Source organism: Sunxiuqinia sp. A32 (genome assembly GCF_052690465.1).
Genome location: NZ_JBQYLI010000012.1, coordinates 115,343 through 173,013, shown reverse-complemented (window position 1 = coordinate 173,013; position 57,671 = coordinate 115,343). Strand labels below are relative to the sequence as shown.

The 57,671-nt window shown below is 38.1% G+C and carries 47 protein-coding genes; 37 read left to right on the top strand and 10 right to left on the bottom strand.

Annotated elements, in window-relative coordinates; all coding sequences use genetic code 11:
* Positions 1–711: 711 nt before the first annotated feature.
* Positions 712–1,281 carry a Pycsar system effector family protein gene (locus ACUNWD_RS13610; protein WP_445588371.1) on the top strand — a complete coding sequence of 190 codons (570 nt, stop codon included), beginning with the start codon at positions 712–714 and terminating at the stop codon, positions 1,279–1,281.
* 156 nt (positions 1,282–1,437) lie between these two features.
* Here ACUNWD_RS13610 and ACUNWD_RS13605 read toward each other — a convergent pair whose 3' ends face one another.
* Genes ACUNWD_RS13605 through lysS form a run of 3 tightly spaced genes read right to left on the bottom strand, consistent with a single transcriptional unit; the run spans position 1,438 to position 5,518 of the window.
* Positions 1,438–2,781 (bottom strand): glucose-6-phosphate isomerase, encoded by a 1,344-nt coding sequence (locus tag ACUNWD_RS13605; RefSeq protein ID WP_445588370.1) that lies wholly within the window; start codon positions 2,779–2,781, stop codon positions 1,438–1,440.
* A gap of 7 nt (positions 2,782–2,788) precedes the next feature.
* Entirely contained in the window at positions 2,789–3,784 is a 996-nt protein-coding gene (locus tag ACUNWD_RS13600; protein ID WP_445588369.1) for an NAD(P)H-dependent glycerol-3-phosphate dehydrogenase, read from the bottom strand.
* Positions 3,785–3,796: 12 nt separating this feature from the next.
* On the bottom strand, positions 3,797–5,518 hold the full coding sequence (gene lysS / locus ACUNWD_RS13595) for a lysine--tRNA ligase (RefSeq protein WP_445588368.1): 1,722 nt from the start codon (positions 5,516–5,518) through the stop codon (positions 3,797–3,799).
* 304 nt (positions 5,519–5,822) lie between these two features.
* Here lysS and recJ point away from each other — a divergent pair, with 304 nt between their 5' ends.
* Together recJ and ACUNWD_RS13585 are read left to right on the top strand one after the other, a co-directional pair.
* On the top strand, positions 5,823–7,544 hold the full coding sequence (gene recJ / locus ACUNWD_RS13590) for a single-stranded-DNA-specific exonuclease RecJ (protein WP_445588367.1): 1,722 nt from the start codon (positions 5,823–5,825) through the stop codon (positions 7,542–7,544).
* A 31-nt stretch (positions 7,545–7,575) separates the two neighbouring features.
* A complete protein-coding gene (locus ACUNWD_RS13585; protein ID WP_445588366.1) occupies positions 7,576–8,796 on the top strand; it encodes a uracil-xanthine permease family protein in 1,221 nt (406 codons plus the stop codon).
* Between the two features lie 108 nt (positions 8,797–8,904).
* Here ACUNWD_RS13585 and ACUNWD_RS13580 read toward each other — a convergent pair whose 3' ends face one another.
* The 3 genes from ACUNWD_RS13580 to ACUNWD_RS13570 are packed head-to-tail and all read right to left on the bottom strand — an operon-like array spanning position 8,905 to position 9,857.
* Complete coding sequence (locus ACUNWD_RS13580) at positions 8,905–9,219, bottom strand: hypothetical protein (protein ID WP_445588365.1); 315 nt, start codon at positions 9,217–9,219, stop codon at positions 8,905–8,907.
* Between the two features lie 29 nt (positions 9,220–9,248).
* The gene (locus ACUNWD_RS13575) at positions 9,249–9,653 is read right to left on the bottom strand and encodes a hypothetical protein (RefSeq protein ID WP_445588364.1); all 405 of its coding nucleotides are present in this window, start codon (positions 9,651–9,653) and stop codon (positions 9,249–9,251) included.
* 39 nt (positions 9,654–9,692) lie between these two features.
* Positions 9,693–9,857: a hypothetical protein gene (locus ACUNWD_RS13570; RefSeq protein ID WP_445588363.1), complete on the bottom strand. Its 165-nt coding sequence runs from the start codon at positions 9,855–9,857 to the stop codon at positions 9,693–9,695.
* Positions 9,858–10,119: 262 nt separating this feature from the next.
* On the opposite strand from ACUNWD_RS13570, the gene ACUNWD_RS13565 reads away from it, so the two are divergent.
* The 16 genes from ACUNWD_RS13565 to ACUNWD_RS13490 all read left to right on the top strand — a co-directional run bounded on the left by ACUNWD_RS13565 (position 10,120) and on the right by ACUNWD_RS13490 (position 30,392).
* Positions 10,120–11,622, top strand: a complete 1,503-nt coding sequence (locus tag ACUNWD_RS13565) for a glutamine synthetase beta-grasp domain-containing protein (RefSeq protein ID WP_445588362.1) — start codon at positions 10,120–10,122, stop codon at positions 11,620–11,622.
* A 47-nt stretch (positions 11,623–11,669) separates the two neighbouring features.
* The gene (gene glmM / locus ACUNWD_RS13560) at positions 11,670–13,052 is read left to right on the top strand and encodes a phosphoglucosamine mutase (protein ID WP_445588361.1); all 1,383 of its coding nucleotides are present in this window, start codon (positions 11,670–11,672) and stop codon (positions 13,050–13,052) included.
* 251 nt (positions 13,053–13,303) lie between these two features.
* Entirely contained in the window at positions 13,304–14,692 is a 1,389-nt protein-coding gene (locus ACUNWD_RS13555; RefSeq protein ID WP_445588360.1) for an efflux RND transporter periplasmic adaptor subunit, read from the top strand.
* Between the two features lie 18 nt (positions 14,693–14,710).
* Positions 14,711–16,036 carry an ABC transporter permease gene (locus ACUNWD_RS13550; protein ID WP_445588359.1) on the top strand — a complete coding sequence of 442 codons (1,326 nt, stop codon included), beginning with the start codon at positions 14,711–14,713 and terminating at the stop codon, positions 16,034–16,036.
* A 17-nt stretch (positions 16,037–16,053) separates the two neighbouring features.
* On the top strand, positions 16,054–17,544 hold the full coding sequence (locus ACUNWD_RS13545) for a TolC family protein (protein ID WP_445588358.1): 1,491 nt from the start codon (positions 16,054–16,056) through the stop codon (positions 17,542–17,544).
* A 1-nt stretch (position 17,545) separates the two neighbouring features.
* The gene (locus ACUNWD_RS13540) at positions 17,546–18,778 is read left to right on the top strand and encodes an efflux RND transporter periplasmic adaptor subunit (RefSeq protein WP_445588357.1); all 1,233 of its coding nucleotides are present in this window, start codon (positions 17,546–17,548) and stop codon (positions 18,776–18,778) included.
* 92 nt (positions 18,779–18,870) lie between these two features.
* Complete coding sequence (locus tag ACUNWD_RS13535; RefSeq protein ID WP_445588356.1) at positions 18,871–21,045, top strand: DUF5916 domain-containing protein; 2,175 nt, start codon at positions 18,871–18,873, stop codon at positions 21,043–21,045.
* Between the two features lie 462 nt (positions 21,046–21,507).
* The gene (mdh, locus tag ACUNWD_RS13530) at positions 21,508–22,434 is read left to right on the top strand and encodes a malate dehydrogenase (protein WP_445588355.1); all 927 of its coding nucleotides are present in this window, start codon (positions 21,508–21,510) and stop codon (positions 22,432–22,434) included.
* 126 nt (positions 22,435–22,560) lie between these two features.
* Positions 22,561–23,016: an aspartyl protease family protein gene (locus ACUNWD_RS13525; protein ID WP_445588354.1), complete on the top strand. Its 456-nt coding sequence runs from the start codon at positions 22,561–22,563 to the stop codon at positions 23,014–23,016.
* A gap of 60 nt (positions 23,017–23,076) precedes the next feature.
* Positions 23,077–23,484, top strand: coding sequence for a hypothetical protein (locus tag ACUNWD_RS13520; RefSeq protein WP_445588353.1), 408 nt, complete (start codon positions 23,077–23,079; stop codon positions 23,482–23,484).
* 102 nt (positions 23,485–23,586) lie between these two features.
* Entirely contained in the window at positions 23,587–26,571 is a 2,985-nt protein-coding gene (secDF, locus tag ACUNWD_RS13515) for a protein translocase subunit SecDF (protein ID WP_445588352.1), read from the top strand.
* 128 nt (positions 26,572–26,699) lie between these two features.
* Positions 26,700–27,041: a Sec-independent protein translocase subunit TatA/TatB gene (locus ACUNWD_RS13510; protein ID WP_445588351.1), complete on the top strand. Its 342-nt coding sequence runs from the start codon at positions 26,700–26,702 to the stop codon at positions 27,039–27,041.
* A gap of 6 nt (positions 27,042–27,047) precedes the next feature.
* Entirely contained in the window at positions 27,048–28,085 is a 1,038-nt protein-coding gene (locus ACUNWD_RS13505; RefSeq protein ID WP_445588350.1) for a calcium/sodium antiporter, read from the top strand.
* A 37-nt stretch (positions 28,086–28,122) separates the two neighbouring features.
* A complete protein-coding gene (locus ACUNWD_RS13500) occupies positions 28,123–28,776 on the top strand; it encodes an ABC transporter ATP-binding protein (RefSeq protein ID WP_445588349.1) in 654 nt (217 codons plus the stop codon).
* Positions 28,777–28,781: 5 nt separating this feature from the next.
* Positions 28,782–29,540: a TIGR02757 family protein gene (locus ACUNWD_RS13495; RefSeq protein ID WP_445588348.1), complete on the top strand. Its 759-nt coding sequence runs from the start codon at positions 28,782–28,784 to the stop codon at positions 29,538–29,540.
* Between the two features lie 75 nt (positions 29,541–29,615).
* Complete coding sequence (locus ACUNWD_RS13490) at positions 29,616–30,392, top strand: NIPSNAP family protein (RefSeq protein WP_445588347.1); 777 nt, start codon at positions 29,616–29,618, stop codon at positions 30,390–30,392.
* Positions 30,393–30,402: 10 nt separating this feature from the next.
* Here ACUNWD_RS13490 and ACUNWD_RS13485 read toward each other — a convergent pair whose 3' ends face one another.
* The gene (locus ACUNWD_RS13485; protein ID WP_445588346.1) at positions 30,403–30,627 is read right to left on the bottom strand and encodes a hypothetical protein; all 225 of its coding nucleotides are present in this window, start codon (positions 30,625–30,627) and stop codon (positions 30,403–30,405) included.
* A 176-nt stretch (positions 30,628–30,803) separates the two neighbouring features.
* Here ACUNWD_RS13485 and ACUNWD_RS13480 point away from each other — a divergent pair, with 176 nt between their 5' ends.
* A complete protein-coding gene (locus tag ACUNWD_RS13480) occupies positions 30,804–31,517 on the top strand; it encodes a tRNA1(Val) (adenine(37)-N6)-methyltransferase (RefSeq protein WP_445588345.1) in 714 nt (237 codons plus the stop codon).
* A gap of 1 nt (position 31,518) precedes the next feature.
* Here the strand turns inward: ACUNWD_RS13480 and ACUNWD_RS13475 are convergent, their stop codons facing one another.
* Complete coding sequence (locus ACUNWD_RS13475; RefSeq protein WP_445588344.1) at positions 31,519–32,022, bottom strand: flavodoxin domain-containing protein; 504 nt, start codon at positions 32,020–32,022, stop codon at positions 31,519–31,521.
* A gap of 158 nt (positions 32,023–32,180) precedes the next feature.
* Between ACUNWD_RS13475 and ACUNWD_RS13470 the strand changes: the two genes are divergently transcribed.
* The 4 genes from ACUNWD_RS13470 to ACUNWD_RS13455 all read left to right on the top strand — a co-directional run bounded on the left by ACUNWD_RS13470 (position 32,181) and on the right by ACUNWD_RS13455 (position 37,956).
* Complete coding sequence (locus tag ACUNWD_RS13470) at positions 32,181–32,864, top strand: ferredoxin--NADP reductase (protein ID WP_445588343.1); 684 nt, start codon at positions 32,181–32,183, stop codon at positions 32,862–32,864.
* 102 nt (positions 32,865–32,966) lie between these two features.
* The gene (gene miaB, locus ACUNWD_RS13465; RefSeq protein ID WP_445588342.1) at positions 32,967–34,319 is read left to right on the top strand and encodes a tRNA (N6-isopentenyl adenosine(37)-C2)-methylthiotransferase MiaB; all 1,353 of its coding nucleotides are present in this window, start codon (positions 32,967–32,969) and stop codon (positions 34,317–34,319) included.
* The gene (mtaB, locus tag ACUNWD_RS13460; RefSeq protein ID WP_445588341.1) at positions 34,319–35,611 is read left to right on the top strand and encodes a tRNA (N(6)-L-threonylcarbamoyladenosine(37)-C(2))-methylthiotransferase MtaB; all 1,293 of its coding nucleotides are present in this window, start codon (positions 34,319–34,321) and stop codon (positions 35,609–35,611) included. Before miaB ends, mtaB begins: the two co-directional genes overlap by 1 nt.
* 77 nt (positions 35,612–35,688) lie before the next feature.
* The gene (locus ACUNWD_RS13455; protein ID WP_445588340.1) at positions 35,689–37,956 is read left to right on the top strand and encodes an alpha-L-rhamnosidase-related protein; all 2,268 of its coding nucleotides are present in this window, start codon (positions 35,689–35,691) and stop codon (positions 37,954–37,956) included.
* Here ACUNWD_RS13455 and ACUNWD_RS13450 read toward each other — a convergent pair whose 3' ends face one another.
* Entirely contained in the window at positions 37,957–38,838 is an 882-nt protein-coding gene (locus ACUNWD_RS13450; protein ID WP_445588339.1) for an AraC family transcriptional regulator, read from the bottom strand.
* 117 nt (positions 38,839–38,955) lie between these two features.
* On the opposite strand from ACUNWD_RS13450, the gene ACUNWD_RS13445 reads away from it, so the two are divergent.
* The 11 genes from ACUNWD_RS13445 (at position 38,956) to ACUNWD_RS13395 (ending at position 54,618) form a co-directional block, all read left to right on the top strand.
* A complete protein-coding gene (locus ACUNWD_RS13445; protein WP_445588338.1) occupies positions 38,956–40,386 on the top strand; it encodes a hypothetical protein in 1,431 nt (476 codons plus the stop codon).
* A 48-nt stretch (positions 40,387–40,434) separates the two neighbouring features.
* Positions 40,435–43,593 (top strand): glycosyl hydrolase, encoded by a 3,159-nt coding sequence (locus tag ACUNWD_RS13440; RefSeq protein ID WP_445588337.1) that lies wholly within the window; start codon positions 40,435–40,437, stop codon positions 43,591–43,593.
* Between the two features lie 183 nt (positions 43,594–43,776).
* A complete protein-coding gene (locus tag ACUNWD_RS13435) occupies positions 43,777–45,336 on the top strand; it encodes a carboxyl transferase domain-containing protein (protein ID WP_445588336.1) in 1,560 nt (519 codons plus the stop codon).
* 2 nt (positions 45,337–45,338) lie between these two features.
* Positions 45,339–46,145: an enoyl-CoA hydratase-related protein gene (locus ACUNWD_RS13430; RefSeq protein WP_445588335.1), complete on the top strand. Its 807-nt coding sequence runs from the start codon at positions 45,339–45,341 to the stop codon at positions 46,143–46,145.
* Positions 46,146–48,152: an acetyl/propionyl/methylcrotonyl-CoA carboxylase subunit alpha gene (locus ACUNWD_RS13425; RefSeq protein WP_445588334.1), complete on the top strand. Its 2,007-nt coding sequence runs from the start codon at positions 46,146–46,148 to the stop codon at positions 48,150–48,152. It begins immediately after the preceding gene.
* Positions 48,149–49,309, top strand: coding sequence for an acyl-CoA dehydrogenase family protein (locus tag ACUNWD_RS13420; protein ID WP_445588333.1), 1,161 nt, complete (start codon positions 48,149–48,151; stop codon positions 49,307–49,309). The genes ACUNWD_RS13425 and ACUNWD_RS13420 overlap by 4 nt, the downstream gene beginning before the upstream one ends.
* Positions 49,310–49,423: 114 nt before the next feature.
* Positions 49,424–50,434, top strand: a complete 1,011-nt coding sequence (locus ACUNWD_RS13415) for an isopentenyl-diphosphate delta-isomerase (RefSeq protein ID WP_445588332.1) — start codon at positions 49,424–49,426, stop codon at positions 50,432–50,434.
* On the top strand, positions 50,424–51,740 hold the full coding sequence (locus ACUNWD_RS13410; protein WP_445588331.1) for a hydroxymethylglutaryl-CoA reductase: 1,317 nt from the start codon (positions 50,424–50,426) through the stop codon (positions 51,738–51,740). Before ACUNWD_RS13415 ends, ACUNWD_RS13410 begins: the two co-directional genes overlap by 11 nt.
* Positions 51,730–52,653: a GYDIA family GHMP kinase gene (locus ACUNWD_RS13405; RefSeq protein WP_445588330.1), complete on the top strand. Its 924-nt coding sequence runs from the start codon at positions 51,730–51,732 to the stop codon at positions 52,651–52,653. Before ACUNWD_RS13410 ends, ACUNWD_RS13405 begins: the two co-directional genes overlap by 11 nt.
* Positions 52,654–52,660: 7 nt before the next feature.
* Positions 52,661–53,698, top strand: a complete 1,038-nt coding sequence (gene mvaD / locus ACUNWD_RS13400) for a diphosphomevalonate decarboxylase (protein WP_445588329.1) — start codon at positions 52,661–52,663, stop codon at positions 53,696–53,698.
* On the top strand, positions 53,698–54,618 hold the full coding sequence (locus ACUNWD_RS13395) for a mevalonate kinase family protein (protein ID WP_445588328.1): 921 nt from the start codon (positions 53,698–53,700) through the stop codon (positions 54,616–54,618). The genes mvaD and ACUNWD_RS13395 overlap by 1 nt, the downstream gene beginning before the upstream one ends.
* Here the strand turns inward: ACUNWD_RS13395 and ACUNWD_RS13390 are convergent.
* Positions 54,607–55,722, bottom strand: coding sequence for a PSP1 domain-containing protein (locus ACUNWD_RS13390; RefSeq protein WP_445588327.1), 1,116 nt, complete (start codon positions 55,720–55,722; stop codon positions 54,607–54,609). The genes ACUNWD_RS13395 and ACUNWD_RS13390 overlap by 12 nt on opposite strands.
* A gap of 137 nt (positions 55,723–55,859) precedes the next feature.
* Between ACUNWD_RS13390 and ACUNWD_RS13385 the strand changes: the two genes are divergently transcribed.
* Positions 55,860–56,279: a DUF1761 domain-containing protein gene (locus ACUNWD_RS13385; RefSeq protein ID WP_445588326.1), complete on the top strand. Its 420-nt coding sequence runs from the start codon at positions 55,860–55,862 to the stop codon at positions 56,277–56,279.
* Between the two features lie 115 nt (positions 56,280–56,394).
* Positions 56,395–57,582: a lipoprotein N-acyltransferase Lnb domain-containing protein gene (locus tag ACUNWD_RS13380; RefSeq protein WP_445588325.1), complete on the top strand. Its 1,188-nt coding sequence runs from the start codon at positions 56,395–56,397 to the stop codon at positions 57,580–57,582.
* Positions 57,583–57,671 lie beyond the last annotated feature (89 nt).

The following is a 57,671-nucleotide window of genomic DNA, read 5'->3' as shown; positions in this document are numbered from 1 at the left end:
GATCCAAAAGACCGATCCAAATCTGAGCTTTCCAACTCATTAAGGTTCCAGCGTTGGCTGGTCAAACGTAGTAATACGATATCCTGCTATCCTTCTGGGCGTTCTGTTTTAAATATGGACACCCTGCTTGTTTTTTTACGTTTCAGTCCCAAATTTTCGGATTTCTGTCAGACAGAGAGTGAAAAAAATTCGGCAGGACATGAAAAATTTCAGCAGAAATGTCCAAAAATAAGACTGAAACGTGAAAATTGTAGCAGAAAGTAAAAAAAGTACAACAGAGCCAAGTCTCATGAGGGTTACAGCAGGTTCTCGCCACAAAATTCCCCGAAGCCCGGACACGCCGCTTGCTGGCAGACATAAACACGGATTTCAGAACCGCCATTAATACCGAAGGGGGAAATAAATCCGAAATGGTTTTGCCCACGGGGAGCAATTAGCTACGGTGCAGGTTGGATATACGTGTCACTAGCTTGTTTTATGATCAATTGCATGCCGATGAGCAACCGGGTGTCTTTGCTTGTGAAATCTTAATCGTGATTTTAGGAGTTGATTACTAAAAATATACTAAAATTATTTAGACCCGAACTAAATAAAACCCAAATAAAACCTAGTCTGGCTTAAGTTTAACAGGCTTTTGTTAACTTGTGTGCTATAAAATAATCCAGTGCCCCTAGTCAAATTAATATCATTGAAAAGTGAAATCAAATAGATATGAAGATTGTACCTGAAGCTATTCTGTTTGGAGTGGACGAATACAATCGACATATGACTAAAAATATACAAATGAAAAGTGAATGTTGGAATATTATCAACGAGACCACGGGTATGATCAAGTACTCTGATACCAAGGCAACTGTGATGTTGTCTGTTTATGGAATTGTCATAACCATTGTTTATTCAAATGCCTCCCAAATGTATTTGTTTTTAGAGGAGAGTTGGATCAATGTGTCAATTGCATCGTTGGCGGCTTTGTTTGCAATGACTTCAGCATATTTTAGTTTCTCGGTAATCAATCCACGTTTTAAGAAAGGTAATCCGGAGTCGGTCATTTATTTTGGAAATATACAAAAACAGTTTTCCACCTGTGATGAATATTACAGCAAGTTAACTGCAGTCTTATCGGATGAGGATGAATATAAAAAACAATTGAACGATCATATATACGTTAATGCACAGATTGCATGGGCGAAATTTTCTCATTTTTCCATTTCGATGAAACTGTTTGGACTTGCATTTATTTGCGTTGTAATTGACTTGTTTATCTATTTCTCTACCAGGTAATTTAAATCAAAGATATCGATATTGCCAGACAGGTTTTGTGAGTAGAATTATATTACGTGACTTTATCAAAGGGATTAATTATTCAATCACTATTTGTAATAAAAAATGCACCTGCCAAAAGGCAAGTGCATTTTCATTATAATAGGATCGTACGTTTTATAAACGAGCTTTAATTTCTTTGGTTGCTTCTTCGAAACCTGGTTTTTCCAACAGGGCAAACATATTCTTTTTATATGCTTCAACTCCTGGCTGGTCAAATGGATTTACTCCTAAAGTATAACCACTCAACCCACAAGCTTTTTCAAAGAAATAAATCAATTGGCCCAAATAGTATTCATTCATTTTAGGCAATTCAATCAAAATATTTGGAACGCCACCGTCCACGTGTGCAATCATAGTTCCTAATTCTGCCATTTTATTTACTTCGTCGACACGTTTTCCTGCAAGATAATTCAGGCTGTCCAGGTTTGCTTCGTCAGAAGGAACACGAACATCGCGGTCAGGGCTGGCAATGGTCAGAACGGTTTCAAACAGTTTGCGTTCACCTTCCTGAATGTACTGTCCCATTGAGTGCAGGTCTGAAGTGAAATCAACACTTGCAGGGAAAATACCTTTACCTTCTTTACCTTCACTTTCGCCATATAATTGTTTCCACCATTCAGCGAAAAAATGAAGTTTTGGGTTATAGTTAACCATGATCTCGATCATCTTACCGCTTTTGTACAATTCGTTACGAACTGCAGCATATTGTGAAGCCATGTTCTCTTCAAAAGGAACATCAACCCCAGTTGATTTTTCCATATCAACAGCACCTTGCACCAGCGCACGAATGTCGAATCCGGCTACTGCAATTGCAAGTAAACCAACCGGAGTCAATACAGAATAACGTCCACCAACATCATCAGGAATAACATAGGTTTTGTATCCTTCTGAAGTTGCCAATTGTTTCAGTGCACCGCGCTCTGCATCAGTAACAGCAACAATTCTTGAGACAGCTTCTTCTTTGCCGTATTTATCTTCAATATCTTGTTTTAATAAACGGAAGGCAAGAGCAGGCTCGGTAGTTGTTCCCGACTTAGAAATAACTGCCATGGCATATTCCTTCGTTTTCAACAATTCGCGTAATTCGTATAAGTAGTCTTCACCAATGTTTTGTCCGGCAAACAAGATAAGCGGCTTGTCGCTTCCTTTTAATTGAGCAAAGCTGTCAGATAGTGCATCAACAACGGCTTTGGCTCCCAGGTACGAACCACCAATACCAACTACTACAAATACTTCAATCTTTTTATCTTGAAGTGCTTTTGCGGTAGCTTCGTAATCAGCTAGTTCAGCTTCAGAAATAGAAGTAGGTAGGTTTACCCAACCTAAAAAGTCATTTCCTTTACCGGTTTTATTATGAAGGGCTTCATTATTTTTTTGCAGTTCTTCGGCATATCCAAAAACTGCCTCTTTTGAAACGAAATCTAAAGTCTTTTCAAAATTCAACGAGATCTTTTCCATGGGTATTTTATCTTAATTTTTCTGTTAATTGTCTTATCTCAACTGCAGGGGGGATGTTCTTATATAGAATATTATAAACGGCTTCACAAATTGGCATATTCACCCGGTAATCCTTATTAATTTCGTGAATGGATTTAGAGGCATAATATCCTTCTGCAACCATGTGCATTTCCAAATGAGCAGAACGGATGGTGTATCCTTTCCCAATCATGGTTCCAAAAGTACGGTTCCGAGAGAATTGAGAATAGCTGGTAACCAGCAGATCGCCTAAATAAGCAGAGTCTTTTATATCACGGGTAATCGGGTGAACCTTATCTACGAATCGCTTGATTTCCTGAATTGAGTTGGAAATTAATACTGCCTGGAAGTTATCTCCATATCGCAAACCATGCACAATTCCGGAAGCGATGGAAACTACGTTTTTCAGCACGGAGGCATATTCGGTTCCGTAAATGTCATCGGATACATTGGCACGGATATATGGACATTGAAGTTTGTCGGCAAACTCTCGCGCCCGACGGATATCCGGGCAGGCGATGGTTAAATATGACAAGCGCTCCAAGGCAACTTCTTCTGCGTGGCAAGGCCCTGCAATAACTCCAATTCGTTCGAAAGGAACCTTGAATTTGCTGTTCAAATATTGACCAACAATTTGGTTGTCAGTAGGAATAATTCCTTTAATTGCAGAAACAATAAACTTTCGATTAATCTCAACGGTCAATTTTGATAAACAGTCGTCAAGAAAGGCGGAGGGTATACAAAGAATAGCAATATCCGATTGTTCCATTACCTCATTGATGTCATCGAAAAAGTTAATCCGGTCAATTTCGAATTCAACCCCTCTTAAGTAATTTGGATTATGAGTGTAGCGCTTGAAAAGTTCAATACTTTCAGGATTTCTGAAATACCAATTAATACTATCTGTATTGTTCAGTATTATCTTAGCAAGAGCAGTTGCCCAGCTTCCACTTCCTATGATTGCTATTTTGGGATTATTGCTCATAATTAATTGCCATTAGGCAAGCCATTTCTTTACATCATCCATGCTTGGATTTGTGAGTCCAAGCTTATTTTTTTTGTTATAACCGCAGATGTCGTTAAAGAACTTTCCGGGTTTTATTTCTTTAAGAGCGTCAATCTTTTTGAATCCTAATTTTTTGATGACTTCCACCCAATCAGCAGGAATTCCCAGCTCTTCAAATTTCTCATCCGAGTCGATTTCTGCTTTTTTCTCTGGTTTCATTTGAGGGAAGAACAACACATCCTGTATGGAAGAATTGTTGGTCATGAACATAGTCAGACGGTCAATTCCAATACCCATTCCGGATGTAGGAGGCATTCCATACTCCAATGCACGAAGGAAATCCTGGTCAATAAACATGGCCTCATCATCTCCTTTTTCTGAAAGTTTTAATTGATCTTCAAACCGTTCTCGTTGATCAATCGGATCGTTTAATTCAGAATAGGCATTGGCTAATTCCTTTCCATTTACCATGAGCTCGAAGCGCTCGGTAACTTCCGGATTGTCTCGGTGCTTTTTCGTTAATGGAGACATTTCAATTGGATAATCGATGATGAATGTTGGCTGGATGTAATTTCCTTCACATTTCTCTCCAAAAATTTCATCGATCAATTTTCCTTTACCCATACTTGGGTCTGTCTCTATATCTAATTTTTTACAAATTTCTCGTAATTCTTCTTCCGACTTACCAGCAATATCGTATCCAGTATGCTCTTTTATGGCATCGTACATGGTAACTCTTGGGAATGGTCTTTTAAAGTCGATCACCTTATCACCCAACTGAACATCTGTTTTTCCATGTAAAGCAAGCGCAACGCGTTCAACCATTTCTTCCGTGAAATTCATCATCCATTTGTAGTCTTTATAAGCTACGTAGATTTCCATCACGGTAAATTCAGGATTGTGGGTGCGGTCCATTCCTTCGTTGCGGAAGTCCTTGGCAAACTCGTAAACTCCTTCAAAACCACCAACGATCAATCTTTTTAAATAAAGTTCGTTGGCAATTCGTAAATACAAAGGAATATTCAAGCTGTTGTGGTGAGTGGCAAATGGGCGGGCAGCTGCTCCACCGGGAATGGCTTGCAAGATCGGAGTTTCTACTTCCAAATAGCCGTTCTCATTAAACATCTCACGCATGGTGTTGATGATTTTGGTTCTTTTTTCAAAAACATCTTTCACCTTTGGATTAACAATCAAGTCAACGTAGCGCTGACGGTAACGCATTTCCATATCGGAGAATGCATCGTATACTTTGCCGTCTTTTTCCTTTACAATAGGAAGTGGACGCAAGGATTTACTTAATACGGTTAATTCAGTAACATGAATGGATTTTTCACCAACCTGAGTTATGAAAGCATGCCCTTTAATTCCGATGATGTCCCCAATATCCAAAAGCTTTTTGAAAACATCATTATAAAGGCTTTTATCATCTCCGGGACAAATTTCGTCGCGGTTTAAATAAAGTTGAATCCGGCCCGAATCATCTTGCAGTTCAGCAAATGATGCTTTCCCCATAATCCTGCGGCTCATAATTCTACCTGCCATTACCACATCCTGATAGTTTTCTTTTTCAGGATCAAATTCTGCTTTTATCTCAGCAGCTTTGGTGTTTACAGGAAACTCTTCAGCTGGATAAGGATTGATCCCTGCTTCCCTTAATTTTTCAAGAGAGTTTCTTCTGATAATTTCCTGTTCACTAAGCTCAATCGTACTCATCGGTGTTTTTCAGTTTGAATTAACTACGAAAAAAATTTTTGCAAAGATAACAAAGAATTGCGTATTCACTCAATCAGAATTGATAAGAACTAAATGTAACATAATCAGTCGGTTGAGAAAAATGAAGGAAGATCGAAATTTTATCAGCTAGCTAAGGGTTTGAAATGGTGTGTCATAGCCTTGATTATTATCATTCTGTTAACAAGATATAAGTTTATCAGATCCTTTTTTCTTTCCAGATCGGACTCCATTTTTTATCTTTGAAAAATTTTAGCAACTATATTTAAGAGGTTGAACAATCGTAATGGACAAAATTTGGAACATTAAAGAACCGGGCGACATCAATGTTATTAAGCATTTGTCTGCAGCGCTTAATGTTAATATGGTCATTGCGAACCTTTTAGCACAGCGTGGGGTCACCAACTACAATGAAGCGAAAGCTTTTTTCAGGCCAAGACTTTCCGATTTACATGATCCATTTCTTATGAAAGATATGGACAAGGCTGTTGCACGTCTTGAGCAGGCAATTGAGAATAGCGAGAAAGTTTTGATTTACGGTGATTACGATGTGGATGGCACAACATCGGTTGCTATGATGTACCAGTTTTTGCGAAAACGCATAAAAAATCTCGATTATTATATTCCTGATCGCTACTCCGAAGGGTATGGAATTTCTCCCCGAAGCATTGATTTTGCAGCTGAACAGCAAATTACTTTGGTGATCGTTCTTGACTGTGGAATTAAAGCGGTTGAGAAAATTAAGCAAGCAAAAGATCGTGGAATTGATTTCATTATTTGTGATCATCACAATCCGGATGAAATCATTCCTGATGCAGTAGCGGTGCTTGATCCTAAAAGGCCAGACTGTAAATATCCATACAAAGAATTGGCCGGATGTGGTGTTGGTTTCAAATTTCTACAGGCTTATACACAGAAAAATGATGTTCCCGTTGTTGAGCTATATGATCTGTTGGATATGGTCGTGGTGAGTATTGCCTCTGATATTGTTCCGGTGACGGGTGAAAATCGGGTGTTGGCTTATTTCGGTTTGAAGAAGTTGAACAGCAATCCAAGTCTTGGGCTGAAAACCATTATTCAAATCTCGGGATTGTTAGGGACTGAAATGACCATCAGTGATATCGTTTTCAAGATTGGTCCCCGAATAAATGCATCTGGAAGGATTGAGCATGGGAAAAAGTCGGTGGAGATTATGGTGGTTAATGATGAGGAGGAAGCAGATCGTTTGGGAGATGAAATAAATTCCTACAATGAAATTCGCAAAACCCTGGACCGTGACATTACTCAGGAAGCCTTGGATATGATTGCTCACGATCCAATTCAGTCTGAGCGAAATACAACGGTTCTTTATAACCGGGATTGGCATAAAGGTGTGGTTGGAATTGTTGCTTCGCGATTAACGGAGCATTATTATCGCCCAACAGTAATCCTTACAGAGTCCAACGGGCTGGCTACCGGATCTGCCCGATCAGTAAAAGATTTTGATTTATATGAAGCGATTGGGTCATGCAGTGACTTATTGGAATCGTATGGTGGGCACATGTACGCTGCCGGCCTGACTATGAGAATAGAAAATATTCCGGCGTTCAATCGCCGTTTTGAAGAGATAGTAACCAAACTGATAACTGATCAGCAACAAATTGAAATGATTGAAGCTGATGCAAAAATTCAGTTGTCAGAAATCACCCCTAAATTTTACCGCCTTTTAAAACAATTTGCCCCATTTGGCCCACACAATATGACTCCTGTGTTTGTTACTGAAAATGTATTGGATGCAGGTACCAGTAGAACCGTTGGGCGCAACCTGGAACACTTGAAACTTGATTTGGTAGAACCAACAGGTAATTCATCCATATTTTCAGCGATCGCATTTAATCAGGCAAGCCATTACGAAGCAATAAGTCAGGGCCTTCCTTTTGATATTTGTTATTCAATTGCCGAAAATCAATTCCGGGGGAAAACCAATATTCAACTATATATTAGGGATATCTCAGCGAAAGTTTACTAATCACTTATACTAATCTTTTTAAAAACTTACTATGAACTTAAGCTTAAAGAATGGGCAAAACCAGTTTACGCCGAGTAACATGGTTTTGGGTGTGCAATTTTTGTTTGTTGCTTTTGGGGCGACTGTGTTGGTTCCTCTTTTAGTGGGAATCGATCCTGCAGTTGCATTATTTACAGCGGGCGTTGGAACACTGTTTTTCCATCTAATTACAAAGGGAATTGTTCCTGTTTTTTTGGGGAGTAGTTTCGCTTTTATTGCTCCAATTATTGAGGCTACAAGACTTTATGGTTGGCCCGGCACCTTATCTGGAATTATTGCAGTTGGTTTCGTTTATGCTGTCGTATCCGGTTTGGTTAAATGGCGTGGATTGAAATTTATTGAACGTTTATTCCCTTCGACGGTAGTGGGACCTGTGATCATGATCATCGGTCTGTCTCTTGCAAGTGCTGCTATTGATATGGCAAAAACAAACTGGACTATTGCTGTGGTTAGTTTGTTGACAGCTATTGTAGTGGTGATTTTCACAAAAGGGATTATTAAATTGATTCCAATTTTTATAGGAATTCTTGTCGGATATATTGTCGGGTTTGCTTTAGGTGCAATCGACTTCACTCCAATTAAGGAAGCTGCATGGTTTAGTTTGCCAGAATTTACAACTCCAAAATTTAGCTGGGGAGCTATTCTGTATATGGTTCCTGTTGCAGTTGCACCAGTTATTGAACATGTGGGAGATATGTATGCAATTGGTGGTGTTGCAGGGAAGAATTTCATTGAAAAGCCAGGTCTGCATCGTACTTTATTAGGAGATGGTATTGCCACAGCTTTTGCAGGTATTATGGGAGGTGTTCCAAATACAACGTATTCTGAAGTTACTGGTGCAATTTCATTAACCAAAGTAACCAATCCATTCATTCTGCGTGTTTCTGCTGTTACTGCCATTGTGTTTTCATTGGTCGGAAAAATCAGTGGTTTCCTGAAAACTATTCCACAAGCAGTATTGGGCGGTATCATGTTGTTGTTGTTTGGTATGATTGCTTCCGTTGGTATTAAGACATTGGTTGATTCAAAAACTGACATGAGCAGTACTCGAAATCAAGTGATTGTTTCAGTCGTACTTACTGTTGGTATTGGTGGCGCTGTTATTTCCTGGGGTAATTTTTCATTGGCAGGAATTGGTTTAGCTGCCGTTGTTGGTATTGTGTTGAATTTACTCTTGCCAGGAGATTCAAAAAAGGTAGTTTTAGAAAATTAGAAAAGCTTCTAAATAAAGCAAAAGGACGGTTGTGGCCGTCCTTTTTTTACGAAAAAATCAATCTATACATATCGTAATTGGGAAAATTATGTCAAATTTATAGATATCCTAGATTGGAAAAAATTTTAATTCTATTTCTTCAGTATCTTCTTTTTGCTCCATTGAAAATTTGCCAGAACTTTCAATAGTAAGTTTTCTTTTTTTAGATGCGGTGGTTAAGTTTTTTTCGATGGAAGTAATTTCCGTAGGCTCTATCTCCCGATTAAAAAAGACTTTTAGATTATTAGCTTTCTCATCATCAAATTGGATGAGAAATGCTGTATGTTCAGGAAAAATTAGATCGTCGTATGCATATGAGACATCATTCCCTGTTTCTTCCAACATCATTTTAACTTCTGCGAGGGGACGAAATGGTATAGTCATAAATTATTTTTTTAGAATTGAAATGTACGTTAATTTGCTGAACAACTAGTTGATGAACAGCTGCTGCAAGAAGAACCGCAAGAAGAACTTTCAATATCCCTGGGTTCGAAAAGAGACAGTTTTCCTTCTTTTAGTAACTCAATATTTTCCTGAACCAAATTGCTGGTTGGTTTAAATATTGCCACTTGATTGTCGTGCAATATTTTGTAGGCCATCGGGCGCACGTTCGGACTAATAATTGCGCTAATTATTTCATCAGAACCGGGCATTCTCAGATCCAACCCAAAGCGAGTCATTAATTCCGATTTTGAGAAATACTCCACTTCATCAGTCTCAAGGTTGTACAAACAATACAAATTTGCTTTGTAGAAATCGTTTGCCATAAAATACCTGCCATTATTTTGGTGTCCTAACACCGGTACACAAATCTTCATAATTCCTCCTTTTATTTTATAAACAATGATTTATCCATATTATGACTTTGCCAGTTTGTAGTCAATCGCAATGCCAAAAATGTTAAATTGAAGATTGTCAGCGCAATGAGTGTTGGAGTCTATTGGCGCACCTACATTTTTGTAGGAGTTTTCTACTAAAATGTAGATTAAGCTTCGATCCTTTTTAAAAAATATTATTCTCATTTGGGAGGAAGCTTTTAGGGGTGTTTTTTCAGTGAATTGTCTTATTAATAAGTTGCAGTTTTTTTTCATAATTTTGGATTACATATTTACAAAAGAGAAGGTATGACCGGTAATGTATTTTACCGGTCACTTTTTTTGATGATTACAACCGCTGCTTTTAATGAAAATTTGCAGGACTTCTTAAATTCTTTTCTCCGGAAATCTCTGCAATGCTTTTTATTTCCATTGCACATGTTTATTTTTGACTGATAAATACAGACGTATGTCAGCAATTCAGATTAATCCAAACCTGTTGGTTCAGTATCTTCAAAAATCAGCTAATGAGTTTACTCGCGAAGATATTATCCGATATATCGAGGAGCGAGATATTGAGATGCTAAACTTTCGATATGTAGCGGAGGATGGAAAACTCAAAACCATCAATTTTATGGTTCGTGGGAGAGACGAACTTGAGATGGTACTGTCGGCAGGCGAGCGAGTTGATGGGAGCTGTATTTTTTCTTTTTTGGAACCAAATGCGAGTGATTTATTTTTGGTGCCTCGCTATAAAACAGCTTTTCAAAATCCTTTTTCAAGCATTCCTTCAGTTGATATTCTCTGTTCCTTTTACGACGCTAATGGACTACCATTGGAAAGTTCTCCGGAGTATGTTCTGCAAAAAGCACAAAATCAGTTTTTTAAGACAACGGGAATGCAGCTAAAGATGATGGCTGAATTGGAATATTATGTGATTAGCGATGTGCCGGAAGATTTAAAAGTTTCGAAAAATGGTTATCAGTGTGCGGAGCCTTTCACGATTCACGAAGGACTGCGCGTTGAAGCGATACGGTTAATTGCACAGTGCGGAGGTTTAATTCGGTTCGGACATGCAGAAAGTGGAAGGTTTGTACTGAAAGGTAAAATTTATGAGCAGCATGAGCTCGAATTCTCACCTAGCGATCCTGAGAATTCTGCTGACCAGTTAGTTATTGCCAAGTGGATATTGCGGATGTTGGGGCAGAAATACAACGTGAATGTTACCTTCATTCCGAAGATTACTCTTGGTCAACCCGGAAGTGGCTTGCATTTTCATTTTTTGGCTGAGCAAAATGGAAGCAATATGTTGGTGGAGAATGGAGAATTAACTTCGACCAGCCTGAAAATGATTGCTGGGATATTAGATCTGTCTCCGGCTCTAACAGCTTTTGCAAATACAACCCCTATTTCTTATTTGAGATTAATGACTGGCGAACAGACACCAAACCATATTTGCTGGGGTAAGTGCAATCGATCAACGCTTGTTCGAGTCCCATTGGGATGGAATCAGCATTTGGATTTGGGAGCTACGGCAAATAATCAGGAGCCGCAGAAAGTCGATCATTCATTCCGGCAAACAATTGAATATCGCGGATCCGATGGTGGGGCAAATCCATATTTATTTTCTGCCGCTTTAATTGTTGCCTTTCTGAAAGGTTTTTCTAATACCGAGTCGTTAAAAAACTCGGATCGCTACTTTACCGAAAATAATGAGTTTCAACAGGAAGGAGTGGAGGACGGAGAGCAATTTGATATTTTACCAATGTCTTGCTATGAATCTGCTGAAAAATTGGAGGAGTTTCGACATTTCTTTGAACAAGATCAAATATTCCCAAAATCAATAGTCAATCATACCATTTTGAGGTTGCGTTCGTTCAATGACAAGGAATTGATATCGAATTTCAAAACCTATGGAGATGAAAGTAAAGAAATGGATGAACTGATTGAAGAATATCTCCACTACATGTAATATCGTTTAAAGTTCAAATTTTATTGAAGTAAATTCTTTTTAAAATTATGACCCTAATAAAATCAATATCGGGCATTCGAGGAACAATCGGTGGCCGACCTGGTGATGGATTAAGTCCTGTAGATGTAGTTAAATATGCGGCTTCCTATGCAAAGTGGTTGGAAAGCCAGTCGAATGAAAGTAAAAAAACAGTTGTTGTAGGGAGGGATGCCCGAATTTCTGGTGAGATGGTTGAGGCATTGGTTTGCGCAACGCTCAATGGAATGGGATGTGATGTCGTTAATATTGGGCTGGCAACAACCCCGACAACGGAAATTGCTGTTACCAAAGAAAAAGCGCAGGGCGGAATAATCCTGACGGCAAGTCACAATCCAAAACAATGGAATGCACTGAAACTTTTAAATAAAGATGGTGAGTTTTTATCAGCAACTGATGGGCAAGCAATCCTTGAATTTGCGGACAACGAAGATTTTGATTTTGCTGATGTTGACGATTTAGGGACGACAGTTACGAAAGATTATACAGATATTCATGTTCAGGATGTTTTAAATCTGGAACTGGTAGATGTGGACGCTATCAGAAAAGCAGATTTTTCAGTAGCATTTGATGCTGTAAATTCAGTAGGTGGAATAGCTATTCCTGCATTATTGAAAGCCTTGGGCGTGAAAACGATTGTTTCAATTAACGAAGAACCTTCAGGTCATTTTGCACACGTGCCAGAACCTTTACCCGAGAACCTTGTAGAGACTTGTAATATTGTTAAAACCAGTAATGTTGATGTTTGCTTTGTGGTTGATCCGGATGTTGATCGATTGTCAATAATTAGTGAGGACGGTTCGATGTTTAATGAGGAATATTCTCTTGTTGCAATAGCAGACTATATTTTGGCTCATAATCCCGGCAATACGGTGTCAAATCTTTCATCTTCCAGAGCTTTACGTGTTGTTACTGAAAAGCACGGTTGGAAATATACAGCAGCGGCTGTAGGCGAAGTAAATGTGGTCGCCAAAATGAAGGAAACCAATGCTGTTATTGGTGGTGAGGGGAATGGAGGAATCATTTATCCCAAATCCCATTATGGAAGAGATGCATTGGTGGGCATTGCATTATTTTTATCGCAATTGGCAAAGTCAAATCTGAAATGCTCAGAATTGAGGAAAACATACCCGGACTATTTTATATCGAAAAATAAGATTGAGCTAACTCCTGAGATTGATGTGAATGTTATTCTTGATCAGATGAAAGAGAAGCATAGCGAGGACGAGGTAAATGATATCGATGGAGTGAAAATTGATTTTGAAAACGAATGGGTCCATTTAAGAAAATCCAACACAGAGCCAATCATTCGAATTTATGCAGAATCAGTTTCTCCGGAAGCTTCTGACGCATTGGCAAAAAAAATAATCACAGAAATAAAATCGCTTATCTAGTCGGCTAGGTATGAGTGTAGTGACTCATATGTCGTGATTTTTTTGAACTAAGGTTATAGTTTTTTTACGTTTATTAACAATATTGGCATAAATATTGTGTTAAATTGCAGGCCAAAGGAACGATTTTAAGCCCCAGTGTGAGTTAGTTGTTGATGTTTGATATTTCCTTAAAAATCTGCCTTTTGTTTAACCAACTAATTTCAAAAAATAATAAATAACCATAAAACAGAAAACGCCTAATATTTATTTCCATGAACAAAAAAACAATCGTTATTGCGCTTGTTCCGCTTTTGCTAATAACATTGGCTTTAATTTTTTGGACTTCTGAAGAAAAAGTTGATGTTATTACTGCCGAGGTTCAGCGTGGGGAATTTCAAGTAAAAATCTACACTTCCGGGCAATTGGAATCAGAGACTTCTGAAAATATTTCTGCCCCTGAAAAAATGAAAGACCGAAGTCTCAGAATCTATGAATTGTCTATCACCGATATGATTGAAGAGGGCACTTTGGTGGATTCCGGTGATTATGTTGCTACGCTCGATCATAAAACAGTTGAAGAGGAATTAAAGAAGGTTCAGGATGATATTGAAAAAACATATTCAGAGTATGAAGATGCAAAGATCGATTCCATGCTGACTTTGAGTAACCAACGAGATAATATTGTAAATGCCTCTCTTGATTTAATTGAGAAAAAAATCGAGATGGAGCAGTCAATTTATGAATCTCCAGCAGTTCAGAAAAAGACAGAGATGGATTATCAGAAAGCAGAAAGGAAATATGAACAGGAGAAACAAGCTCTTGACCTGAAGCAGCAGCAGGAAGCTAATAAAGTTGACCGTAGGTATATCAACTATCGACAATTGAAAGAGCGCGAGGAAGGATTGCGAGAGTTGTTTAATTCACTAGTGATATATGCTCCCAAATCTGGAATATTGACTTATTTTAAATATCCTTGGGGAGAAGTTGTTGCAGTTGGCTCCAGAATTAGTTCTTACAGGGGAGATATTGCTAAGATACCCGACATGAACCATCTGATTTCAAGAACATTTGTGAATGAGATTGATATTTCAAAAGTAAAAGTTGGGCAAAAAGTATCTATTGGTATTGATGCTTTTCCTGATAAAGAGCTTGAGGGGGAAGTAGTTACCATGGCAAATGTCGGTCAGCCAATGCCAGGAAGCGATGCAAAAGTCTTTGAAGTGAAAATTAAAGTCTTTGATAAAGATGGTGAGCTAAAACCCGCAATGACTACCAGTAATATTATCTATGGTTCGAATTTTTCGGATACTCTTTATATTCCTTCTGATGCAGTTTTTGAGAATGACAGTTTAAGGTATGTCTATCTGAAGAAAAGAAATTTCAAAAAGCAAATTGTTAAGCTCGGGGAGCAAAATGAAAATTTTGTGGTCGTTAATGCCGGCTTGTCTGAGGGAGACGAAGTATCATTGGTTGAGCTCGATAATAGTGATAAACTTGATTGGGAAGGCTTGGATATTTACGAGCAAATTGTAAAGGATGAAGAGGAGCGGAAAGAACTTGCAGCTAAAGAGCGTGAGCGGTTGAAGAACGAAAAGAAGGAGAATAAAATGGCTCCCGGTATGCCTTCTGGTATGCCAGCAAATGTAGTGATTAGACAATAACCCCGAAATTCAGAAAACATGATTAAGAAGTATTTTCATGATTTACTTATTGGGATTGAAGCGATTTTTGCCAATAAATTAAAATCAATGCTTACAGCTCTTGGGATCATATTTGGTGTAGCTGCTGTAATTAGCATGATGGCTATTGGTAATGGCGCCGAACAAGAGATTCTCGATCAGATCAAAATGGTTGGGGTGAATAATATTATAATTACTCCGACAAGCGTTGAAAACGAAAATGGGGAATCAAGTGATGAAGAGGAGAGCGATAGTAATGCCAAGTTCTCTAAAGGATTAACAATGCTCGATATTGAGGCAATTAAAGAGGTTATCCCTACCATTGAAAAAATTAGCCCGGTGGTTAGCTCCAATTACTCCGTTATTGTTGATGGCAAAAGTAAACCAATTTCATTGGAAGGTATTGGAGTTAGTTATTTTGAGATTTTTAATATTAGTCTGGAAGAAGGTGAATCTTTTGATAGCTTTCAAAGTGAAAACGGACAACCCGTATGCGTGGTCGGTAACAATATTAAAAATGAATTATTTAAACAGGAGAGTCCGATTGGAAAGCAGATCAAGGTTGGGCAAATCTGGTTGACCGTTATTGGTATTGTTGAGAAGCGTGATTTCACAGCTTCAGCATCTGATGAAATGGGAATTAGTAGTTCTGATAATAAAATCTTCATTCCTGCTGAAACGTTTTTAATGCGCTATAAAAATAATGGATTGTTAAGAGCTGATGAGATTGAACGAGCGAGTTCTCGAAGGAATGGTTCACAAGCGAGTAGTGGTGAAAATAACCAGCTTAATAAAATCATTGTTCAGGTAAAGGAAACAGAGCAATTGACGGCGACATCGAATATCATTAAACGGATGTTTTTGCGTCGTCATTCAGGATTGTATGATTTTGAAGTGACAATTCCTGAGTTACTGTTGAAACAGCAACAACGAACAAAAAATATCTTCAATGTTGTTTTGGGAGCAATTGCAGGCATCTCTTTGATTGTTGGTGGTATTGGTATTATGAATATTATGCTGGCCTCCGTGATGGAGCGAATCCGAGAAATTGGCACCCGGCAGGCTATTGGAGCTTCGCGAAAGGATATCATTGTACAGTTTCTTTCAGAGTCAACATTAATTAGCGTGTTTGGAGGAATCGCGGGAATTTTACTGGGTGTAATACTTTCAAAATTAGTCACGGTTATTTTTGATATTAAAACCATTGTTTCCTTTTTCAGCATCATTGTTGCTTTTGGCGTTTCAGCAGCAGTGGGTATCGTATTTGGATATTTGCCAGCGAAGCAGGCTGCTGAGAAAGATCCTGTTGAGTCACTTCGTTATTAAATCAGAAAACATAAAAAATGAGAACATACTATAAACTAATTATACTAATATTCGTGTGTTTGTCCTTTGAGGCGAAATCACAAATAAATGATCTGAAACTTTCCTTAGAAGATGTGGTGGAGCTGGCATCAAAACAGTCAATTGATGCGTTCCGTAATGAGAATATGTTTCGGGCTAGTTATTGGGAGTACCGTTACTTTCAAGCTGATAAGCTTCCCAGTCTAAATCTGGATGCAACCCCTCTTGACTTCAACAGATATCGAAGACGTGAATATAATTTTCAAACAAATCAGGAAGAGTATGTCCAACGTGAATTTTTAAACGCGGATTTTGGCCTTTCACTTAATCAAAATATTGCATTAACGGGAGGACAATTATTTCTTCGATCTGATTTGGGAATGGTTAAAAATTTGGGTGATGATGAAAATACTTCGTACCAATCAACTCCAATTAGTATTGGTTATCAGCAAAATTTGAATGGCTATAACCGTTTAAAATGGAATTCAAAAATAGAACCTTTAAAATATGAGAGGGCAAAGAAAGAGCTCATACAGAATAATGAACAACTTGCGGTAAAAGCTACTTCGAAGTTTTTTAGTTTGGTGTCAGCTCAAATTAATTTATCAATTGAAGAAAACAATCAAGCCAATAATGATACCATTTATCGTATCGGAAAAGGAAGATTTCAGGTGGGTACTGTTACACAGGATGAACTACTCAACCTCGAGCTTAACCTGCTTAATTCAAAACAGGCCTATAATAAAGCAAAACTTGAATTGATCCGAGCTCAATCAGAGATGAACTCATTCCTTGGCCTTGATAAAAATTCGAAAGTGACATGTGTGGTACCGGAAGATATTCCAAGTTTGGAAGTGATAGCAAATGAGGCGCTTGGGAAAGCATTGGAGAATAATCCAGAGATTATTGGTCAGCAACAGCAGCTACTGGAAGAAGATAGGCGGGTTGCTCAGAAAAAATCCGAGACAGGGCTTAACACAAGTATTTTCGCTCAATATGGTTTAGACCAGTCGTCCTTAGAATTCAAAGACGTTTATAATAATCCGGATAAAAGCCAACGTTTTCGACTTGGCGTAAGTATTCCAATTGTTGATTGGGGCCGACGGAAGGGAAATTATTTGATGGCTGAATCAAATCGAGAGGTTACACGCGCAAGAATAAAACAGTCCAGAATTGACTTTGAACAGAATGTCTTTCAAACTGTGATGGAATTTAATTTGCAGGCCGAACAGGTTCGTAATGCAGCATTAGCCGATACAGTTGCTCAAAAAGGATATGATGTTACTTTTCAGCGTTTCTTGATTGGGAAAGTGGATATATTAAACTTAAATCAAGCAAGGAATGATCTTGAAAAAGCACGAAAAGCCTATATTTTAGCACTTAATCGTTATTGGAACTATTATTATACCATCAGGCAATTGACTTTGTTCGATTTTGAGAGTGGTGAAAACCTCACCGAAGAGTATGAGAAAATCCTTCAAACCAATTAATATGAAACGTAAAAAGTTAATTGTAATCGTTGCAGCCACCGTATCGGTATTGATTATAGCAGCAAGCATCTTTATAATTAAAGATGATGGTGCGAAGACTTATACTGTCAAAAAAGGAAACATCATGTTGGGTATTGATTGCGTAGGAGAAGTGCAAGGCGGAAAATCAACCGCAATAGCAATGCCAGCAGTATTACGTGACTGGGAACTTCGGGTTTATTCGTATAAAATAGTAGATCTTATACAGGAAGGTAAAACCGTAGGTAAAGGCGAGTATATTGCGAAACTGGACGACTCTGGGTTGAATAATAACATGAGGAATAAGCTTCAGGACAAGGAAAAAGTTGATGCAGACCTGAGAAACGCTGTTTTGGATAGTACTGTCAGGCTCACAAATTTTAGAGAGCAAATAACTAACCTGCTGCTTGATCTTGAATATCAGAAAATTGACTTAGAGCAATCAAAGTATGAGTCGGGTGCGGAGCAGCGAAGGACTGAGATGAGATACCAAAAAGCACAAATAGCTTTAGATAAAAGACGTAGGGATTATATTCTTGAGCAAAATAAATTGAAAATTCATATTTCCAGATATGAAAATAGAGCAGAACGGCTGGTAGAGGAAATAGAGAAATTCCAAAATGCAATTCGAGCAACTAGAATTGTAAGTCCTGACAACGGGATGGTCATGTTTGGGAAAGATTATACGGGTAAAAAATATACAAAAGACACAGAAGTGCAAATGTATCGTCCCGATCCAATTGCCATGCTTCCTGATATGTCTTCTGTGATTTCCGAGGCATATGTGAAAGAAATTGATGTTACCAAGTTGCATCTAAACGACAGCGTGCAGATTACCATTGATGCTCTTCCTGATAAAGAATTTACCGGGAAATTGGTTAAAATAGCCAACATGGGGGAAGAACATAAAAACTTCGACATGAAGGTTTTTAAAGTCAGAATTCAGTTTAATGAAACTGATCCTGAATTAAAACCGGGCATGACTTGTAGCAATAGTATTGTTATTGATCAGAAGGAAGATGTTCTGCTCGTGCCGGTAGAAGCTGTTTTTTCTGATGAAGAAGGGAAGCATGTTTTTGTAAAAAAGGGAGGTAGTGTGGTTCGAACTAATGTTGAATTGGGAATGGATGATGAAAATAATACCGTCGTATTAAATGGATTAGAAGAGGGGGATAAGATTCTACTTTTCAATCCGGAAGAGAAAGAGGATGTTTAATTCTCTATCATACAATTAAATTTGAAGCAAGGTTTGTAATTGATTGTTTTTTGTACTTTTGAAAACTGATCTCAAATCAATTAAGCCTGATAATGAAAAAATATTTCATGTTGGTCGTATTCCTTTTTGTATTGGGAATATCGGTCAATGCCCATTTGAAATCTCAACCTGATAGTCTGAAAACTACTTTTAACAGCGATTATGTATTGCATGTTAAAAAGACGACAGAAAAAATTATTGTAGACGGAAAGTTCGACGAGAATGCCTGGCAGAAGGCAGAAGTGGCTTCTGATTTTCAAAAAGTTTTACCTGTTGACGATGAAAAGTCAGATATCAGGAGCGAAGTGTTGATGACCTATGATGATAAAGCATTCTATCTGGGATTTATCTTTTTCGATACAATTCCTGGAAAGCGTGTTATGGAATCTTATCGGCGCGATTTTATTTTCAATAACAACGATAATTTCCTGGTTTTCTTTGATACGTTTTTAGATCAAACTAATGGATTTACGTTTGGGGTTTCTGCTTCAGGCGCCAAGTGGGACGGAATCATGTATGATGGGAGAAGCAGTAATTTGAACTGGGATTGCAAGTGGGAATCGAAGACGGTACATTATGATGATCGATGGGTAACAGAGATGAAAATTCCATTTCGATCTATTCGGTTTAAATCAGGAGCAGATCAGTGGAATGTCAACTTCAGCAGGCTTGATTTGAAGTCGAATGAAAAATCAGCTTGGGCACCAGTCCCTCGAAGTTTTCCAACTTCATCACTTGCCTATACTGGTGTTTTAAAATGGGAGGAGCCATTGCCAGAATCTAAAATGATGTTTTCCATGATTCCTTATCTGTTTGGAAGTGCAAGTCGAGATTTTGAATCAGGAACGGATACTGATTACAGAAAAGACTTTGGTTTTGATGTGAAGCTTGGAGTATCAACATCAATGAATTTGGACTTAACTTATAATCCCGATTTTGCACAGGCTGAAGTAGATGAGCAAGTAACTAACCTGGATCGCTTTGAATTATTTTTCCCGGAGAAGCGCCAGTTTTTTCTTGAAAACTCAGATTTATTTGCAGATTACGGTTACGAAACTGTTACTCCTTTTTTCTCCAGAAGAATTGGCTTGGATGCTCCTGTTTTGGCAGGTGCACGCTTAAGTGGAAAACTTGATAAAAACTGGCGACTTGGATTAATGAATATACAGACCGAAAAAGCTGGAGAATTTCTAGCTAGAAATTATTCGGTAGCCTCAGTTCAGCGTAAAGTATTTTCTCGTTCAAATATCGGATTCATCTTTGCAAACAAGGAAAATCTTGATGAGCCATCTAATGCTCAAGATTTCAACCGTGTGGTTGGAATGGATTATAATCTGGCGAACAGCGATAATTCCTGGAAGGGTAAGTTGTTTTATCACCAATCATTTGATGAACGTGAAAATACGAAAGGTACATACGCTCAGGGTGCGTATCTGGTATACAACAAAAAGAACTTGGAAGTCTCTGTTTCTGAAACAAGCGTTGGGCGGGATTATAATGCAGAAGTTGGGTTTGTAAGACGAACCGGCTATAATTTCTTGGGAGCTGGAGTAAGATATACCTGGGTGCCAAATAAAACAATTATTTCACATGGATTTGTATTAGATACTGAAAACTATTTCGATGTTAATTACAATAAAATAGATCATGAGCAAACAGTTGCTTATGAAATTGGATTTAAAAATCGGTCGAATATTGAAGTAGGTGTAAAAGATTTTTTTGTGCACTTACTGGAAGACTTTGATCCAACTCATACAAGTAATTATTATCTGCCCAAGGGAAGTGAATATCGTTATCAGGGAGTTTGGATTGATTACGAGTCCGATAATAGAAAAGCTTTCAAGTGGGAGTCAACTTTAATAAGAGGCAGTTTTTACAATGGGAATATTAGTGCAGTTGAAGGTGGCTTTGGTTATCGTTTTCAACCTTATGTGAACTTCTCAATGAATTTTAGTTACAACGATATTATCCTTCCTCAGCCTTTTGAAAGAGCTTCGTTTTGGTTGCTGGGGCCAAAGTTAGATCTGACCTTTTCAGATAAATTATTTTTAACAACTTTTGTCCAGTACAATGAGCAGATAGAGAATTTGAATTTGAATATGCGTTTTCAATGGAGATATAAACCTGTTTCAGATTTTTTCCTTGTTTACACGGATAATTATTTCACTGGAGACTGGTCACCACGAAACAGGGCTATGGTCGTGAAATTGTCGTATTGGTTTAATTAACACTACCAGATTTATATCAGTATTTTTTCATCATTGAACAAATAACTGCTTTCAAAAAAATCGGGACTCAGTCAATTTCATCCTCCAAAGATTAAAATCACTGTCGATTCTTTTTAAGTTTTGAGGGTGTTTTGTAGTATCCTGTTGATTGTCAGAATAAATTGCCGAACTATTTATGATTGTTGTCGTAAATATTTACGTGTTTGTGGCAAAAATTATTTAATGAATTTTTAGGCGATTATTGATTTGGTTCTTATATATAGATTCCGGGAAACTGACTAATTTCATTTTATATTTATGAAATGATATATGAAGTAGTTGAGTACGGATATTTAGGCTGAAATGCTTTATTAATCAGTTATTAAATTGTTAAGGAGGCTGAATAATTTTATTGTATTTCAAAATACCTTTTATCTTTGTCAACTCGTTAAATTATGTCGAAATAAACAAAATAATTAAACTATGAAAGTAACTGTTGTTGGCGCGGGTGCTGTAGGAGCAAGTTGTGCCGAATATATCGCAATTAAAGATTTCGCTGACGAGATTGTGTTAGTTGACATTAAAGAAGGTTTCGCAGAAGGTAAAGCAATGGACTTGATGCAAACTGCTTCATTAAATGGCTTCGACTCAACCGTTACAGGTTCAACAAATGACTATTCAAAAACAGCTAATAGTGATGTAGCTGTAATCACCAGTGGTATTCCAAGAAAACCAGGAATGACCCGTGAAGAATTGATTGGCATCAATGCAGGTATTGTGAAAACAGTTGCAGAGAATATTATTAAGTATTCACCAAATGTGATCATTATAGTTGTAAGTAACCCAATGGATACAATGGCTTACCTTGCGCATAAAGCAACAGGACTTCCTAAAAACCGGATCATCGGTATGGGTGGTGCTTTGGATAGTGCACGTTTCAAATTCAGATTAGCTGAAGCTTTGGAATGTCCGCAGTCAGATGTTGAAGGCATGGTAATTGGTGGGCACTCTGATACTGGAATGGTTCCGTTGATTGAAAAAGCAGTTCGTAACAGTGTTCCTGTTTCTGAATTCCTTACTGAAGAAAAAATGGCAGAAGTAGTTGAAGCTACAAAAGTTGGAGGTGCTACTTTAACAAAATTACTTGGAACCAGTGCTTGGTATGCTCCAGGTGCAGCTGTTTCAGAGTTGGTTAAAGCTATTGCACTTGATTCTAAAAAAATGTTCCCTTGTTCAGCTCTTCTTGAAGGCGAGTATGGATTGAATGACATTTCTCTAGGCGTACCATGTGTGTTAGGTAAAAATGGTATCGAAAAAATTGTTGAGATTGAACTTTCTGATGCTGAAAAAGAAAAATTAGCAAACAGTGCAGTAGGTGTTAGTAATGTGAATGCCTTATTGGAATTATAATAAAAGAGAATTAATATACTATCTTTAATGCCCTTGTATCTACAAGGGCATTTTTTATATACAAACGTGAGTTCAAGGTGATGTTTAAAACAAAACCTTGATTCGCAATCGCAAACTGAAAATTTTATGAGAAATACGCTTCCATTGAAATTGGTGGAACTTGAAAACAGCAATTTTCACATTCTTTTGGATTGTAAATTTGCTAACGGGGAACTGGGAAGTTGGATTATTGATACTGGTGCTTCCAAATCTGTTTTTGATATAAGCCTTAAGGATTATTATCAGCTGGTGGAGCGTAACGATTATGAAGAGTATCATAGTGCAGGAATCAATGAAGGCACGGTAGCCACAGAGGTTGGTGAGATTGATGAATTGAAATTTGGGAAGCTAAAAATTGAGAAATTTCAGGTTGCATTAATTAATTTAGATCATGTGAATGACATATACCGTCGTTATCACGACCTGAAAATCGTTGGGTTAATAGGGGGAGATGTTTTATATCGATATGGTTGTGTTATTGACTATCAATATAAAAGTATCTCGTTTTCAAAAAGGCATAGAAAAAAACATGCTCTAAAATAGGCATGGCCAAGACTTTTCATTTTGTGAAAAATCAATATATTTGCGTCCTGTTTAAAAGGTTTGAAAAAGAATAAGAACATATCAAAGGCAATTATCTTCCGTCTGGTAATAGTATTTCTATTATTTGCCGGTGCGATGACTTTTGATTTATGTCACGATCAACTTCCAGATCAACAGAATTCAGCGCAAGAAAATCATTCCAGTCACAATTTAGATGCAACACAGGTTTTCTTTTTTAATCCGGCAAGTAGCTTCAAATTGTTAGATCATGGAGATAAGTTATTGACGCGCATTTTATATTCTGCGAATCAAGATAAGTTTCTGGCGATGTTTCATAATCACCGCATCTTTCATTCGCTAAAAGAAGATTCACTAAAGGATTTTACGCCATTCCATTTAATGGCTCATTTTATAAAATTTACGGAAATACATTATTCCAGTCCGGACGATTACCCACCTTTCTGTTAATACACCCTTGATTTAATCTATAGGGAATACCTGCGTATATCACAGGGCAGATTTTTATCATTGAATACAAGAAAATAAAACATAAATCAAAATTTATAACAAATGCAAAACAAAGGACTAATTAGAACTTTTGCCATTTTATTGGCTTTAGTTTGTGTCTACCAGTTGACCTTTACTTATGTGGCCAAAAAGGTAGAACGTCAGGCAGCAGAATATGCGCAAGGCGATAGAATGAAAGAGATTGCCTATTTGGATTCAGTTTCTGGAGAAACGGTTTACAATCTTTTTGGATTGAAGCAGTATTCATACAAAGATGTTAAAGCTTTGGAAATGAACCTGGGTCTGGACTTGAAGGGTGGTATGAACGTAACCCTTGAAGTATCGGTTATTGATCTTGTTAAATCGTTGGCGAATTATAGTACCGATACTACTTTTAATGCAGCATTGAAGCGTGCTGTGCAATTACAGCGTGATAGTCAGGATGATTTTGTAACATTATTCGGGCGTGCTTTTGAAGAGGTTGATCCAAATGCCAGAATGGCTGCAATTTTCAATACTCTTGAGCTTAAGGATAAAGTAAAATATAACTCGACAAATGCAGAAGTTTTGGCTGTTATTCGTGAAGAAACGGATGCTGCTATTGATAACTCATTTAATATTATCCGAACGCGTATTGACCGTTTTGGTGTAGCACAACCTAATGTCCAGCCTCTACAAACCCGAGGTCGTATTTTGGTTGAACTTCCAGGAGTTGATAATCCAGAACGTGTTCGTAAATTATTGCAGGGAACTGCAAAACTTGAATTTTGGGAGACTTACGAAAATAGCGAAGTCTACCCTTATTTGATGCAGGTAAACCAAAAGCTTGCTGAGGCTCTGGAGTTGGAATCTGAAAAAGCAGATGCTGCAACTGAAGAAGTAGCTACCGACGTTGAAGAAACACCAGAAGAAGGTTCGTTGTTGGATGAATTGCAAAATGAGGAAGCTGACTCTTCTGCTGTGGATAACATGGCTGATTTCCGTAAACAATATCCATTGTTTGCAGTGTTAACACCAAGTACAACTGCAGATGGACAATTATTCCCCGGACCAATTGTAGGTACTGCTCACTTTAAAGATACTGCAACTGTTAGTCAGTATCTGAATATGCCTCAGGTAAAGTCTATTATTCCTAGAAATATTGCTTTTAAATGGACTTCAAAAGCAGTTGATGAAGCGGAGAATTTTTATAGATTAATAGCTATTAAAATTACAAGCCGTGATGGACAAGCTCCTTTGGATGGTGATGTAATTGTTGATGCTCGTCAGGATTACGAACAATTTGGTAGTCGTCCTGAAGTGTCGATGACGATGAATGCAGAAGGTGCAAAAGCTTGGGCTCGTTTGACAAAAGAGAATATTGGTAAATCTATAGCTATCGTATTGGATGGATATGTACGTTCATTTCCAACGGTGCAGAATGAAATTTCTGGCGGAAGTTCAAGTATAACCGGATTGGAAAGTGTTGAGGAAGCAAAAGATTTAGCAAACATTTTGAAGTCTGGTAAAATGCCGGCTCCTGCAAATATTATTCAGGAAGAAATTGTTGGACCTTCGTTAGGTAAGGAAGCCATTACCAGTGGTATGTGGTCGTTCCTAATTGCCTTCTCTTTGGTACTTATCTACATGTTCTTCTTTTATAGCAAAAAAGCAGGTTTAACAGCCAACATGGCTTTGCTTGCCAACTTATTCTTTGTAATTGGGGTATTGGCATCCATTGGTGCTGTACTTACTCTTCCTGGTATTGCTGGTATCGTGTTAACGATTGGGATGTCGGTTGATGCGAACGTACTGATTTATGAACGTATTCAGGAAGAAGTAAAAGCTGGTAAAGGTTTGAAACTTGCGATTACTGATGGGTATAAAAATGCATATTCTGCGATTATCGATGGCCAGGTGACTACCTTATTAACCGGGGTTGTACTTTACTTATTTGGTTCAGGTCCGATTAAAGGTTTCGCTACTACATTGATCATTGGTATTTTCACTTCGTTGTTTTCAGCAATTTTCTTGACTCGTTTAATGTTTGAGCGTCAATTGTTGCATAATGTTAAAATTACTTTTACTTCTAAATTTACTGATGCTTGGTTGAGAACAACACGTATCAAGTTCATGGAAAAACGCAAAGTTTTTTACATCATCTCTGGTGCACTTATTATCGTTTCATTATTCTCAATTTTTACTCGTGGATTTAACTACGGTATTGACTTTAAAGGTGGACGCACATATGTGGTTCGTTTCGAAGAAAATGTGAAAGTAGCAGAAGTTGGCGAGGCATTGGCAGCAGTTTATGGCGAGGCTCCTGAAGTGAAGACTTATGGTGGAAATAACCAGGTTAAGATTACCACAGAATACAAGATCGAGGAGTTGAGTGAAGATGTGGATAATGAAGTTGAAGCTTTATTATTGCAAGGATTAAATCAGGGTGGATTCTTGGATAATGTTAGTATGGATGAATTTATTGCTGATTATCGGCAAAGTTCACAGAAAGTAGGTCCAACTATTTCGGATGATATTAAGAAGGATGCTTTGATTGCAATTACCTTCTCGCTAATCATTATTTTCTTGTATATCCTGATCCGTTTCCGCAACTGGCAGTATGGTTTAGGTGCTGTTGCAGCATTGGGCCACGATACAACCATTGTTTTAGGTATATTCTCATTGTTCCATGGTTTACTCCCATTCTCACTGGAAATTGACCAGGCCTTTATTGCTGCGATTCTAACAGTAGTAGGTTATTCTATCAATGATACCGTGGTTGTATTTGACCGCATACGTGAATACTTTGGATTACATCCAAAACGTAGTCGCGAAGAAAATGTCGATTCAGCGTTGAACTCTACATTGCGTCGTACATTTAGTACATCGCTTTCAACATTTGTGGTATTGTTAGCTATCTTCCTGTTTGGAGGAACATCAATCCAAGGATTTACTTTTGCCCTGTTGATCGGTGTGGTTGTTGGTACGTATTCATCATTATTTATAGCTACTCCAATTGCTTTTGATACTCAAAAAAGGGTAGCAAAGGTTGTTGCAAAGAAAAAATAGAAGAGCATTAAATAAACAATATTTTGATCCGGTGACTTAATATAGTCATCGGATCAATTATTATATGGAATCATCACCAACCTACTAATCTAGTTTGTATATTTGTTGAAATTTCATAAAATAAACCAATGAACCAATTTTTTCTATTCATAAGTGGGGGAGAGATCGTTTTGGTCATGCTTTTGGCTTTATTGTTTTTTGGCTCGAAAGCGATTCCTGATATTGCCAAAACGATGGGTAAAGGATTGCGAGAGTTTAAAAAAGCCACTAACGAAATAAAACGCGAAATCGAGGAGAATACGAGTGACTTCAAAAAAGATATCATTGATATGAAGTCAACTGTTACTGACGAAACCAAAGAGATTTCAAGAGATATTGAAAATGTATCTACGAAAGTAAAAGAAAAAACCACTAACCTAACTAAGGATGTTGCCGACGATTTGAAATTAGATGACGGAAACAATTACTAGTTAGATATGCAAATCCTCTTATATTCACTTGCAATGTTGGTCAGCTTTGCGCTTTTAGCGCGTATCGTTGACAAGTTTTTTATTGCCTCGCTGGATCGCATTTCCAGTGATTTGAGATTATCATCAGATGCCGCTGGTGCCACATTAATGGCAGTAGGGTCAAGTGCTCCAGAACTCTTTGTTGCCTTGTTTGCTGTTTTAAGGCCGGGAAATCATGAAGCAATTGGTGTCGGTAGTATTGTTGGTAGTGCTTTGTTTAACTTGTTGTTTATCGGGGGAGCTGTTGCCTTGGTGAAGAAAACAAAACTTACCTGGCAACCAATTTTACGGGACATTCTCTTTTATTTTATTGCAGTGGCACTACTTTTATGGGGCATTATTGATGGAGATTTTAGTTTATGGAATGCTGCGGGTTTCTTGATTCTTTATGTCGTATATGTTGTTGCGGTAATAAAATGGCGGAAAATACTTCCTTATAAAGATATGGAATACACCCAGGAGGAAGAGACTGCAGAATGTGCAGAGGAAGGTCTTACCTTTTGGCTGGATAAATCTCTCTGCTTTTTGTTTCCTTCCCGTGAGAAGTATTACTGGGTTTTTTCTATTTCAATACTGCTGATAGCAGCTTTGAGCTGGGGATTGGTTGAAACGGCAATACATGTTTCTATATTGCTGGATATTCCCGAATCGATAATTGCACTGACGGTGCTTGCTGTCGGAACTTCTGTGCCGGACCTGATTTCATCATTGATTGTAGCGAAACAAGGTCGTGGCGATATGGCTGTAAGTAATGCTATAGGTTCCAATATATTCGATATTTTAGTAGGCCTCGGTTTGCCATTTATGATTGCGATGGTGGTTTACGGGCGTAGTATTCAGGCTGGAGGCCAAAATCTGGTAGCATCTTCTGTGATTTTATTTGTTTCTCTTGTCACATTTTTTATCTTGCTGCTTATTAATAAATGGAAAGTAGGCTGGATAACAGGAAGCATCCTGGTCGGATTATATATCTTCTATGTAGTTCGTGAAATTGTACTTCTTTAATTATCTTTGGTCGTATTGATCATTAAATTCCATTGTATTGATTCAAGCCCGAAATATTACGAAATCTTTTGGCGATCTCCAGGTATTAAAAGGGATCGATTTGTACGTTCCTAAAGGAAAACTGTATTCCATTGTTGGTCCAAGTGGTGCAGGTAAAACAACTTTACTTCAGATTCTAGGATCGCTAAGTAAGCCAGATTCTGGGGAGGTTATTATTAATCAGCAGTCTGTTTTTTCTTTCAATGAGAAAAAGATGGCTGCATTTAGAAATAGAGAAATTGGATTTGTTTTTCAGTTTCACTATTTGCTTCCGGAATTCACGGCTCTCGAAAATGTATGTATCCCCGCATTTATTGCAAAAACAAATAAAAAGGATGCCGAGAAAAGGGCCATGGAGCTTCTTAAGTTTCTTGGATTGGGAGACCGTTTAACGCATAAACCGAACGAGTTGTCTGGTGGTGAACGTCAGCGGGTGGCAGTTGCACGTGCGTTGGTTAATGAGCCCGCTGTTGTGTTTGCCGATGAGCCCTCAGGTAATCTTGATACTCAAAATCGACAAGATTTGCATGATTTGTTCTTTTCGTTGCGCGATCGCTTTAAACAGTCTTTTGTAATCGTTACTCATGATGAAAATTTTGCCAGTCAATCTGATGAAATTATTCAAATGCGTGATGGGTTAATAGAAAGCTAGTTGCCATGATCTCTGATTTAAAAGCGTTACTTGAATGGAAAGTAAGTTTATATAACAATCCGTCCTACATCGATACGGATCCTATTCAGGTTCCCAAACAGTTTTCACAAAAGGAAAATATTGAAATAGCTGCTTTTTTTGCAGCAAGTATTGCTTGGGGACAACGCCCCACCATCATCAAAAATGCCTTTCGATTAATGGGAATGATGGAAAATCAACCATATGATTTTCTCATGAACACAAGTGAAAAAGATTGGTCTCATTTCCTCCCTTTTAAACACCGGACGTTTAATGGAGATGATGCAATCTACTTTTTAAAATCGATAAAAAATATCTATGAAAATCATGGTGGTTTGGAGGCTGTTTTTACCAAAGGGTATTTGATCGATCAGTCTGTTGAATCGTCCTTACGTTATTTTCGCGAAATCTTTTTTGAATTACCTTTTCAAACGCGTACAGGGAAACATGTGGCAAATATAGACAAAGGATCGTCCGCAAAAAGACTGAACATGTTGTTACGCTGGATGGTTAGGAAGGACGATTGTGGTGTAGATTTTGGATTATGGAATGGAATCCCCATGTCTAAATTATTTATACCACTGGATGTTCATAGCGGCAGACATGCGAGAGCACTTGGACTGCTAAGCAGGAACCAAAATGATTGGAAATCTGTTGTAGAATTGACCCGTCAACTTGTTAAATTCGATCGAAATGATCCTGTGAAATACGACTTTGCATTATTTGGAATGGGTGTTTTTGAATAATCTTGTTCGTTTCATATTTACTATTGAATTTCTATTTTGTAACTTCATACCTTCAAAACCTAACTTAGTCACACTATGAAACGAAGAAACTTCTTGAGAAGTACCGCTCTTTTAACAACAACTGCGATTACAGGAAATGCCCTAAGTGGCGCAAATCCTGCTCAACCAGAAAAGGAAATCTATGAGTGGAGAGTCTATCATTTCAAAAATGGTGGACAAAAAAGAAAACTTGATGAATATTATCGAGACGTATTGATTCCAACTTTAAATGAATTTGGAGTTAAAGTCGGTGCATTTAACGAATACGGAATGGATGAGCCTCCCAAAGCCTATTATATGCTGGTCTTTTCGTCAATGGCTAGTTATTTGCAAATAAAAAACAGACTTTGGTCTCATATTTCTTTTCTTGATAAATCGAAAGACTTTTTCAAATCTACCGAGGAACATGGTGCTTATGTAAGATTTGAGACATCTTTATTGAAAGCTTTTGATGCAATTCCAACTTTTAGACAACCTGAAAAAGAACGGGGTTTATTGGAACTTCGAACATATGAAAGTAATAATGAAGAGGCTGGACAACGTAAAATTCGGATGTTTAACAATGAAGAAATTGCCTTGTTTGATAAAGTTGGGCTAAATCCTACCTTTTTTGGAGAAATATTAGCTGGTCCACAAATGCCTGCATTAATGTACATGTTGTGGTTTAAGGATATGGACGAAAGAAAAGAAAAATGGTCCAGGTTTGGAGCAAGTCCTGAATGGAAAAAAATGAGCTCCAAAAAGGAATATGAGAATACCGTAAGTGTAGTAAATAAGAAATTTTTACTACCCATGGATTTTTCTCAGATTTGAATAAGATCGATTAAGTGGAGGGTTTATCTATTTTTCTCTTTTGAATACTTGAGATCGAATCGTTGTAATTTGATGCTGGGGTGATCGTTATAATTCCTGATTGCTGAATTGTATTTAAAACCTTTTTCCCATTTGATAGCTCAATTTTATTAGTTCGAACCTGGCTGCGATAATAAGTGGCGTAGGTGACTAATAGTATGAGTAAGAATAAAATATAGTAATCCCGCTTCTTCATGCTGTCCTTTTAATTTGTAATTTCTTGCGTTTATTTTTAGCGTGTGCAAAAGTAAAAAAATCAGTATGTGAGGATGGAAACCAACGTTAAATCTGCGATTAATTCCTGTTTGTTAATAGAACGGTAATATTCAAAGTGAAATTATTTTCAAACAATTTTAGCTGTTGTATTTCTTCATGAAGAGAAAAGGTTATTTTGATTTCAAGCAATTCTCAGTAAAACAGGAGGATGCGGCAATGAAAGTTGGTATTGATGGTGTTTTGCTAGGAGCATGGGCGAATTTTGAAGGGTGCAGTAGAATACTGGATGTTGGCACAGGCACAGGCTTAATTGCTCTAATGGCCGCTCAAAAATCAGATGCACTTATTGATGCAGTAGAAATTGATTCGGATGCTGCGACAGAAGCAGGATTGAATTTTGAAAACTCAAACTGGATCGATCGGTTGAAGGTGACTAATTCATCTTTTCAGGATTATATGCCAGCTTGCCAATATGATCACATAATTTCCAACCCACCTTTTTTTGAAAATTCTTTTAAGTCAAAAGATGAAAAGCGTTCACGAGCAAGGCATGCTGATAGTTTGACCTTACAGGATTTATTATTAAAATCGGAATCTTTATTATCTGAGAAGGGCCGGATTAGCTTGATATTGAATTCTGAAAGAGAAGAGCGATTAAAATATCTTATTTCTGAAAACGGGCTTTTTATATTAAGGTTTGCTTACGTTGCTCCGGATTCAAATAAAAAGCCCCACCGAATTTTGGTAGAGCTTGGGAGAAATGTACAAGATTTCACTGTTGAGCATTTCTTTTTAAGGGATGTTGGAACAAATGATTTCTCGGAACAATACAAACGAATTACCAGCGATTTTTATTTAAACCTAAAATAATCTAGACCAGCATCAAGAAAGGGGCAAATGTTTTGTCCATTCGTTTTGCGAATTTCTCAATTGCCTCATGGTTTACTTTACTAACAGACTCTTCAACTTTCGCGATTTTTTTGACAATTACTTTCTCAAAAAAACGCATTTTGTCAAAGTTGAATTCACCACCAAGAATTGCCTCTGCTTTCGAGTATTGATGTAACTTTTCAGGAAATGCTTCATTAAGCTGCTTGTAGGCAGTTTCACCTTCTTCCATGCAGCAAATGAAAAGACCAATTTCCTTGCGGCCGAGCAACTCCAAATTGTTTTCACAAAAAGCTTTTAATTTTCTCTGGACTTGCCCCGCATGAATGGAGCCACCAATAATGACACGGTCAAACATAGAGAAATCTGGATTTTTATCTTCTTTTAGATTGCGGAGAACAACCTCTCCATTCAGGTGTGAGGCCAACTCTTTTGATACATTTTCAGTGCATCCGTGGGTTGACATGTAGATGATCATGGTGTTCATGGCAAGTAATTTTTGTCAAAAATATGGCATTTCAATAAAACAAAGCATCTTATTATCGGTTAAGTAAGGATAATAATCGGCCAAAAAAGACATAAAAAGATACATATGTCTTTATATGCAGAAAAATGCATATATTTGCAGGCCAAAAACATGAGAATATGACAATGACAATGAAACAACAGGCGTTTACAATTGACGAACGCTTTTATAAAGTTCAGGGGATTCGGAAATTGACCGATGAAACATTTTCAATAAGATTGCCTAAAGGGCGATTCAAATTCCGTACAGGACAGCATATTTCTCTGGGAATTCATGGTGATTACCAAAGCCGTGAATATTCAATTTACAACGGAGAAAATGATGAATTTTTAGAAGTGTTGGTAAAAGAGGTGAAGGAAGGGTATTTTTCTCCAAAGTTGAGCAGCCTGAAGCCTGGAAGCTTAGTTGAAGTTAACGGGCCATTTGGAAAATTCAGAGTTGACGAAAAGAAAATAGCCGACCACAAATTTGTATTTATTGCAAGTGGAACCGGTATTGCTCCATTTCGAAGCATGGTTCGTACATATCCTGAGTTGGACTATAAAGTGATTCACGGAGTTCGCTATGGGAATGAGGCTTATGACAAACATGAATACCAGAAAGATCGTCACGTGCTTTGCACAACTGGAGATAAAACAGGCGAATATCATGGGCGATTGACTGGCTATTTGAAAGATTCGGATTTTGTTGATAACACACAATTTTACCTTTGCGGAAATTCAAATATGATATTTGATGCATTGGAAATTCTTAAGGAAAAAGGATTTGAAAGAGATCAAATTCACTGCGAAGTTTATTTTTAAGTAATAGTTTAGCGCAAATGGGTGCGGAGTTCCTGGAGACTGTTGAACCTGGGTTTAGTTTATGAACCCGTAACTCGCTACCCATAACTTGTAACTCAAAAAATGAAGTACCATCTAATTACCTTAGGTTGCCAGATGAATATTTCTGACAGTGAGCGCGTAAGTGCCGTGTTGGAGAGAATGGGATATGAGCGGACAGAGAATGAGGAAGAGGCAAATCTTTTAGGCATGTTGGCCTGCTCGGTTAGGCAAAAACCTATTGATAAGGTGTATAACAAAATTGCCCGTTGGAACAGGTGGAAAAATAAGAAGAACCTGATTACATTCATTTCAGGATGTATTCTACCAGCTGATAAAGAGAAGTTCTTGAAACTTTTCGATATCGTTTTCCCGATGAGCGAACTGGGAGAGCTGCCGGAGATGATTCGTAATTATGGTGTAGTTAATGCAGCTTCATTACAGGCACTCACTCCAAATATGCCAAAGAATGAGCATATTGTTGACATGTGGCACATCAAACCAAAGTACCAGTCAACCTATGAAGCGTTTGTGCCAATCCAAAATGGCTGCGATAAATTCTGTACGTTTTGTGCCGTGCCATACACGCGAGGACGTGAAGTGTCCAGACCTTCAGAAGATATTTTGAAAGAAATTCAACATCTCGTTAATCAGGGCTACAAATCCATCACGTTGCTTGGTCAAAATGTGAATTCGTACGGTTTAGATAAGAATGGTGAAGAAATTGGTTTTGTTGAATTACTCAAACAAATTGGAGAATTTGGAAGGTTGTCAGGAGAAGAATTCTGGGTTTATTTCACTTCGCCGCACCCGCAAGATATGGGACGAGATGTAATTGAGGTAATTTCTCAATATGAATGTCTGGCCAAGCAAATTCATTTACCGATGCAAAGTGGCGATGAAAAGGTTCTGATTAAAATGAACCGTCGCCATTCCATGGAGAAATACCGGAAAATTGTTAAAGATGTTCGAGATTTAATTCCGCAAGCGACTTTGTTTACTGATATCATTGTTGGCTTTACAGGTGAGAGCGAAAAAGAATTCCAAAATACAGTTGCCGCGATGGATGAATTCAAATTTAACATGGCATACATTGCGATGTATTCACCGCGTCCGGGAGCAGCAAGCTATCGTTGGCAAGATGAAGTTTCACAGGACGATAAGAAGGATCGTTTTCATCGTCTCTCGGAAGTGATGAAAACACATACACGACAGTATAACGAAGGTATGATTGGAAAAACTCTTCGGCTTTTAGTGAATGGGACTGATCGTAAAACCGGATATAGCACCGGGCTGACTGAAGGGAAATTGACTGTGAGGTTAGACCATGTTGCTCCAGAGTTGATGGGTGAAATTGTAGATGTGAAAATAACCTCAGCTGCCGACTTTTCTTTGAGTGGCGAATTGGTCGAGGTGAAAGAAAAAGTGGTTTCTTGATGAAGAAGGTGGCGTTTAAAACATTGGGATGCAGGCTTAATCAATATGAAACAGATGCTTTGGTTTCTGATTTTGATAAGTCTGGATATCAGGTTGTAGATTTTAAAGAAAGTGCCGATGTTGTTGTGGTTAACACATGCACGGTTACTAATCAAAGCGATCATAAATCAAGGAATATTATTAGTCAGGCTGCCCGAAAAAATTTGGGATCAATTGTGGTTGTTACCGGTTGTATGGCCAATAATTACAAAGAACAACTGGAGTCTGAAGAGAAAATAACGTACGTCGTTGACAACTCCAATAAAGCAAATATCCGGTCTCTTATTGACGCACATTATAGGGGTGAAATTTTACATCCCTCTAATTTGGGTGGTAATGTGTTTGAATACGATACTGTCGATAAAAGTCTTCATACACGTAGCGCCATCAAGATACAGGATGGATGCGATAATTATTGCACGTTTTGTATTATCCCGATGGTGAGAGGCAGAGCAGTTAGCCGCCCGCTTATACAGATAGTCGAAAATGCCAAGAATACACTGGCTAATGGTTTTAAAGAATTGGTTATAACTGGTGTGAACATTGGCAGGTACGAATGGGAGGGTAAACGTTTTGAAGATGTTTTGGAAGCAATTCTAGGTTTGCCGGGCGACTTCCGTGTTCGAATTTCGTCGTTGGAGCCGGATGGATTTGGCGATCGTTTTTTCGATCTGTTTCAACATCCCAAATTAGCACCGCATTTGCATTTGTGCCTTCAAAGTGGTTCCGACAAAGTACTTCTTCGAATGAGGCGAATGTACGACATTATGCGATTTGAACATGTTGTTGAGAGATTTAGAGCAGCGATGCCTGATTTCAATTTTTCTACTGATTTAATAGTTGGGTTCCCGGGAGAAGATGAAGCTGATTTTCAGCAGAGCTTAGATGCTGTTGCTGGTTTTGGATTTAGTCACGTGCATACCTTCAAGTATTCAGTTCGGACAGGAACGCGTGCTGAACGGATGGATGAACAAGTTTCTGAAAAAATAAAAACCGCTCGTTCTGCAAAAATTAGAGAAGCTTCAGAGAAATCGCGTCACAATTATCTTTCGTCTTTTATCAATAAAAAGCAACGTGTTCTCATTGAGAAAATTGATTCGCGCGGTTTTGCTTATGGATATGGTGAACATTATATTCCAATTCGATTTAAAGCCAACGAGTCGTCAAAGAAGAACAGCTTTCAAAATGTAATAGCTATAAAATTGGAAGGCAAAGGAGAATCTGCTCGTTTGTTTGGTGAAATTGTAGCGTAGATGTTTGTTAATCGTATTGATTCACTGGTGGAATATGACTATTTTCGGTAAAAAATAACCAATCACTTTCCGAACCGATGATCAAATCTGTTACAACTATCGTTTTTTTGATATCCGTTTTTCTTGTATCGTCCCAGAATTTATCGAAGCCAGAGGGATTGTTGGTTGAATTATTAAGAGCTCCAGAAGAAGCAATAATTACAGATTCACAACCAGAATTCGGATGGGTTTTCCCTATGGAGGGTGTCTCGCAATCTGCCTATCAAATACTTGTTGCTTCGTCTATTGACAATCTGAACTCGAAACACGCTGAATTTTGGAATAGTGGAAAGATTATTTCAGCTAATTCGATCAATATTACCTATCAGGGGGAGCAACTCCATCCGAATTCTTCATATTGGTGGAAAGTAAAAGTATGGAATAGCAATGGGACTGAAAGTGAATTTAGCTCACCTCAGAAGTTTAATACAGGTAATTTTGATGGTGGCTCAGATGAGTGGATCGGACAAAGTAACTGGGTGAAATTGGATGGTGACTGGGTTGCAGAAGATCGACAAAAAGCAAGTTATCAGGATCTTGATCCGGTTGTTTTTAAGAAAACAGCTGAGAATAGTTGGTTTGCTGATTTTGGAAAAGCTGCTTTTTCAACGCTTGAATTATCTGTTGCTTCGAGTATCAATGATACATTGACTGTTTTTTTGGGAGAGCGTAAGAATAATGATTTTACGGTAAATAAGAATCCCGGAGTTTCTAATATTGGATTTTTTAAGTATCAGATGCCCATAAAAAAGGGGACTCATACTTACGAAGTTGAAATTCCCCGGCATCATGCAAGATATCCTCATAGTCAGAAGTTGCCACCCTTTTATCCGGAGGTGCTTCCTTTTCGATATGTTGAGGTGAATCCAAATGACGCAATTAGTATAGAATCCATCAAACAGAAGGCTTTATTTTATTATTTTGATGATGATGCTTCATCCTTTAGTTGTTCAAATGACAAGCTCAACAAGGTTTGGGACTTGTGTAAATATACATTGAAGGCAACTCCCTTTTTAGGGGTCTATTGTGATGGTAACCGCGAAAGGATGCCCTATGAGGCAGATGCTTACATTCAGCAACTAGGGCATTATTCAGTGGATCGGGAGTTTTCGGCAGCTCGCTATACCATTGCATTTTTAGTTTCGCATGCCTCCTGGCCAACCGAATGGCAAATGCACACGGTAATGATGGCACGAGAGCATTACATGTATACCGGAGATAAGGAATTTCTGGTGCTAATTTATGATGATCTGAAGAAGAAAACATTGATTGATCTAGCCGGTGAGGATGGATTAATTAGCACTCGAACAGGTAAGGCAACTCCGTCATTTTTGGAGAGCATTCATTTTGATGGAGAAAATTTTAGAGATATCGTGGATTGGCCAGCAGGAACTCCAACTGGAAGTAAACAAGCGTCCAATGCCGGAGCAACTCCCGAAGGTGAGCGTGATGGGTATGTATTTACAGAGTACAATACGGTTGTTAACGCTTTCCATTATTATGCATTAAAGTGCATGGATGAGATTGCCGGAGCCTTGGAGAAATATGATGATCAAGAGTTCTATAAGCGGCAATCTGAGAAAGTGAAAAACAGCATTATGAAAAAAATGTTTGACACAGAGAAAGGAATCTTTGCGGATGGAATTGGGACTGATCATGCAAGTTTACATGCGAATATGTTTCCACTTGCCTTTAATTTGGTTCCGCAGGAAAATATTAAATCAGTGGCAAATTATCTCAAAACGAAAGGGATGGCTTGCAGTGTTTACGGAGCTCAGTATTTTCTGGAAGCGTTGTATAATGCAGGTGAGGCAAAATATGCTTTGCAATTGATGACATCTGAAAGTAAGCGGAGTTGGTTGAATATGCTGAATGTTGGCTCAACAATGACAACAGAAGCATGGGATGAATATTATAAACCAAATCTAACATGGAATCATGCTTGGGGGGCAGCACCGGGGAATATACTGCCAAGAAGGATGATGGGAATTCAACCACTTGAGCCCGGATTTAAAACGTTCGTAGTTAATCCTCAACCACAATCATTAGAAAATATTGAATTAAAACTACCGACGATAAGAGGTGCAATTACATGTAACCTAAAATCAAATGAAAATAAATGGGAAATGGAGCTTTCCATCCAGGGGAATAGTGAAGCTTTAGTTTTAATTCCTTCTGAATTAAGTATATTGAAGGTAAACGGTCAAAATGCTGATGTTGAAAATGTAATCCATTATCTGGGACTGTCACGAAATATGGTTCGTTTAAAAAGTGGGAGCTATTTGATTATTGCAAGCAAGTTTTGATCATTTATTTCTGTATTGACTAGGAGCCAAACCAGTGTTTCGTTTAAAGTAGACCGAAAAATAATCTGGCGATTCAAAATTCAATTCATCTGCAATTTGTTTGATTGAAAGCGGGCTGTGATCCAGAAGATCTTTTGCGCGCTGTATTTTCAACTGGGAGAGATATTGAGCTGGAGCAAATCCTGTATATTCTTTGAATGCCCTTCGAAACCAAGAATAACTGATATTTAGTCTAGAGGCAACTTCTTCAGGAGAGATAATTGCAAATTTTTCTCTCATTATCATTCTTGCCTTGTTTATTTTTGAGATGACTACTTTGTCACCAAAATTTTCATTTTTTTGGAATTGGAATAAGTAGCCAATTAAGTGACAAATGATGCCTCCCATTAACTGCTGAGAGCCTGGTTCTTCTCTCTTTGCGCTATCCATTATCTTCCTGAATAATCCCACTACCTCTTCCTTGTAGCCGATGTTTAGTACCGGGTTTTGCTTCTCAAAATTACTTTGTTCGATCATTTGCTTAGCATATTGTCCTTTAAACCCAACCCAATAGGTATCCCAGCCATTCAATAAATCTGGCTTGTAACTATGCCATATTTCTGGGTGAAGAAGAAAAAGGCTTCCTTCCCTGAGCTTGACCTTTTTATCTTGTTTTGTTGAAAAACTACCTTCTCCTTTGCTCACATAAACCAGCTGGTATTCATCTAAAATTCTTCCCTTGTTAGGGGTAAAAGCATATCCTTGAGGATGTCCTTTGGGCGGATATTGGGAATTTGGTTCAACAGATTGCAATCCAACGGTGGTAACAACAATTCCCCATTTAAAATCAGCTTCATGAATTGCCGGGTAAAAAACATCTTGGAATTCAGTTTTGTTGCTCATTTATTTTTAGTGTCAAAAATTAAAGGTATTTGGTCAAATATCAAAATGAAATGACTATAAAATGCTAGTAATTTGTTGGGAGTAAAAAAAGAATTAAAATTATTAATGGTCAAAAATATGGGACTGATTGAAGGATCAACAAAAATAGGCTTGTTTGGAATCGGATTAGATACTTATTGGGAACAATTTGATGGACTTCTGGATCGATTGATAGGTTATCAAAAAATAATCAAGGAAAGAATGGAGGAACGCGGGGTAACTGTTTTTGATGCTGGTTTGGTTGACTCTCCAAAGAAAGCTCAGGAGGCAGGGAAATTCCTCAAAAAGAGTGATGTTGATATTGTATTTCTTTATGTTTCAACTTATGCATTGTCATCTACCGTTCTGCCAGTAGCTCAGAAATTGAAAGTGCCGATTATCATACTAAACCTGCAACCTGTTTCCGCAATTGATTATCATGCTTTTAACGAATTGGGTGATCTTGGAAAAATGACTGGAGAATGGCTCGCTCATTGTCAGGCATGTTCTGTACCTGAAATTGCTAATGTATTTAATCGTTCCGCTATTCAATATGAGATTGTAACCGGGTACCTTGATGATGAAAAAGCCTGGTGCGAAATTAATCAATGGATCGATGCCACTCACGTTGCGGAGGTAATGCGATCCAATCGTTTGGGGATTCTTGGCCATTATTATAACGGGATGCTCGATGTGTATACTGATTTAACTCAGCAGTCTTCTGCTTTTGGGACACATATTGAATTATTGGAAATGTGTGAGTTGAAAAAATACAGGGATGAAGCAAACGAATCAGAAGTCAAATTAAAGATCGAGGAATTTCATAAGACATTTGATGTCTCGGAGAGCTGTGAGGCATCTGAGGTTTTACGTGCAGCGAAAACGTCTGTGGCACTTGATAAATTAGTTGAAAAGCATCAGCTTGGATCAATGGCTTACTATTACGAAGGAATAGATGGAAACGAGTATGAAGATATCGTTACTTCCGTCATTGCCGGGAATACTTTGCTGACGGGGAAAAATGTACCCGTGGCTGGTGAATGCGAAGTGAAGAATGCACAGGCCATGAAAATTATGGATTCATTTGGGGCAGGAGGCACTTTCTCTGAGTTTTATGCAATGGATTTTAATGATGATATTGTGATGCTTGGGCATGACGGACCTGCACATTTCGCTATTGCTGAAAGCCAGGTTCAGTTGGTTCCTCTACCAGTTTATCACGGGAAGCCTGGGAAAGGTTTATCTATTCAAATGTCTGTAAAGCATGGCAAAGTGACTGTTCTTTCAGTAGTTGAAGGATCAGACGGAATATTTCTTCTGGTAGCTGAGGGTGAATCTGTCCCCGGTCCTGTCCTGCATATTGGCAATACGAATAGTCGATATCGGTTTACAATAGGTGCACGCAATTTTATGGATCAATGGTCAAAGCAAGGGCCTGCACATCATTGTGCTATTGGAGTTGGGCATATTGCAGACAAAATTGAAAAGCTTGCTTTTCTACTCAATATTGATGTTGTTCAAATTTGCTAGTGACAGATGTTTGTGAAAATGAAATACTGAGAATTAAATAAACCAATCATGAAAAATTCGATTTCTATAACAGTTTTGTTCATTCTGTTTGCTGCAGGTAGTTTTTTAAGCTCTTGCCAAAAAAATGAATCGCAATCCGAAGGAATTAATTCTTATTCCAATCTTGAAAAGCTATGGGCCGATCCACCTTCAGACTATAGGAGTGCACCATTATGGGATTGGAATGACAACATTAGCAAAGAAGGAATTTCTTTCCAGATGGAAGAGTTTAAGAAAGCTGGAATTGGAGGTGTTTTTGTGCATCCCCGTCCTGGTTTAATTACTGAATATATTTCAGATGATTGGCATCAACTTTTTGATTATACGGTACAAAAAGGAAAAGAATTAGGCATGAATGTCTGGATATATGATGAGAATTCTTATCCATCCGGATTTGCAGGGGGGCATGTACCCGCAGAGATGCCAGATTCGTATAAACATGGTTCTGGACTGAGTCTTGAAGTACAGGAAGTTTTAAATCCAGCTAAGGCTGATTCATTTGAGGTTGTTCTCAAACAAGTGGAATCAACATTTGAAGATATTACACAAACCTATGAAAATGAAGTTGGGCAAGCAGGTACCTATTATCTTTTTAAAAGAACTTACCCTGGTAAATCGCAATGGTATGGAGGTTTTACCTATGTTGATCTTTTATATCCTGGGGTTACCGAGAAGTTTCTTGAGATAACAATGAAAGGATATGAAAAATATAATAGAGCAGATTTTGGGAAAACATTGAAAGGTATTTTTACGGATGAACCCAATCTTGAAGCTGCGATGTCGCATGGTAGTGTTTTACGTTGGACTCTAGGTTTATGGAGTGCCTTTGAAGAAAGATGGGGATACAATTTGAAAACAAGTCTTCCATCATTGGTTAGTGAAGTAGGTAATTGGAAAAAAGTTCGTCACGATTATTATGAGTTATTATTGGAATTATTCATCGATCGCTGGGCAAAACCAAATTATGAATATTGTGAAGCCAATGAGCTGGATTGGACTGGTCACTATTGGGAGCACGGTTGGCCAGAGCCTACGGATGGTTTTGATGAAGCTGCTTTCTATATTTGGCATCAGCAGCCTGCAGTTGATATGCTTGGCTGTAATCTTGATCCCGATGGATTAGGAGGGCAGTTTGGAAACACTCGTGCCATTCGTGAGTTACGCAGTGCTGCAAATCAAGCCGGAAGAAAACGTACCTTAAGTGAAACTTATGGTGGTGGGGGTTATGAAATGGATTTCAAAAACTTTAAACGTTTGGCTGATTGGCAATGCGTTTTCGGAGTGAATTTTGTCAATCAACATCTCTCTTATTACTCGATGAAAGGCGTTAGGAAATTCGATTATCCACCCACATTTTCTTATCATGAGCCTTGGTGGGATAATTACAAACTAATGGGAGATTACCTGGCACGCATTAGCATGGCGACAGCAGCAGGTGAGCAAGTTAATAGAACATTGGTGATGCAGCCAAATACATCGGCTTGGATGTATTTCTCAAGAATGAATAAAAATCCGGAGATCTATAATATTCAACATGATTTTAAATACTTCGTGAATCAGCTTGAACAAAAACATTTTGAATATGATCTGGGATCTGAAAAAGTCCTGAGGGAAATCGGATCGGTTGAAAAAGGAAAGATAAAGGTAGGTCATTGTGAATATGAACTGCTAGTATTGCCTAAGGAGATGGAGAACATTGATCAATATACATTTAAACTATTGGAAGAGTTCCTTCAAGGGGGAGGAAAAGTTTTGTCATTCAGAAAGAATATAGAGCGCTTAGACGGAGAATTGAGTCCATTGGTTTCTGAATTGCAGGAAAAATTTTCATCTCAATGGGAAACAGTTGAATCGGTTGACGATAAAAAAGTTTCAGCGTTATTTAAAACTGAAAGATTTTCAATTTCTGACATTTCCGAAAATAAGGAGTTATTTCATCAGAGACGAATTTTAAAGGATGGAGAACTGCTTTTATTGGTAAACTCAAGTGAAACTGCTACAGCTTCTGCTGATATTGAAGCAAACGGAAAGTCAGTCGTTCAGATTAATCTTTTTACAGGGGAACAGAACCTAATTGCTTCGGAAGAAACAGTCGATGGAATTAAGTTTAAAACAAGACTATTGCCAATTGAAAGCGCATTGTTTTTCATTTCTGACAAAAAGGAAAATTTCCCAAAAATGGAAGTTCAATCAAAAGAGTTTTCAAAACTTGCTTCTACTGGAGAAATGGAAATCAAACGATTGTCTGACAATGTCTTGACAATTGATTATCTGGATATAGAAACTAATAATTCGGCGAAGAAAGGAATTCATTTTATGAAAGCGTTGAATGAACTTTTTGTAGAAAATGGAGTTGAATTTGCAAATCCATGGCAACATAAAATTCAATATAAAAAAGACTATCTGGCCTTGGATACTCTATTTAACGACGATTCCGGTTTTGAGGTGACTTATCATTTTCACGTTGCTGAAAACACGTTTCCTGAAATCAGTGAGAAGTTGAAAGCGGTAGTCGAAAGACCTGAATTGTGGAGTGTTGCAATAAATGGGGAAATTGTACTTCCAACGCAGGGTGAATTCTGGATTGATCGGGAGTTTCCTGTGTTTGAAATTGGAGAGTTTGTTAAAACAGGAGAAAATCAAATCACACTAACGGCCTCAAAAATGTCTGTATTTGCAGAAGTTATGCCAGTCTACATCCTTGGAGATTTTTCATTGTCTTCAACAAATGTGGACTTTGAGATAACGAACCCAAAAGGTATAAATACAGGAAGTTGGATTGATAGTGGAATGCCTTATTATTCTGATAAAGTATCCTACGAAAAAGTATTTAAGGCAGATGAGGGAGCCCTCTATTCTGTAAGACTAAACGATTGGAATGGGACCATTTGTGATGTACTGGTGAATGGTGAAAAGGCTGGAGTGATTGCATTTCCTCCTTACGAACTGGATGTTTCAAGTCAAATTGAGCCTGGAGATAATTCAATTGAGATTATTGTGACGGGTAGTTTGAAAAATACTTTTGGGTACTTTTATCATCCAAATAATAAATGGATACATGGACCACATGAGTGGAATTATGCTCCTGAGAAACAACCAGGTTTGGCAGGGATGTATTTGCAGGATTATGGATTGTTTGAGCCGTTTGATATTCTAACTGTCGAATAAGATATCACGAACTTCCAGCCAAAAGTGTACATTCAGTTGGTTGGAAGTTCTTTTCTCTGTACAGAAAAAAGCAATTAGTTTGTTTGTCTATGTTTTGATGAACATTTCCCCGAAAAGATTGAACATATCCTCGTTTTTTTTGTCATAATAGAAGATTTTCAAGTCATCTATTATCTATTTAAAATGACTGTAAAAAGAGGAAAAACGAAGAAGTTATCTGAAGAGAAAAGTGAGAACATAGACTTTGATGCTATTTTAACTGATTATCGGTTAAAAGTAAAGCAAGTGACTTCTCATGGCCCGGTGAAAGCGATTGAGAAACATCGTGAGAGAGGAAAATTACTTGCGCGTGAGCGCATTGATATTCTTATTGATGTTAAAACTCCCTTCCTGGAACTTTCTTCTTTTGCTGCATTTGGACAGTATGATGATAGTTTTCCATCAGCCGGTATTGTAACTGGAATTGGAATGATTCAAGGTCACGAATGTATGATTGTTGCCAATGATGCTACAGTAAAAGGCGGCACTTATGTTAAAGAGACAATTAAGAAGCATGTTCGTGCCCAGGAAATAGCTTTAAAGAATAAGCTTCCTTGTATATATTTGGTTGATTCGGGTGGTATTTTTTTGCCGGAACAAGCTAACGTTTTTCCCGATCGGTTTGATTTTGGAAGAGTGTTTTATAATCAGTCACGTTTGTCTGCCGAAGGGATACCTCAAATTGCGGTGGTGATGGGGTCGTGTACCGCTGGTGGTGCTTATGTTCCAGCGATGTGTGATGAAACGATTATTGTCAGAAATCAGGGGACGATATTTATTGGCGGACCACCTTTGGTGAAAGCGGCTACTGGGGAAGAAGTTTCTGCTGAGGAATTGGGAGGAGGAGAGGTTCATACTTTCGTTTCAGGAGTGGCTGATCATTTGGCAGAGGATGATGTTGATGCATTGAAAATTTGCCAGCGGATTGTTGCCGGATTGGCAAAAGTTCCAAAACAAGATTTAGATATTCGAGAAACAGTTGATCCACTTTATCCATCAGAAGATTTGTATAAGTTACTTCCAGTCGATCTGAAAAAGCCAATTGACATGAAAGCCATTATTGAAAGATTAGTGGATGGCAGTGAAATTCAGGAGTTCAAGTCGAATTATGGAACAACTTTAGTCACCGGTTTTGCACGAATTCATGGAATTCCAATTGGTATTGTTGGTAACCATAGTTTTTTAACTGCGGAGAGTGCCCGGAAAGGTGCACATTTTATACAGTTGTGCTGTCAACGTCAGATTCCAATTTTGTTCCTGCAAAATATTACCGGCTTTATCGTCGGTAAAAAATACGAGCATGAAGGGATTGCCCGCGACGGAGCTAAAATGATAAATGCTGTGGCTAATGCTACCGTTCCCAAAATAACGCTGGTTGTTGGCGGTTCTTTTGGGGCCGGAAATTATGCTATGGCTGGTAGAGCTTTCGATCCGGACTTCTTATTCATGTGGCCCCATTCCCGGATTTCTGTAATGGGAGGAGAACAAGCTTCCGGTGTATTACAGAGCATCGGAAATCAGGAAGCAGCGGATAAATTAATCGAACAATTTGAGTACGAAAGTACTGCCTATTATAGTTCTTCCCGAATTTGGGATGATGGAATTTTTGATCCGGTTGATACCAGAGATATTCTGGGTTTAGCTTTCACGGTTACACTCAATCAGGAAATGGAAAAGACGAAATATGGAATATTCAGAATGTAAATATGAAAGTTTATAAATACATAAAATTAAAAGTTGATGGGGTCCGGGCAGATATAATTCTAAACCGACCAGATAAGCACAATGCATTATTCACTGACATGATTGTTGAACTGAATGAGGCATTGGAAAAATTATCTGGCGTGGATGAATTAAGGTTTATTGTATTATCAGGGGAAGGATCTTCATTTTGTACAGGAGCAGATATCGAATGGTTCTCCAATTCAATACAAAAAAGTAAGAGCGAGAATTGGGAAGAGTACCTTCAAATGGCGAACTTTCTTAAAAGGTTGTATGAAATGCCACAGGTAACTATTGCTGCTGCTCACAGAAATGTCTTGGGAGGAGGAAACGGAATTGTAGCTGCGTGTGATTTTGCGGTTGCGGAGCAATCTACAGCTTTTGCATTTGGCGAGGTTAAATTGGGGGTGATCCCCGCTACCATCATGCCTTTTGTTGCGAAAAGGGTTTCTATTCAAAACTTAAAAAAGCTGTTTTATTCAGGAGAGCGCTTTTGGGCAACAGAGGCTCAGTTGATAGGTTTAATAGATTTTTTAAGTGAGGATGGAAAGCTTCAGGAGACAGTGGATGACTTGGTTAAAGGTTTGATCCAGGTTTCTCCAAATGCTTTGAAAGCTTGCAAAAAGATGCTGCAGAAAGTTGCATCTGGTGAGGTAACTGTAGAAAGTGGAGAATATACTTCAGCTGTTCTTACTGATTTAGTTTTGTCTCCCGATGGACAGGAGGGAATGAATTCTTTTTTGGAGAAAAGAACTCCGAGTTGGAGGGTGTTTAAAGCTGAGGAGAATTAGATGGGGATTTTCAATAAAATATTGATTGCCAATCGCGGAGAGATCGCGGTTCGTATCATTCGAACGGCAAAGAGGATGGGGATTGGAACTGTTTCCATTTATGCGGTTGATGATCATCAATCACTACATGTTTCTTTGGCAGACGAGGCTGTTTTATTGGAAGGTAAATCTCTGAATAAAACATATCTCAATCAGGAACTTATTATTCAGATAGCAAAAAAACTTGGTGCAGATGCCATTCATCCCGGGTACGGTTTTTTATCAGAAAATGCTGTATTTGCTGACAAAGTTGAAAAGTCAGGGCTGTCGTTTATCGGTGCCAGTTCAACTCAAATAGAGTTGATGGGGGAGAAAAATAAATCCAATGACTTTGTCCAAAAACTAAATATTCCGATCGTTCCTCGAATTAAAGGAAGTATTAACAATATTCCTGATTTTGCGCAAGATTTGTCTTTCCCATTGCTTGTAAAAGCATCTGCTGGTGGAGGAGGGAAAGGGATGGTTGTCGTGGAAAAGTTGGAAGATTTGCCTCATGCAATGAAGCAAGCACAGCGTCAGGCGTTGGAATATTTTGGGAATGATGATGTTTTTGTCGAAAAATATTTGCCAGATGTTCGGCATATTGAAGTGCAGATTTTTGGTGATGGGAAAGGAAATGCAATTCATCTTTTTGAGAGGGAATGTACCATTCAGCGCCGATATCAAAAAATAATAGAGGAGGCACCTTCAATTTCTATTTCAAAAGAATTAAAGGAAGAACTTTATCAATCAGCGTTGAAAATTGCGGAGGCGATAAAATACCGAGGTGCAGGTACAATTGAGTTTTTAGTGGATGACGAAGAAAACTTCTATTTCCTGGAAATGAATACGCGTCTTCAGGTCGAGCATCCTGTAACTGAAATGATAACGGGGCTGGATTTAGTTGAATGGCAAATCAGAGTGTCAGCAGGGGCTAAATTGCCTTTGAATCAGTCACAAATTGTCAGAAATGGCTATGCAATGGAGTTTCGGATTTGTGCTGAAAATCCGATGGAAAATTTCCGGCCAACTTCCGGAGTTGTTCAAAAAATTAGAACACCAAATTCGTCGAGTTTTCGCTTTGAAAGTTTTGTTTCGGAAGGCATGAAGTTGTCTTCAAATTACGACTCTTTAATCGCAAAAATGGTGGTGTGGGATAAAAACCGCCAGACTGTGTTAGAAAGAATAAAAGAATCGGCTGATGAATTTTTATTGACTGGGATTACAACAAATTGGGCATTTCTTCAACAAATCATCAAAAACAAGTGTTTCATCAAAAATGAAATTAATACGCGTTTTGTCGAAAATGAAATTGAACAATTAAAAGGTGGATTAGTAAGTGAGCGACAACAACTTGGAGAATTGATCCCCGTGATTGCTTATGTTTTGCACCATTTTGTATTTCCAAAAAATGAAACAACCAATTTGTGGGGAAATTCAGGATACTGGCGAATTGCTCAGGAACTACTAATTTTTGTGGACGAGAAACCCTTAAAGGTCAGTTTTAAAAATCAGATTGAGGGATTGAATTTTCTGATAAAAGGATCTCCGATTTCAATTACTGAAATGCTTCCTCAAGAAAATGGTTATAGTTTTAAATTGGATAATGATACAACGACAGTAGTTGTTGCTGACACGCAAAAACAAACGTGGGTTCAGTACAAAGAGCACGAATTTAAGGTCCGAAGCAACCATTTGATGGAACAGATTGTTTTGAAACGAAAGCATGAAAGTTTTAAAGATGAAAAGCGCTATCATGTTTATGCCGATTTGTTCGGTAAAATAGTTGAAACCACGGTCAAGCCTGGAGAGCAGGTAGAAAAAGATCAGTTGTTATTGATTATTGAATCGATGAAAACTGAATTTCGGGTTTTGAGTCCGGGAGAAGGGGTTGTGAAGAATGTTTTTGTGGAGGCAGGATCCACGGTTCATGACAAACAACTATTGATTGAATTTGAAGTAGAAAATAAAATAACCATCAACGCATGAATGCACTCTTGAAAGAAAAGCATCACCAAATTCGGGAGCGAGTACGAGCTTTTGCCGAACAAAAAGTAAAGCCCGTTATTGGTGATTACGAAGCGAATGAAGACTTCCCCGTTGAATTAATAAAGTCGATGGCTGATTTGCAGGTGTTTGGAATGCAGGCACCGGTTGAGTTTGGGGGGCAGGGTTCCGATTATTTATCATACATAATTGCAGTTGAGGAGCTTGCACGAGTTGATAGCTCGGTTGCAGCAACGCTGGCTGCTCACAATTCACTTGGTGTTGGCCCTATTTTAGAGTTTGGGACTGATTCTCAAAAGAAAAAATACCTGCCGGGACTTTGTTCCGCTAAGCAACTTTGGGCGTTTGGCTTGACAGAAGAGAATGCAGGATCTGATGCGCAAGGAGTTCAAACAGTTGCCAGTGAAAATGAAAATGGTTGGCTGGTAAATGGACATAAAAAATACATTACCAATGGAGCCTCTGATATTTCTGTGGGGATTAGTATTGTGGCCCAAACAGGTTTGCTGAATGATGGGAGAAAAGAATTTACCACCTTTTTAATTGAAAAGGGAACACCGGGCTATACCCGCGAATTTATGAAAAATAAGTTCCTCTGGAGAGCTGCGGATAATGCAATGATTTACTTTAATGATTCGCAAATTCCTGCAGAAAACATGTTGGGTAAACGTGGACAAGGAATAAAAATCATGTTAAAAACAATTGATTCCGGACGTTTATCAATTGCAGCTATGGGCTTAGGTTTGGCTCAGGGTGCTTATGAAATGGCTGTTTTATTTGCAAAAAAGCGAAAGCAATTTGGTAAAGCCATTGCCGATTTTCAGGTGATTTCTTTTAAGCTTGCTGATATGGCAATGAAAGTTGAAAATGCACGTAATACGCTTTATAATGCTTGTTGGTTGAAAGACAACGGATTTCCTTTTGGTACTCAATCGGCTATGGCAAAACTGTATTGCTCACAGGTGGCGAGTGAAATTACAGGTGATGCGATGCAAATTTTTGGTGGAGCCGGCTTTTTCCGAAACGATGACTTCCCTATTGAGCGATTTTTCCGTGATCAACGTTTATTATCAGTTGGGGAAGGTTCATCTGAAGTGTTACGTATGGTTATTTCCAGGTCTGTTCTGAAAGATGAATAATCAAAAGATACTTCGATTAAGATGAAAGCGATCAAGATAAAAGAAATTTGAGCGTATATTAGGGATTAGGCAAATGCATTTTTTACATTTGTTTTTTATCCTCTACAAAAAATTATGGAAAAAGATCGGAAGCTCGAACATATTCAATTGGCATTTGATTCACAAACTACAAAACTGGAACAAGATCATCGGTTTGTTTATGAACCAATGTTGTCTGGTCATCCAATCAAGAAACTGAGTCCAATTCAGTTTCTGGGGAAAACAATGAATGCACCAATCTGGATTTCCAGTATGACTGGAGGTACTGGTATTGCAAAAACAATCAATCGAAATATTGCAAAAGCATGCCGGGATTTTGGGCTTGGAATGGGGCTGGGATCTTGCCGTAAATTACTTTTCGATAAAACTCATTGGGATGATTTTGATGTTCGGGACGTAATAGGAAATGATCGGCCGTTATGGGCAAACCTTGGAATTGCTCAAATTGAATCATCTCTGGATGAAAAGAGTGAAAAAGCGATTCAGGATTTGGTTGGCAATCTACGTGCAGATGGTCTAGTTGTACATGTAAACCCTTTACAAGAGTGGTTTCAGCCGGAAGGTGATCAAATTAAAAGGCCTCCGATTGAAATTATTGAGGAACTTTTATCCAGAATTGATATTCCTGTCATTGTAAAAGAAGTGGGGCAGGGAATGGGTGAGAAAAGTCTGAAAAGATTACTCCAATTACCATTGGCTGCTATTGAATTTGCCGCTTATGGAGGAACCAATTTTTCTAAATTGGAGTTGCTTCGCGATGATCCTGCACAATTTGAATTATATCAGCCATTTGCATATGTCGGTCAAACCGCCGAACAAATGGTGTGCTCTGTCAACAAGCTTATTCATGAGATGGACGAGATTAAATGCAAGGAGCTGATTATTTCTGGTGGAGTTAAGAATTACCTGGATGGTTACTACCTAATTTCTTTAAGCCAACTGAATTCCGTTTATGGAATGGCTTCATCTGTTTTGAAAAAAGCAACCGGGGAATATGCTGAACTTCAGGAATATATTTCCAATCAAATAAAAGCCTTTCAACTTGCTCAAGCCTTTTTACGAGTGAAACTTAAGCATGAAGAGTAATAAAACCATATCGGGATTTTCGAAATGGACCAAACAGCAAAAGATCAGGTGGCTCAAAGATGAGTTAAATCTGAGTGATAATGTAGAGTCGTTACTTCTAAAATTTGAGTTGGATGATCTTGATTTGCAGTCTATAATTAGTGAATTGAGTGAGAACTGTTTGTCTAATTATCATCTTCCATTTACCGTTGCCCCTAATTTTAAAGTGAATGGGAATTTGAAGGTATTTCCATTAGTTATAGAGGAAAGCTCAGTAGTGGCAGCACTTGCAAAGGCTGCTGGATATTGGGCAAAACGAGGAGGATTCCGCACTGAAATATTAGGAGCAGAAAAGAAAGGTCAGGTTCATTTTCAATGGGCTGGAAATCCTGAAAAAATAAAGCATGCTTTTCCTGAAATCAAACAGTTTTTAGTGAATGAGGCACACCCGATTACGCAAAAAATGGAAAAGCGAGGTGGGGGTGTATTAAATATTGAACTCAACTATTTACCTGGGATATTGCCTAATTATTATCAATTAGATGTGTCGTTTGATACACGAGATGCGATGGGAGCGAACTTCATTAATTCTTGTCTGGAGCAATTTGGGCAAAGTTTGCAGGCCTTTTTTCAACGGAAACCGGATTTTACTGGGGCTGAAAAAGAAGTTGAGATTATCATGTGTATCCTTTCCAATTATGTTCCTAATAGCCGTGTAAAAGTTTGGGTGGAATGTCCCGTAGCCGATTTGATGGATAATATGGAAGAAGCAAGAGCATTTGCCGATAAACTCGTTCGTGCTGTTCATATTTCAAGAAATGATGTAAGCCGGGCGGTTACTCACAATAAAGGCATCTTTAATGGGATGGATGCGTTGGCAATTGCAACGGGAAATGATTTTCGTGCGTTGGAGGCTGGCGGTCATGCTTATGCAGCTAGAAACGGTAAATATGTGGGTTTGAGTGAAGCCGAAATTCGTGGTGAGCAGTTTATTTTCAGTATGGAAGTTGCAATGGTAGTTGGTGTCGTTGGTGGTGTAACCACGTTGCATCCCCTGGCAAAATTGGCTATGCAAATTCTGGAAAATCCATCAGCTGTTGAATTGATGTCGTACATTGCTGTGGCAGGATTGGCGTCAAACTGGTCGGCTGTAAATGCGCTGGTAACATCTGGAATTCAAAAAGGTCATATGAAGATGCATTTAAGCAATATTCTGCATGCTTTTAAACTTACTAATGAACAAAAACAAGCTGTTCGCGATTACTTTCAAGACAAAGCGGTTTCACAAAGTGCCGTTGAAGAGTTTTTGAAAGGAAATGCCAAATAGTATACAATCATACCGTGCCAATGGTAAGTTATTACTTACGGGAGAGTATTTTGTTCTGAAAGGAGCCAAATCAATCGCATTACCCGTTCGTTTTGGTCAGACTATGGAAGTTTGCTCGACTCATGATTCTGGTCATCTTAGTTGGAAAGCTTTTTCCCAGGATGGAATCTGGTTCTCCTGTAAATTGAAAGTTCCTGGATTCGAAATCATAGAAACATCAGATTCAGAAAGAGCGAAGACCCTGTCTAAAATATTTAGTACAATTTTACTATTAAACCCAGAGATAGAATTTCGGGAAGGTATCTCTTTTGAAACAAAAATGGATTTTGACCCGGCATGGGGATTTGGGAGTAGTAGTACTTTGATTTATAACCTTGCCAGTTGGGCATCGGTTGACCCTTTTCAACTAAACAAACATTGTTTCCAAGGTTCTGGTTTTGACATTGCCTGTGCGTTTGCTGAAGGGCCAATCTTGTATCAGCAAAATCACCGTATTGAGCCAATTGACCTTGATTATCCATTTCTTGATCCGCTTTACTTTGTGTATTCTGGTTCCAAAAAAGCAACATTGGGAGACGTTTCCCAATTTTTACAGGAAAATAAAATTTCGGAAAGTGAACTTCAGCAAATGAATGAATTAACCAAACAATTTACTTCTTGTAAAACATTGAGTGATTTTCAATTGTTGATACGGGAACATGAAGAATTGGTGTCTTTAAAGATTGGTGTTGAGCCGATTAAGAATCGGCTTTTTAGTGATTTTAAAGGAGAGCTGAAATCTCTGGGTGCATGGGGAGGCGATTTTTTCCTTGCGGCATCAAATGAAAGTGAAAGCTCAGTTCAGCAATATTTCGAAGAAAGAGGTTATGCACTCATCTTCAAGTGGAACGATTTAGTTTTAAAAAGGAAATAGAAATAATATGGTCGAAGAAAGATATAGGGCTAAGTGGTCTTGCCCTTCTAATATTGCTTTAGTAAAATACTGGGGAAAAAGGCCGGGGCAATTGCCAATAAATCCATCATTTAGTTTTAGTCTGCAAAAATCCAGAACAGAGACTTCAGTTTCAATCCAAAAATCCAGTAAGCCTGAAATTAGTTTCTTGTTTGAAGGAAAGGAATCACCTTTCGGGGAACGGGTTCGAAAGTACCTTGAGTTATTGAAGTTGGATTACCCTTGGATGCAAAATTATTCTTTCCTTATTGAGAGTGAAAATACTTTTCCACATTCTGCAGGCATTGCATCTTCTGCTTCTTCATTTGGTGCACTGGCGTTGTGTCTTACAGATTTATCCATGAAAGTTCAGGAAGTTACAGTTGATGAAAAGGTTTTCAGCGAAACTGCTTCCAGAATGGCGAGGGCAGGGAGTGGAAGCGCTTGTCGTTCGATATATTCCGGTTTTGCGCTATGGGGAAAGTCTGGGCAGGTTGAGGGAACTACTGATCGGAATGCAATCCCATTTCGTGAAAAAATACATCCACAATTTCAGGGATTGATGGATGCCGTTTTATTGGTTGACTCAGGTAAAAAGCAAGTTTCAAGTTCGTCTGGTCATGAGCTTATGAATCAACATCCATTTAAAGAGAATCGAGTTGCACAGGCAAATCAGAATTTGAAGACGATTTTAGAATCTATGAAAAGTGGGGACGTAAAAACATTTTTTGAAATCGTAGAAAATGAGGCTCTTACTTTGCACGCTCTCATGATGAGTTCATCTCCTTCGGTTGTCCTGTTAAAAGCCGAAAGTTTAATTATCATCGAAAAAATACGTACTTTTAGGCAACAAACCGATACCCCTGTCGGTTTTACTATTGACGCGGGACCCAATATTCACCTGCTTTATTTTAAGGAGAATAGAACGCAGGTGAGAGACTTTATTCAAACTGAATTAACGGGTTTGTTGGAAAATGAGCAGTGGATGGATGATAGAATTGGAGAAGGACCAGAAAAATTGGAGTGATGAAAAGATTTCCGGCAAAAGTATTGCTGTTTGGTGAATATGGATTATTGTATGGTGCAAAGGCGTTGACACTTCCCTTTCATTTGTTTGGTGGAAAGCTAGAGTTTAGTAGTGAATCGCTGGATTCAAATAGTAGGCAATCTGAAAGTTTGCTGGAGATTGATCGATTTGTTTCTTACTATTCTCATCAGCATTTAAACGATCAGATGAACTTTCCGTTGAATTTGCCTCAAATAGAAAAGGACATTCAAAAAGGATTGTATTTTAATTCAGATATTCCACATCAGTATGGGGTTGGAAGCTCTGGAGCACTTTGCGCCGCTATTTTCGATCACTACAGTTATTATCATCAGGATTTCAAGTCACTCATATATAAAAAAGATTTGTTGGATGCGCTGAAACATGATTTTGCCATTATGGAAAGTTATTTTCACGGAACAAGTTCAGGCTTAGATCCATTGGTTTCCTTTTTAGATCGACCAGTGCTTGTTGAGAATAATAAAGTTTCGTTGCCCGAATTAAATCCTGATTTGGGATCAGTATCTATATTTTTAATTGATACAAATATTACCAGTCCGACTGGACCTTTGGTCGGATTGTTTAAGCGAAAAATGCAAAATCCTGCATTTGAGCAATCTTTTACGATGGAATATTTGCCATTAAACAACCAGTTGGTTGACGCTTTTATTGCTGAAGATACCAATCGTTTAATGGAACTATTTCCAAAATTCGTGGACTTTCAGGTTGAGCATTTTCAAGAGATGATTCCTGCTGATTTTTCCTCTAAAATAGGTGAGGTGAGAAATCAGCAAATATTTATCAAGTTACTTGGCTCAGGTGGTGGCGGATTTTTGCTAGCTTTTGTTCCCAAAGGTAAATCGCCTAACTTTAATTACCCTTCATTAAAATTAGTTTCCTGATTGCCGTTGTTGGTTATTTCTTTTTACCGGGCGTTTCTTTTTGAATCGTCTCTTTGGCTGTGAATTTTTCTTTTCAATAGTAGGAATATCAGAACTGCCAACACTCATTTCATTTTCCGGAGCTTCGGGTGTTACCAGGTATTTTGCAATTGATGGTTTTATTCCTCTTTTGTTTTGTTGAATAATCTTTTTAACATCTTCTAACCCAATAACAAAAGGTTTATTTCCAAAGTTTTCCTCGATGGTGTACCAAATTTTCTTGCTAAGAATCTCTGTTTTGAAATGTTTGGCGTATCCTTTTTCTGTTTCCAGTGTGAGAAGTTCATTTGGAAAATCCTCCTGTGCTTCAAGGTAGGTGTCCAGTTCGTACATTAAACAACATTTTAGCTTACCACATTTGCCAGCCATTTTCTCCGCATTTGGAGATAACCCCTGTTGAATAGCAGCATCCGAAGTAACGCTTGAAAAATCAGTTCTCCAGGTTGAGCAACACAGCTCACGACCACAAGAACCAATGCCGCCAACGCGTCCGGCTTCCTGTCGGGCGCCAATTTGCTTCATCTCAACTTTGATCCGGAATTCTCGGGCATATCTTTTAATCAATTCTCTGAAGTCAACCCTCTCATCAGCTATGTAATAGAATATTGCTTTTGAGTTATCACCTCTAAATTCAACATCACCAATTTTCATATTTAATTCAAGTTCGGTTGCTATTTGCCTGGCCCGAATCATAACTGGTTGTTCTCTTTTTTGAGCTTCTTCCAATTTGCGTTTATCAGAAAGTGTTGCCTTTCTGTAGATAATATTCCATTGGTACCGTTCTGGCTTTCTTATTTTCCGTTCAAATTGTTTCTCCGCCAGCTTTCCTGTTAGCGAAACCACACCAACATCATGCCCGGGAGAACAAGCTACTACCACCTGATCGCCAATTTTAATTGGAAGTCCATCTTTATTTTTGAAGAACTCCTTCCGAGTTCCCTTAAAGCGAACTTCAACAATGTTACTTAAGTGACTTGTGTCTGGTATATCTTTGAGCCAATCGTGTGTTCCAAGCATTTGAGTGCGATCTTCTTCAAGATTTGCACTGCATCCGTTACATCCCATTTTTCGTTCTTTATAATTTCAGACAAAATTATCTAAAATTAAGCGCAATAACTATTTTAATTCAATCTAAATAAGGATATGCGCGGAGAATTTTGTAAATTGAAAATTGCAAATTTCGTGGAACTAAACTGAAAAATATGGACTTATCAAATGTGGTTGCAAATTTGAACTATTGGGCAATTTTGGTTGCTGCGCTCAGTACTTTGGTGCTAGGGAGTATTTGGTACTCACCTTTTTTGTTTGGGAAAACCTGGATGAGATTAAATGGATTTACAGAAGAAAATTTAAAAGGAGGGCTGCCGATGCCCGTAATTTTTGGAACTTCTTTTTTTGTGTATTTGCTGGCAGCAATATCGCTGGCTATGTTTTTAGGAACTTCTGCAACCCTAAGCTTTGGGATTTTTGCGGGAGTCATGATTGCCGTTTTTTGGATTAGTACGGCAAAACTCAATAACGTGCTTTTTGAAAGGCAAAAATTTTCTCTTTTTCTGATTAATGCCGGATATGATTTGGTCTGCTACATTATAATGGGGGCTATTATTGGTGGTTGGCAATAGTCAGGATTTAACTAAACATTGAAAGCTGTCTTTTCCCAGGCAGCTTTTTTTATAAAATTTTGATAAGGAAGAGGGAATAAACCTGCATTTTTATTTCTTTTGAATAAAAAACATTGTGAAGCAAATTTTTTATCTATTTATCGCTATTTTCTTGTTTTCACTTCCACAGAAAGGTTTTTCTGTTCAGTTGAGTGAAGATGCAGAAATTAGTGTTCTTACCTGTGGCAAAAGTGAATTAATACATGCCATATATGGACATACGGCAATTCGGGTGAATGATCAGCGTAGAAGGTTTGATGTAGTATTCAATTATGGGGTGTTTAACTTTAGTGCTCCTAATTTTGTGTACCGTTTTGCAAAAGGTCGAACCGATTATTTGTTAGCTCCTGAGAGATATAGTGATTTTTATGAGGGGTATAAAAAGCGGGGACGAAGCATAACGGAGCAAGTGTTGAACTTAAACCACTCTGAAAAACAACGTCTACTTGATTTCTTAATCGAGAATGCCCAACCAGAAAACAGAGAGTATCGCTATAATTTCTTCTATGATAATTGTGCAACTCGTGTGCGGGATGTGATAGAGAACCAGATAGATGGAACTATCATTTTTCCAAAGGATAGTGGGCAGAATTTAACTTTCCGTAAACTTGTTACTGCATATCAGAAGATTCTACCCTGGACTAACTTTGGAATTCAACTTACATTGGGTACTCCGGCTGATAAAATTGCTTCGACCTATGAAGAAATGTTCTTGCCAGATTATCTGATGAAGCATTTTGCAGATGCTAAGATCAGAATGGGAGATGAAACAAAACCTTTAGTGAAGGAGACTAATCTGATATATGAAGTCAGCGACAAGAAAAAAGGCGGAATCAATTTATTATCTCCATTTGTAGTTTTATCCATCTGTTTGTTGATTGTATTTTACTACACTTATCGGCAATTATCGCAACAAGAAATAAATTTCTTGTTGGATTATATATTGCTGTTTGTGACTGGATTAATAGGTTTGGTAACACTTTGGTTTGTTACTTTCTCTGAACATCCAGCTATGCATCCCAATTATAATATGTGGTGGGCGGTACCAACAAATCTTTTTTTTATGGGATTTTGGCTTGTTAAGAAATGGAGACCACTTTTAAAGTGGTATTGGCAAGCACTTTCAGTATGGTTGATTCTATTTTTTGCTTTTAATTATATGATTCCTCAGGCGTTTCATATTGGGTTTTACTTGATCGCTTTGATGATGTTGACCCGATCGCTTTTCCAAAGTTTTAGATTATTTAGAGAGAAAAGACAGTGATGGCGTGGAGGTGTCTGCAATTTTATGAAGAATTCTAAAAACTTGTTGAAAAGTTTCGCTGAACAAATGAGTGTAGTTTTTCTTTCATG

Coding starts and splice junctions, on each gene's coding strand:
- ACUNWD_RS13610 (WP_445588371.1), top strand. CDS start 712: ATGAAGATTGTACCTGAAGCTATTCTGTTTGGAGTGGACGAATACAAT.
- ACUNWD_RS13605 (WP_445588370.1), bottom strand. CDS start 2,781: ATGGAAAAGATCTCGTTGAATTTTGAAAAGACTTTAGATTTCGTTTCA.
- ACUNWD_RS13600 (WP_445588369.1), bottom strand. CDS start 3,784: ATGAGCAATAATCCCAAAATAGCAATCATAGGAAGTGGAAGCTGGGCA.
- lysS (WP_445588368.1), bottom strand. CDS start 5,518: ATGAGTACGATTGAGCTTAGTGAACAGGAAATTATCAGAAGAAACTCT.
- recJ (WP_445588367.1), top strand. CDS start 5,823: ATGGACAAAATTTGGAACATTAAAGAACCGGGCGACATCAATGTTATT.
- ACUNWD_RS13585 (WP_445588366.1), top strand. CDS start 7,576: ATGAACTTAAGCTTAAAGAATGGGCAAAACCAGTTTACGCCGAGTAAC.
- ACUNWD_RS13580 (WP_445588365.1), bottom strand. CDS start 9,219: ATGACTATACCATTTCGTCCCCTCGCAGAAGTTAAAATGATGTTGGAA.
- ACUNWD_RS13575 (WP_445588364.1), bottom strand. CDS start 9,653: ATGAAGATTTGTGTACCGGTGTTAGGACACCAAAATAATGGCAGGTAT.
- ACUNWD_RS13570 (WP_445588363.1), bottom strand. CDS start 9,857: ATGAGAATAATATTTTTTAAAAAGGATCGAAGCTTAATCTACATTTTA.
- ACUNWD_RS13565 (WP_445588362.1), top strand. CDS start 10,120: ATGTCAGCAATTCAGATTAATCCAAACCTGTTGGTTCAGTATCTTCAA.
- glmM (WP_445588361.1), top strand. CDS start 11,670: ATGACCCTAATAAAATCAATATCGGGCATTCGAGGAACAATCGGTGGC.
- ACUNWD_RS13555 (WP_445588360.1), top strand. CDS start 13,304: ATGAACAAAAAAACAATCGTTATTGCGCTTGTTCCGCTTTTGCTAATA.
- ACUNWD_RS13550 (WP_445588359.1), top strand. CDS start 14,711: ATGATTAAGAAGTATTTTCATGATTTACTTATTGGGATTGAAGCGATT.
- ACUNWD_RS13545 (WP_445588358.1), top strand. CDS start 16,054: ATGAGAACATACTATAAACTAATTATACTAATATTCGTGTGTTTGTCC.
- ACUNWD_RS13540 (WP_445588357.1), top strand. CDS start 17,546: ATGAAACGTAAAAAGTTAATTGTAATCGTTGCAGCCACCGTATCGGTA.
- ACUNWD_RS13535 (WP_445588356.1), top strand. CDS start 18,871: ATGAAAAAATATTTCATGTTGGTCGTATTCCTTTTTGTATTGGGAATA.
- mdh (WP_445588355.1), top strand. CDS start 21,508: ATGAAAGTAACTGTTGTTGGCGCGGGTGCTGTAGGAGCAAGTTGTGCC.
- ACUNWD_RS13525 (WP_445588354.1), top strand. CDS start 22,561: ATGAGAAATACGCTTCCATTGAAATTGGTGGAACTTGAAAACAGCAAT.
- secDF (WP_445588352.1), top strand. CDS start 23,587: ATGCAAAACAAAGGACTAATTAGAACTTTTGCCATTTTATTGGCTTTA.
- ACUNWD_RS13510 (WP_445588351.1), top strand. CDS start 26,700: ATGAACCAATTTTTTCTATTCATAAGTGGGGGAGAGATCGTTTTGGTC.
- ACUNWD_RS13505 (WP_445588350.1), top strand. CDS start 27,048: ATGCAAATCCTCTTATATTCACTTGCAATGTTGGTCAGCTTTGCGCTT.
- ACUNWD_RS13495 (WP_445588348.1), top strand. CDS start 28,782: ATGATCTCTGATTTAAAAGCGTTACTTGAATGGAAAGTAAGTTTATAT.
- ACUNWD_RS13490 (WP_445588347.1), top strand. CDS start 29,616: ATGAAACGAAGAAACTTCTTGAGAAGTACCGCTCTTTTAACAACAACT.
- ACUNWD_RS13485 (WP_445588346.1), bottom strand. CDS start 30,627: ATGAAGAAGCGGGATTACTATATTTTATTCTTACTCATACTATTAGTC.
- ACUNWD_RS13480 (WP_445588345.1), top strand. CDS start 30,804: ATGAAGAGAAAAGGTTATTTTGATTTCAAGCAATTCTCAGTAAAACAG.
- ACUNWD_RS13475 (WP_445588344.1), bottom strand. CDS start 32,022: ATGAACACCATGATCATCTACATGTCAACCCACGGATGCACTGAAAAT.
- ACUNWD_RS13470 (WP_445588343.1), top strand. CDS start 32,181: ATGACAATGACAATGAAACAACAGGCGTTTACAATTGACGAACGCTTT.
- miaB (WP_445588342.1), top strand. CDS start 32,967: ATGAAGTACCATCTAATTACCTTAGGTTGCCAGATGAATATTTCTGAC.
- mtaB (WP_445588341.1), top strand. CDS start 34,319: ATGAAGAAGGTGGCGTTTAAAACATTGGGATGCAGGCTTAATCAATAT.
- ACUNWD_RS13455 (WP_445588340.1), top strand. CDS start 35,689: ATGATCAAATCTGTTACAACTATCGTTTTTTTGATATCCGTTTTTCTT.
- ACUNWD_RS13450 (WP_445588339.1), bottom strand. CDS start 38,838: ATGAGCAACAAAACTGAATTCCAAGATGTTTTTTACCCGGCAATTCAT.
- ACUNWD_RS13445 (WP_445588338.1), top strand. CDS start 38,956: ATGGGACTGATTGAAGGATCAACAAAAATAGGCTTGTTTGGAATCGGA.
- ACUNWD_RS13440 (WP_445588337.1), top strand. CDS start 40,435: ATGAAAAATTCGATTTCTATAACAGTTTTGTTCATTCTGTTTGCTGCA.
- ACUNWD_RS13435 (WP_445588336.1), top strand. CDS start 43,777: ATGACTGTAAAAAGAGGAAAAACGAAGAAGTTATCTGAAGAGAAAAGT.
- ACUNWD_RS13430 (WP_445588335.1), top strand. CDS start 45,339: ATGAAAGTTTATAAATACATAAAATTAAAAGTTGATGGGGTCCGGGCA.
- ACUNWD_RS13425 (WP_445588334.1), top strand. CDS start 46,146: ATGGGGATTTTCAATAAAATATTGATTGCCAATCGCGGAGAGATCGCG.
- ACUNWD_RS13420 (WP_445588333.1), top strand. CDS start 48,149: ATGAATGCACTCTTGAAAGAAAAGCATCACCAAATTCGGGAGCGAGTA.
- ACUNWD_RS13415 (WP_445588332.1), top strand. CDS start 49,424: ATGGAAAAAGATCGGAAGCTCGAACATATTCAATTGGCATTTGATTCA.
- ACUNWD_RS13410 (WP_445588331.1), top strand. CDS start 50,424: ATGAAGAGTAATAAAACCATATCGGGATTTTCGAAATGGACCAAACAG.
- ACUNWD_RS13405 (WP_445588330.1), top strand. CDS start 51,730: ATGCCAAATAGTATACAATCATACCGTGCCAATGGTAAGTTATTACTT.
- mvaD (WP_445588329.1), top strand. CDS start 52,661: ATGGTCGAAGAAAGATATAGGGCTAAGTGGTCTTGCCCTTCTAATATT.
- ACUNWD_RS13395 (WP_445588328.1), top strand. CDS start 53,698: ATGAAAAGATTTCCGGCAAAAGTATTGCTGTTTGGTGAATATGGATTA.
- ACUNWD_RS13390 (WP_445588327.1), bottom strand. CDS start 55,722: ATGGGATGTAACGGATGCAGTGCAAATCTTGAAGAAGATCGCACTCAA.
- ACUNWD_RS13385 (WP_445588326.1), top strand. CDS start 55,860: ATGGACTTATCAAATGTGGTTGCAAATTTGAACTATTGGGCAATTTTG.